The sequence below is a fragment of the Aquimarina spongiae genome (assembly GCF_900141785.1).
Taxonomy (GTDB): Bacteria; Bacteroidota; Bacteroidia; order Flavobacteriales; family Flavobacteriaceae; genus Aquimarina; species Aquimarina spongiae.
Genome location: NZ_FQYP01000007.1, coordinates 173015 through 230011 on the forward strand (window position 1 = coordinate 173015; position 56997 = coordinate 230011).

At 36.3% G+C, this 56997-nt stretch carries 67 protein-coding genes (2 of these 67 only partly in view); 40 read left to right on the forward strand and 27 right to left on the reverse strand.

Annotated features, from left to right (window positions below):
- The 6 genes from mobA to moaA all read left to right on the forward strand — a co-directional run.
- On the forward strand, positions 1-76 hold the 3' portion of the coding sequence (gene mobA, locus BUE24_RS16500; RefSeq protein WP_073318135.1) for a molybdenum cofactor guanylyltransferase. Its footprint begins 509 nt before the window's first position; only the last 76 of its 585 coding nucleotides appear in the window; the start codon falls outside the window, past its left edge; its stop codon occupies positions 74-76.
- Positions 60-296, forward strand: coding sequence for a MoaD/ThiS family protein (locus BUE24_RS16505; protein WP_073318138.1), 237 nt, complete (start codon positions 60-62; stop codon positions 294-296). Before mobA ends, BUE24_RS16505 begins: the two co-directional genes overlap by 17 nt.
- Before the next feature lie 9 nt (positions 297-305).
- The gene (gene moeB, locus BUE24_RS16510) at positions 306-1397 is read left to right on the forward strand and encodes a HesA/MoeB/ThiF family protein (protein WP_073318140.1); all 1092 of its coding nucleotides are present in this window, start codon (positions 306-308) and stop codon (positions 1395-1397) included.
- Positions 1398-1404: 7 nt separating this feature from the next.
- A complete protein-coding gene (locus BUE24_RS16515; protein WP_073318674.1) occupies positions 1405-1848 on the forward strand; it encodes a molybdenum cofactor biosynthesis protein MoaE in 444 nt (147 codons plus the stop codon).
- Positions 1849-1916: 68 nt separating this feature from the next.
- On the forward strand, positions 1917-2828 hold the full coding sequence (gene moaCB, locus BUE24_RS16520) for a bifunctional molybdenum cofactor biosynthesis protein MoaC/MoaB (RefSeq protein ID WP_073318143.1): 912 nt from the start codon (positions 1917-1919) through the stop codon (positions 2826-2828).
- Positions 2821-3831: a GTP 3',8-cyclase MoaA gene (gene moaA / locus BUE24_RS16525; protein WP_073318146.1), complete on the forward strand. Its 1011-nt coding sequence runs from the start codon at positions 2821-2823 to the stop codon at positions 3829-3831. Before moaCB ends, moaA begins: the two co-directional genes overlap by 8 nt.
- A 5-nt stretch (positions 3832-3836) precedes the next feature.
- On the opposite strand, the gene BUE24_RS16530 is transcribed toward moaA, so the two are convergent.
- Positions 3837-4802 (reverse strand): early set domain-containing protein, encoded by a 966-nt coding sequence (locus tag BUE24_RS16530; protein WP_073318149.1) that lies wholly within the window; start codon positions 4800-4802, stop codon positions 3837-3839.
- Entirely contained in the window at positions 4799-5785 is a 987-nt protein-coding gene (locus BUE24_RS16535; RefSeq protein ID WP_139242031.1) for a pepsin/retropepsin-like aspartic protease family protein, read from the reverse strand. The genes BUE24_RS16530 and BUE24_RS16535 overlap by 4 nt, the downstream gene beginning before the upstream one ends.
- A gap of 163 nt (positions 5786-5948) precedes the next feature.
- Here BUE24_RS16535 and BUE24_RS16540 point away from each other — a divergent pair, with 163 nt between their 5' ends.
- The 8 genes from BUE24_RS16540 to BUE24_RS16575 all read left to right on the forward strand — a co-directional run bounded on the left by BUE24_RS16540 (position 5949) and on the right by BUE24_RS16575 (position 13099).
- Entirely contained in the window at positions 5949-6785 is an 837-nt protein-coding gene (locus BUE24_RS16540; RefSeq protein WP_170864616.1) for a universal stress protein, read from the forward strand.
- Positions 6786-6798: 13 nt separating this feature from the next.
- Complete coding sequence (gene cls, locus BUE24_RS16545; RefSeq protein WP_244548165.1) at positions 6799-8232, forward strand: cardiolipin synthase; 1434 nt, start codon at positions 6799-6801, stop codon at positions 8230-8232.
- An 11-nt stretch (positions 8233-8243) separates the two neighbouring features.
- The gene (locus BUE24_RS16550) at positions 8244-9014 is read left to right on the forward strand and encodes a patatin-like phospholipase family protein (protein ID WP_073318154.1); all 771 of its coding nucleotides are present in this window, start codon (positions 8244-8246) and stop codon (positions 9012-9014) included.
- A gap of 2 nt (positions 9015-9016) precedes the next feature.
- Positions 9017-9649, forward strand: a complete 633-nt coding sequence (locus BUE24_RS16555) for a Crp/Fnr family transcriptional regulator (protein WP_073318156.1) — start codon at positions 9017-9019, stop codon at positions 9647-9649.
- A gap of 64 nt (positions 9650-9713) precedes the next feature.
- Entirely contained in the window at positions 9714-10511 is a 798-nt protein-coding gene (locus BUE24_RS16560; RefSeq protein ID WP_073318157.1) for a sulfite exporter TauE/SafE family protein, read from the forward strand.
- A gap of 118 nt (positions 10512-10629) precedes the next feature.
- Positions 10630-12042 (forward strand): MBL fold metallo-hydrolase, encoded by a 1413-nt coding sequence (locus BUE24_RS16565; RefSeq protein ID WP_073318159.1) that lies wholly within the window; start codon positions 10630-10632, stop codon positions 12040-12042.
- A gap of 81 nt (positions 12043-12123) precedes the next feature.
- Positions 12124-12681: a YeeE/YedE family protein gene (locus tag BUE24_RS16570; RefSeq protein WP_073318161.1), complete on the forward strand. Its 558-nt coding sequence runs from the start codon at positions 12124-12126 to the stop codon at positions 12679-12681.
- Between the two features lie 4 nt (positions 12682-12685).
- Positions 12686-13099, forward strand: a complete 414-nt coding sequence (locus tag BUE24_RS16575; RefSeq protein ID WP_073318163.1) for a DUF6691 family protein — start codon at positions 12686-12688, stop codon at positions 13097-13099.
- Here BUE24_RS16575 and BUE24_RS16580 read toward each other — a convergent pair.
- The 9 genes from BUE24_RS16580 to BUE24_RS16620 form a co-directional block, all read right to left on the reverse strand.
- Positions 13088-14092, reverse strand: a complete 1005-nt coding sequence (locus BUE24_RS16580; protein WP_073318166.1) for a 2-hydroxyacid dehydrogenase — start codon at positions 14090-14092, stop codon at positions 13088-13090. The two genes, BUE24_RS16575 and BUE24_RS16580, sit on opposite strands and share 12 nt — an antisense overlap.
- A complete protein-coding gene (locus BUE24_RS16585) occupies positions 14073-14741 on the reverse strand; it encodes a hypothetical protein (protein ID WP_073318169.1) in 669 nt (222 codons plus the stop codon). Before BUE24_RS16585 ends, BUE24_RS16580 begins: the two co-directional genes overlap by 20 nt.
- Complete coding sequence (locus BUE24_RS16590) at positions 14734-15252, reverse strand: hypothetical protein (RefSeq protein ID WP_073318172.1); 519 nt, start codon at positions 15250-15252, stop codon at positions 14734-14736. Before BUE24_RS16590 ends, BUE24_RS16585 begins: the two co-directional genes overlap by 8 nt.
- Positions 15253-15349: 97 nt before the next feature.
- Positions 15350-15766, reverse strand: coding sequence for a hypothetical protein (locus BUE24_RS16595; protein ID WP_073318175.1), 417 nt, complete (start codon positions 15764-15766; stop codon positions 15350-15352).
- Positions 15767-15777: 11 nt separating this feature from the next.
- Entirely contained in the window at positions 15778-16191 is a 414-nt protein-coding gene (locus BUE24_RS16600; protein ID WP_073318177.1) for a hypothetical protein, read from the reverse strand.
- An 18-nt stretch (positions 16192-16209) separates the two neighbouring features.
- Complete coding sequence (locus BUE24_RS16605; RefSeq protein ID WP_073318180.1) at positions 16210-17055, reverse strand: universal stress protein; 846 nt, start codon at positions 17053-17055, stop codon at positions 16210-16212.
- Between the two features lie 67 nt (positions 17056-17122).
- Positions 17123-17971 (reverse strand): universal stress protein, encoded by an 849-nt coding sequence (locus tag BUE24_RS16610; protein WP_073318183.1) that lies wholly within the window; start codon positions 17969-17971, stop codon positions 17123-17125.
- A gap of 67 nt (positions 17972-18038) precedes the next feature.
- Positions 18039-18887, reverse strand: coding sequence for a universal stress protein (locus BUE24_RS16615; RefSeq protein ID WP_073318186.1), 849 nt, complete (start codon positions 18885-18887; stop codon positions 18039-18041).
- A gap of 11 nt (positions 18888-18898) precedes the next feature.
- The gene (locus tag BUE24_RS16620) at positions 18899-19747 is read right to left on the reverse strand and encodes a universal stress protein (protein WP_073318189.1); all 849 of its coding nucleotides are present in this window, start codon (positions 19745-19747) and stop codon (positions 18899-18901) included.
- Positions 19748-19892: 145 nt separating this feature from the next.
- Here BUE24_RS16620 and BUE24_RS16625 point away from each other — a divergent pair, with 145 nt between their 5' ends.
- The 3 genes from BUE24_RS16625 to pdxH all read left to right on the forward strand — a co-directional run bounded on the left by BUE24_RS16625 (position 19893) and on the right by pdxH (position 23216).
- Positions 19893-20117: a hypothetical protein gene (locus BUE24_RS16625; RefSeq protein ID WP_073318192.1), complete on the forward strand. Its 225-nt coding sequence runs from the start codon at positions 19893-19895 to the stop codon at positions 20115-20117.
- 92 nt (positions 20118-20209) lie between these two features.
- The gene (locus BUE24_RS16630; protein ID WP_073318195.1) at positions 20210-22612 is read left to right on the forward strand and encodes a heavy metal translocating P-type ATPase; all 2403 of its coding nucleotides are present in this window, start codon (positions 20210-20212) and stop codon (positions 22610-22612) included.
- A complete protein-coding gene (pdxH, locus tag BUE24_RS16635; protein WP_073318199.1) occupies positions 22596-23216 on the forward strand; it encodes a pyridoxamine 5'-phosphate oxidase in 621 nt (206 codons plus the stop codon). The genes BUE24_RS16630 and pdxH overlap by 17 nt, the downstream gene beginning before the upstream one ends.
- Positions 23217-23252: 36 nt before the next feature.
- On the opposite strand, the gene BUE24_RS24005 is transcribed toward pdxH, so the two are convergent.
- Positions 23253-23405 (reverse strand): hypothetical protein, encoded by a 153-nt coding sequence (locus tag BUE24_RS24005; RefSeq protein ID WP_170864617.1) that lies wholly within the window; start codon positions 23403-23405, stop codon positions 23253-23255.
- A 122-nt stretch (positions 23406-23527) separates the two neighbouring features.
- On the opposite strand from BUE24_RS24005, the gene ccoS reads away from it, so the two are divergent.
- From ccoS to BUE24_RS16670, 7 genes are read left to right on the forward strand one after another with little or no spacing between them, the layout of a single operon-like run.
- On the forward strand, positions 23528-23722 hold the full coding sequence (gene ccoS / locus BUE24_RS16640; RefSeq protein ID WP_073318680.1) for a cbb3-type cytochrome oxidase assembly protein CcoS: 195 nt from the start codon (positions 23528-23530) through the stop codon (positions 23720-23722).
- A gap of 1 nt (position 23723) precedes the next feature.
- Entirely contained in the window at positions 23724-25931 is a 2208-nt protein-coding gene (gene ccoN, locus BUE24_RS16645) for a cytochrome-c oxidase, cbb3-type subunit I (protein WP_073318202.1), read from the forward strand.
- Between the two features lie 4 nt (positions 25932-25935).
- Positions 25936-26121, forward strand: coding sequence for a CcoQ/FixQ family Cbb3-type cytochrome c oxidase assembly chaperone (locus BUE24_RS16650; protein WP_073318205.1), 186 nt, complete (start codon positions 25936-25938; stop codon positions 26119-26121).
- Positions 26118-27059 (forward strand): cbb3-type cytochrome c oxidase N-terminal domain-containing protein, encoded by a 942-nt coding sequence (locus BUE24_RS16655; RefSeq protein WP_073318207.1) that lies wholly within the window; start codon positions 26118-26120, stop codon positions 27057-27059. The genes BUE24_RS16650 and BUE24_RS16655 overlap by 4 nt, the downstream gene beginning before the upstream one ends.
- 15 nt (positions 27060-27074) lie before the next feature.
- Positions 27075-28496, forward strand: a complete 1422-nt coding sequence (gene ccoG, locus BUE24_RS16660) for a cytochrome c oxidase accessory protein CcoG (protein ID WP_073318210.1) — start codon at positions 27075-27077, stop codon at positions 28494-28496.
- 34 nt (positions 28497-28530) lie between these two features.
- The gene (locus BUE24_RS16665) at positions 28531-28977 is read left to right on the forward strand and encodes a FixH family protein (protein WP_073318213.1); all 447 of its coding nucleotides are present in this window, start codon (positions 28531-28533) and stop codon (positions 28975-28977) included.
- Positions 28978-29682 (forward strand): sulfite exporter TauE/SafE family protein, encoded by a 705-nt coding sequence (locus BUE24_RS16670; protein ID WP_073318216.1) that lies wholly within the window; start codon positions 28978-28980, stop codon positions 29680-29682.
- Positions 29683-29688: 6 nt separating this feature from the next.
- On the opposite strand, the gene BUE24_RS16675 is transcribed toward BUE24_RS16670, so the two are convergent.
- The 5 genes from BUE24_RS16675 to BUE24_RS16695 form a co-directional block, all read right to left on the reverse strand.
- Entirely contained in the window at positions 29689-30048 is a 360-nt protein-coding gene (locus tag BUE24_RS16675) for a rhodanese-like domain-containing protein (protein WP_244548166.1), read from the reverse strand.
- 101 nt (positions 30049-30149) lie between these two features.
- Positions 30150-31511: an oxygen-independent coproporphyrinogen III oxidase gene (hemN, locus tag BUE24_RS16680; protein ID WP_073318222.1), complete on the reverse strand. Its 1362-nt coding sequence runs from the start codon at positions 31509-31511 to the stop codon at positions 30150-30152.
- A gap of 16 nt (positions 31512-31527) precedes the next feature.
- On the reverse strand, positions 31528-32367 hold the full coding sequence (locus tag BUE24_RS16685) for a universal stress protein (RefSeq protein WP_073318225.1): 840 nt from the start codon (positions 32365-32367) through the stop codon (positions 31528-31530).
- Between the two features lie 77 nt (positions 32368-32444).
- Complete coding sequence (locus BUE24_RS16690) at positions 32445-33503, reverse strand: response regulator (protein WP_073318228.1); 1059 nt, start codon at positions 33501-33503, stop codon at positions 32445-32447.
- Between the two features lie 51 nt (positions 33504-33554).
- Positions 33555-34778 carry a PAS domain-containing sensor histidine kinase gene (locus BUE24_RS16695; protein WP_073318231.1) on the reverse strand — a complete coding sequence of 408 codons (1224 nt, stop codon included), beginning with the start codon at positions 34776-34778 and terminating at the stop codon, positions 33555-33557.
- A 106-nt stretch (positions 34779-34884) separates the two neighbouring features.
- On the opposite strand from BUE24_RS16695, the gene BUE24_RS16700 reads away from it, so the two are divergent.
- The 6 genes from BUE24_RS16700 to deoC all read left to right on the forward strand — a co-directional run bounded on the left by BUE24_RS16700 (position 34885) and on the right by deoC (position 38196).
- On the forward strand, positions 34885-35289 hold the full coding sequence (locus BUE24_RS16700; RefSeq protein WP_073318234.1) for a hypothetical protein: 405 nt from the start codon (positions 34885-34887) through the stop codon (positions 35287-35289).
- A gap of 64 nt (positions 35290-35353) precedes the next feature.
- Positions 35354-35638, forward strand: a complete 285-nt coding sequence (locus BUE24_RS16705; protein WP_073318238.1) for a hypothetical protein — start codon at positions 35354-35356, stop codon at positions 35636-35638.
- A gap of 148 nt (positions 35639-35786) precedes the next feature.
- Positions 35787-36284, forward strand: coding sequence for a ClbS/DfsB family four-helix bundle protein (locus BUE24_RS16710; RefSeq protein ID WP_073318241.1), 498 nt, complete (start codon positions 35787-35789; stop codon positions 36282-36284).
- A gap of 7 nt (positions 36285-36291) precedes the next feature.
- Positions 36292-37188, forward strand: coding sequence for an RsiV family protein (locus BUE24_RS16715; protein WP_170864618.1), 897 nt, complete (start codon positions 36292-36294; stop codon positions 37186-37188).
- 61 nt (positions 37189-37249) lie between these two features.
- On the forward strand, positions 37250-37549 hold the full coding sequence (gene trxA / locus BUE24_RS16720) for a thioredoxin (RefSeq protein WP_073318247.1): 300 nt from the start codon (positions 37250-37252) through the stop codon (positions 37547-37549).
- A gap of 2 nt (positions 37550-37551) precedes the next feature.
- Positions 37552-38196, forward strand: a complete 645-nt coding sequence (deoC, locus tag BUE24_RS16725) for a deoxyribose-phosphate aldolase (RefSeq protein WP_073318249.1) — start codon at positions 37552-37554, stop codon at positions 38194-38196.
- 76 nt (positions 38197-38272) lie between these two features.
- Here deoC and BUE24_RS16730 read toward each other — a convergent pair whose 3' ends face one another.
- Positions 38273-39112 (reverse strand): universal stress protein, encoded by an 840-nt coding sequence (locus BUE24_RS16730; protein ID WP_073318252.1) that lies wholly within the window; start codon positions 39110-39112, stop codon positions 38273-38275.
- 125 nt (positions 39113-39237) lie between these two features.
- Between BUE24_RS16730 and BUE24_RS16735 the strand changes: the two genes are divergently transcribed.
- Entirely contained in the window at positions 39238-39510 is a 273-nt protein-coding gene (locus BUE24_RS16735; protein ID WP_073318255.1) for an acylphosphatase, read from the forward strand.
- Between the two features lie 81 nt (positions 39511-39591).
- Here the strand turns inward: BUE24_RS16735 and hpf are convergent, their stop codons facing one another.
- A complete protein-coding gene (hpf, locus tag BUE24_RS16740) occupies positions 39592-39894 on the reverse strand; it encodes a ribosome hibernation-promoting factor, HPF/YfiA family (protein WP_073318258.1) in 303 nt (100 codons plus the stop codon).
- 170 nt (positions 39895-40064) lie between these two features.
- Here hpf and BUE24_RS16745 point away from each other — a divergent pair, with 170 nt between their 5' ends.
- The 5 genes from BUE24_RS16745 to BUE24_RS16765 all read left to right on the forward strand — a co-directional run bounded on the left by BUE24_RS16745 (position 40065) and on the right by BUE24_RS16765 (position 43993).
- Positions 40065-40334, forward strand: coding sequence for a heavy-metal-associated domain-containing protein (locus tag BUE24_RS16745; protein ID WP_073318261.1), 270 nt, complete (start codon positions 40065-40067; stop codon positions 40332-40334).
- 31 nt (positions 40335-40365) lie between these two features.
- On the forward strand, positions 40366-40548 hold the full coding sequence (locus BUE24_RS16750) for a hypothetical protein (RefSeq protein ID WP_073318264.1): 183 nt from the start codon (positions 40366-40368) through the stop codon (positions 40546-40548).
- 99 nt (positions 40549-40647) lie between these two features.
- Positions 40648-41544 carry a metallophosphoesterase family protein gene (locus BUE24_RS16755; RefSeq protein WP_073318266.1) on the forward strand — a complete coding sequence of 299 codons (897 nt, stop codon included), beginning with the start codon at positions 40648-40650 and terminating at the stop codon, positions 41542-41544.
- Positions 41545-41553: 9 nt separating this feature from the next.
- Positions 41554-42741, forward strand: coding sequence for a helix-turn-helix domain-containing protein (locus BUE24_RS16760; RefSeq protein WP_073318269.1), 1188 nt, complete (start codon positions 41554-41556; stop codon positions 42739-42741).
- 106 nt (positions 42742-42847) lie between these two features.
- Positions 42848-43993, forward strand: a complete 1146-nt coding sequence (locus BUE24_RS16765) for an acyltransferase family protein (protein ID WP_211483325.1) — start codon at positions 42848-42850, stop codon at positions 43991-43993.
- Between the two features lie 16 nt (positions 43994-44009).
- Here the strand turns inward: BUE24_RS16765 and BUE24_RS16770 are convergent, their stop codons facing one another.
- Together BUE24_RS16770 and BUE24_RS16775 are read right to left on the reverse strand one after the other, a co-directional pair.
- Positions 44010-44249 (reverse strand): NifU family protein, encoded by a 240-nt coding sequence (locus BUE24_RS16770; RefSeq protein ID WP_073318271.1) that lies wholly within the window; start codon positions 44247-44249, stop codon positions 44010-44012.
- A gap of 3 nt (positions 44250-44252) precedes the next feature.
- Positions 44253-45392, reverse strand: coding sequence for an Mrp/NBP35 family ATP-binding protein (locus BUE24_RS16775; protein WP_073318274.1), 1140 nt, complete (start codon positions 45390-45392; stop codon positions 44253-44255).
- A 193-nt stretch (positions 45393-45585) separates the two neighbouring features.
- Here BUE24_RS16775 and BUE24_RS16780 point away from each other — a divergent pair, with 193 nt between their 5' ends.
- A complete protein-coding gene (locus BUE24_RS16780) occupies positions 45586-46425 on the forward strand; it encodes a hypothetical protein (protein WP_073318276.1) in 840 nt (279 codons plus the stop codon).
- Here the strand turns inward: BUE24_RS16780 and BUE24_RS16785 are convergent.
- From BUE24_RS16785 to trmB, 3 genes are read right to left on the reverse strand one after another with little or no spacing between them, the layout of a single operon-like run.
- The gene (locus BUE24_RS16785; protein WP_073318278.1) at positions 46422-46778 is read right to left on the reverse strand and encodes an MGMT family protein; all 357 of its coding nucleotides are present in this window, start codon (positions 46776-46778) and stop codon (positions 46422-46424) included. The genes BUE24_RS16780 and BUE24_RS16785 overlap by 4 nt on opposite strands.
- A complete protein-coding gene (locus BUE24_RS16790; RefSeq protein ID WP_073318281.1) occupies positions 46769-47398 on the reverse strand; it encodes a LysE family translocator in 630 nt (209 codons plus the stop codon). The genes BUE24_RS16785 and BUE24_RS16790 overlap by 10 nt, the downstream gene beginning before the upstream one ends.
- 14 nt (positions 47399-47412) lie before the next feature.
- Positions 47413-48087, reverse strand: coding sequence for a tRNA (guanosine(46)-N7)-methyltransferase TrmB (gene trmB, locus BUE24_RS16795; protein ID WP_073318284.1), 675 nt, complete (start codon positions 48085-48087; stop codon positions 47413-47415).
- A 209-nt stretch (positions 48088-48296) separates the two neighbouring features.
- Here trmB and BUE24_RS16800 point away from each other — a divergent pair, with 209 nt between their 5' ends.
- Complete coding sequence (locus tag BUE24_RS16800) at positions 48297-49352, forward strand: glycosyltransferase (protein WP_073318287.1); 1056 nt, start codon at positions 48297-48299, stop codon at positions 49350-49352.
- Here the strand turns inward: BUE24_RS16800 and BUE24_RS16805 are convergent.
- From BUE24_RS16805 to BUE24_RS16815, 3 genes are all read right to left on the reverse strand, one after another.
- Positions 49290-50369, reverse strand: a complete 1080-nt coding sequence (locus BUE24_RS16805) for a sensor histidine kinase (RefSeq protein WP_073318290.1) — start codon at positions 50367-50369, stop codon at positions 49290-49292. The genes BUE24_RS16800 and BUE24_RS16805 overlap by 63 nt on opposite strands.
- Positions 50370-51053, reverse strand: coding sequence for a response regulator transcription factor (locus BUE24_RS16810; RefSeq protein ID WP_073318293.1), 684 nt, complete (start codon positions 51051-51053; stop codon positions 50370-50372).
- A gap of 136 nt (positions 51054-51189) precedes the next feature.
- Complete coding sequence (locus tag BUE24_RS16815) at positions 51190-53586, reverse strand: inorganic phosphate transporter (RefSeq protein ID WP_073318295.1); 2397 nt, start codon at positions 53584-53586, stop codon at positions 51190-51192.
- Positions 53587-54072: 486 nt separating this feature from the next.
- On the opposite strand from BUE24_RS16815, the gene BUE24_RS16820 reads away from it, so the two are divergent.
- Positions 54073-54432, forward strand: coding sequence for a toxin-antitoxin system YwqK family antitoxin (locus BUE24_RS16820; protein ID WP_073318297.1), 360 nt, complete (start codon positions 54073-54075; stop codon positions 54430-54432).
- Between the two features lie 381 nt (positions 54433-54813).
- On the forward strand, positions 54814-56997 hold the 5' portion of the coding sequence (locus BUE24_RS16825) for a TonB-dependent receptor (protein WP_073318299.1). 672 nt of this gene lie beyond the right edge of the window; only the first 2184 of its 2856 coding nucleotides appear in the window; it begins with the start codon at positions 54814-54816; its stop codon lies off the right edge, out of view.

Consider the following 56997-nt stretch of genomic DNA (forward strand, 5'->3'; position numbering starts at 1 on the left):
AAAAGAATATATTTTGGTGAGTAATATCAATACCCCAGAAGACCTAAAAAATGTTAGATATGCAATTAACGATTAAATATTTTGGCATGATTGCAGAGGCAACTACTATGCCTGAAGAGCAACTGCAAATAGAGCATTGTTCGGTATCAGAATTGCTGGAAAAATTAAAAATCGCCCATCCAAAGCTGAATCATATGGATTTTAAAGTCGCTGTGGATCAACAATTGGTTCAGGAAAATTATACAATTACCAAAGAAGCAGAAATCGCTTTACTACCCCCATTTGCTGGAGGTTAAAAATTGCCTATGGATTTTAATTCAAGATATCACCGCCAGATCATACTACCAGAAATTGGTGAAGAAGGTCAAAAAAAACTCAACGCTGCCAAGGTATTGGTTATAGGAGCAGGAGGCTTGGGATGCCCTGTGTTGCAATACCTATCTGGAGCAGGTATAGGAACTATTGGTATTATAGATTTTGATGTTGTAGAAACTTCTAATCTACACCGACAAGTACTCTATGGAAAGAACGATGTGGGCACAAATAAAGCACTGGCTGCCAAAAAACGTCTAAGTGATCTTAATCCAGATATCGTTATCAATGTTTATCCCGAAAAACTTACGGTAAAAAATGCATTGACACTTTTTGCCGATCATGACATTATAGTAGACGGGTCAGACAACTTTTCTACACGATATTTGGTTAACGATGCATGTATTATTACCGGCAAACCCTTGGTATACGGTGCTATCTTTAAGTATCAGGGCCAGGTATCTGTGTTCAATTACAACAATGGCCCAAGTTATAGATGCTTATTTCCAGAACCGCCAAGTGCAGGTACCGTACCTTCTTGTTCAGAAATTGGGGTGATTGGAGTTTTGCCAGGAATTATAGGTAGTTTTCAAGCGAATGAAGTATTAAAAATGATCTTAGGAATTGGTGAAGTACTCGATGGAAAACTAATGATGTATGACAGTCTATCGACCCAATTTTCGACATTCTCAATTCAACGTGTTGCTTCTCAAATCGAAAGTGTATTAGCCACTGCTCCACGTTTTGAAAAAAATAACTATGATCTGTTTTGTGGAGTTGAGTATATTCAGGAAATCTCTGCCGAAGAGGCTTATCAAAAAGAAGATGTACAGTATCTTGATGTTCGCGAACCTCATGAATACCCAAAAGTAGATAGCCTTTCTCCAATATTGATCCCGTTAGGAACTTTGGAGAATGAATTACATCAATTAAGCAAAGAAAAGGAGTTGATTGTCTTTTGTCAATCAGGTATACGAAGTAAAAAAGCCTTGCAAATCTTATCACAATATGGATATACACGCATCGCTCATGTAAAAGGGGGAGCTATTGCTCTTAATGAATTTCAAACCACAAAAATTGAGTAGTCATACTATGGAAAAAACGAAACTTAAAAACGTCTTTGTTCAGGGAGCTATTTCTTCTGAGTTTATTGGCAACTCCATAGCCAAACATCAAACCAAAACTACAATTGGAGCTCATAATATATTTCTAGGGCAAGTACGAGCAGATGTAATTGATGGTAAAACAATTACAGGGATTGACTATACTGCCTATGAAGAGATGGCAAATCTAAAATTCCAGGAGATACGTGAACGTACGTTTGCCAAATTTGATCTTACTTGCATGCACATCTATCACAGTCTAGGTACTGTAAATGCCGGGGAGATCTGCCTGTTTGTTTTTGTGTCTTCACCAAGGCGTAGAATCGTTTTTGAAGCTCTAGAATATGTGGTAGAAGCCATAAAAGCAGACGTTCCCGTTTTTGGTAAAGAAATTTTTGAAGATGAAACCCATCAGTGGAAACAAAACACCTAAAAACATAATAACCTCAAACCGAGTAATTACAACCGATATCAAAGAAATATTTCAATATAACACCTATCATGGTAGACATCACATATAAAACCTCAACATTACGAATTGCAACAGCTCAGGCAGTAGTAAAAGTAAGTACCCAAGAAACCATAGAAGCTATCAAAAATGGCACGGTTCCCAAAGGTGATGTGTTTGCTATGAGTAAAGCAGCAGGACTACTTGGTGTTAAGAAAACTCCAGAGTTACTGCCCGATTGTCATCCGCTACCCATAGAATATACAGGTATTGATTATGAGATCAATGATCTGGAAATAACCGTTTTGGTTACCATCAAAACCATTTACAAAACAGGTGTAGAAGTAGAAGCCATGCATGGAGCAAGTATCGTTGCATTAAATATGTACGATATGCTGAAACCTATTGACAAAGGAGTTGAAATCCATCATATCAAATTACTGAACAAAAAAGGAGGAAAATCCGATTTTAAAGACCGTTTCAGAAAGGATCTAAAGGCAGCTGTTGTTGTTTGTTCAGATACGATTTCTGAAGGAAAGAAAGAAGACAAAGCAGGCAAGGCTATTATTAATAAACTTGAAAGTTGCGAAGTAGAAATAATGGATTATAGCATCATTCCTGATGAAATAGATAGTATTCAAAAGAAAGCTTCGCAATACAAAGAGCAAGGAGCCGACCTTATTATTTATACTGGAGGCACTGGTTTATCCAGCAGAGATGTAACTCCAGAAGCACTAAAACCATTATTAGACAGAAGTATTCCTGGTATAGAAGAAGCGATTAGAAAATATGGGCAAGATCGTATGCCCTATGCCATGTTATCCAGAAGTGTGGTGGGCACAATTGGCAGCACCCTGGTTATGGCATTACCAGGATCTACGAATGGTGCTAAAGAATCTATGGATGCTATTTTCCCTGAAGTACTTCATGTTTTTCGAATCTTAAAAGGTGTGCGGCATGACTGATTTAAAAACATCCAACATACTTACCGATACCTTTGGTAGAACACACAATTATCTGCGCATATCGCTTACCGAACGATGCAATCTTCGGTGTACCTATTGCATGCCTGCAGAAGGGATTCAACTCTCTCCAAAGGCAAATATCATGACCTATGAAGAGATTTTTACCATTGCTCAAGAATTTGTAAACAGAGGGGTAACCAAAATACGATTAACTGGTGGAGAACCTTTGGTACGAAAAGATGCTGCAAAGATTATAGAACAACTTTCTTCACTCCCTGTAGAACTTACCTTAACCACAAATGGAGTTATCGTAGACCGGTTTATTGACCTATTCAAAAAATGCGGAATACAATCGCTAAACATAAGTCTGGATTCTCTACATTCCTCAAAAAACCAGCAAATCACCAGAAGATCCTATTTCGAAAAAGTGTATCAAAATATCCTTTTGCTAGTTGATGAAGGTTTTGAAGTAAAAATTAATTGTGTATTGATGAAAGGATTTAATGACGATGAAATTATTGATTTTATCAATCTAGCCAAGGATCTACCCGTTCATATTCGTTTTATCGAATTTATGCCTTTTGATGGAAATCGCTGGAATATGGACAAATTAGTATCCCTAAAAGAAATATTGGATCATGTCCATACTCATTTTATAAAAGACGAGGTTCTTAAATTACAGAATGCCCCCAACGACACCGCCAAAAGCTATCAGATTAAAGGATACAAAGGCACTTTTGCGATTATTAGTTCTGTTACCAATCCCTTTTGCGATGGGTGTAATCGAATTCGACTTACTGCCAACGGTAAAATCAAAAATTGTTTGTTCTCTTCCAAAGAGTCTGATCTATTAACTCCTTTACGAGACGGAAAACCAATCGCTTCGGTTATCCAGAGTGCAATTCGATCAAAATTAAAGGTAAGAAACGGTATGGATACACTGGATAAGTTCAAAGACACAGATGGTCATAACAATCGAAGTATGATCCAGATAGGAGGATAGTTTCATCACTTCACCATACAAACGGAATTTATATTTCCTTGATCATCATATTCTTTAACGGGATTATCCGGATCCAAGATCCAGGTATCATCAACAATAAACTTATAATGATGTTTCCCTCCAGAGAGCATGGTTCGATACACCCAACCTTTTTGGGTACGTGTCATCTCGTACGCGCTCTCTGACCAATCGTTAAACGAGCCCGCCAGAATTACTTTTTCTGCATCTGCATACCCATTTAATATAAATGATGCCGGAGCCTTAACATGAACTACAGAGTTATAACCATGAAATTCGTTTCTCCTTTTATCAGGATTCACTGGATCTTCTATCCACTCTCCATCGATAATAAATTTGTACTGATATTCTCCCGGTCGTATTTTTAAAGTAATGCTCCAACAATCCTCGGTACGCTTCATTTTAAAAAGATGCTCGTTCCATTTATTAAAACTACCGCTTAGTATTACTTTACGCGCATCCTCATGACCTCCCAACGTAAAAGTTACATTACCACTATCATCTGGATACGCCGCATAAATCTTGAGATTATATGCCGGTAATGCATGACCATTTCTGAAAGCTCTAACTACATTTGCATATTCTTTTGATGGTTCTGCCCATAGGGCATTATTGACGACAAACTTAAACTCCCACGAAAACTCGTCATCAAAGTCGTCCAGATTCTTTCGTAGTTCGTATCGATTTTCGTCGATCTTAGACATCTTCCAGTCGTATTTTGACCAATCGTTGAATGAACCTGCCACCACTACATTTTCTATCTCAAGATATTCAAAATGATATCGTCTGTTTTGTTTATCGGCCATGGCAATACTGTAGTCTCGCTTGTCAAAAATGAATACGATCTCATCTCCTTCAATTTTATATCCTTTAAAGCTTTCGGTTTGTGCCAACACCACTTCCCCTGCAAAGGCAAGGAATAAAAAAATGATATGTAGTACTTTTTCTTTCAATTTCTAAGTATCGGATATTTTACAAAATAAAGCTTTTCTTTCTGATAATTGATGATTGTTCTTTTCTGTTGAAAAAACTCATAGCCCAAAACACCGTCGAGTTGTGTACCAAAAGCTTCATTCATTTTATTCAAATTGGTGAGCACGGTATTCATCGGACCAAAATACACACTTTTGCTTAGTCGTACTCGAAACAACTTTCCTGCAATCACTTCAATTTTATGATCCCCGGCACCAGAAAGCAATAGTCTTTTCCCAGGATAAAAATATTTAAGCGCCTTTCTTCCTATCTTTTTATTGATTTGGTTGAACTCTGCTGCAGTATCTAATCCAAAAACAACCGGTTTGTCACCTATATATCCATTAAGTACAATGGTATGGTGTCTCAGTTTAAAATCAACACTATCTGTAATTTTTTCTGCATACACCTTTTGGTCATATTTGTCTCCATTTCCATCCACCTTACTTAAGGTCATTTGATTAAGGTGCATATCAATAAAAACCTCGTAGTCTTTTAAGATGTTATATCCTATCACCCCCAAAAGGCGCATTTTTTTTGCTTTTTCGATATGTGATAGATTAACAATATCAGAAGTTTTATTCTTTAGATTAAAATTTTGAAGGATAAACTCTTTTACATCTTGCTCAAAGGTGTCATCCATTACCTCTATGACCCCCGATGTATTTCTTTTTCTGGATTGATGCTGATACTTTAACGGAAAATGAACTTCATTCAATATCATCGTATCGGATCCGGTATCGATAATAAAATCTCCCTTTTTCCCTAATAACTCGGCCTCTACTACGATAAGTCGATCAACCAACTTAAAAGGAATACGGGCGGTATACTCATTAAGAATTTCAGCTTTCGAAAACACAATATCCTCTGAAGAGAAAAACGAATGTCTAGGCGGGTTTTCTTTGGCAAACCCTCCCATCATACAAGACAAACATAGCACTATGCATAGTAGCATCTTTCTCATACAAAATATGACATCACTAATGCCAAAGTTGTTACAATTTTGATGCCATATCTGAACAAGTTTAATATAATATTAAGAATTCTATCCCAGCTTCCAGTATGACCAATATCATTTTTATTGAATCCCATTGGGTATATCTTTATTCGTATAAAAAAGGATGATCATGAAAAATGTTTTGCTTCCCACCGATTTCTCAGACAATTCCAAAAATGCTATTGCCTATGCCTTGCAATTCTTCAAAAATGAGGTATGTACGTTTTATATTCTTCACGTTCAAAAAGCATCTACCTATACCACAGATGATCTGATGGCAGCTCCGGCAAATACATCTATACATCAATCTGTAGTGGGAGGTACCAAAGAGAAACTTGAGATATTAGCACAACAGCTAGAATCGGAATATTCAGAAGAAAATTATACATTTCATACTATTACTGATTACGACATATTTACTGATGCTATCAAACAGGTTATAAAAACCAAAGCAATAGATCTTATCGTTATGGGTACAAATGGCGCTACCGGAGCAAAAGAGGTTGTTTTTGGTAGCAATACCATTAATGTAATCCGAAAAGTAGACTGTCCCCTACTTGCCATCCCCGAGGGATTCTCTTTTACTCCCTTGCAGAGTGTATTGTTTACTATTGATTTTTCAGAGAACTTTACTACGAAAGGCATGGAACCTTTGGTCCATCTTCTCGAAAAACACAAAGCTATTTTACGAATACTGAAAATCAAAGAAGATGATACGGTGACCAAAGCCGAGTTTGATGATAAAAATCGAATGAGTACATTTTTTAAAGAAATTAATCATACCTTTCATTCAATCATAGCCGTTCCTACGTCATTAGCCATAAATAGTTTTGTGCAAATTATGGATGTTGATTTGACCGCGATGTATATTAAACAAGACACTTTTATAGATCGATTTTTTAAAGGATCAAAGATGTCAAAAATAAGTTATGGCACAAGAGTTCCTTTATTGATCATGCATATGTAAACCCTACTAAAACGTGAATCAACCTATCATATTCACCATTTTATCTGCTACGTATATCCTGATAGGGGTATTTATTATAGTACGGTTACTTTTAAATGGGATGAGGCCCACCAAAACTCTTGCTTGGATGCTTGCCATTTTTACGATTCCTGTGGGAGGTATCCTCTTGTATTTAATGCTGGGTAGAAATCGCAGAAAAAACAAACTTTTCAAACTAAAACGTACGCCAAAAGTTAATGCGTATATCCAAAGGGCATTACAACACTACGTCCCCATTTCTAAACAAGAACATAAGGAACATCAAAAATTAATCTCATTAATCACCCAAAACTCATATTTCGCACCGAGTTCTGGGAATCAATTAACTTTACTAAAAAACGGAGAGCCTACATTTAGCGCGATTTTTGAAGCCCTAAAAAAGGCTAAGCATTTTATTCATCTGGAGTATTACATTTTCGAAGAAGGGGAATTGACAAAAGAGCTATTTCAGCTTTTTTCTGAAAAAGTGAAAAGTGGAGTCCAAATTCGAATCATTTATGATGGTATTGGCAGTCGATCGTTAAGCAAAAAATACATCAAAAAACTCAACGAAATAGGAGTAGAAACAAGCCGATTTCTTCCTATTCGATTTGGTAAACTTTTGAATTCTATAAACTATAGAAACCATCGTAAAATTATTGTTGTCGATGATGAAATAGCCTTTACCGGAGGCATTAACGTCTCTGACAAATATGTAAAAGGAGATCCTAATCTTGGGGTATGGCATGATACACATTTGCAAATCCAAGGACCAGTGGTACATAGTCTACAAACCATATTTGCAATGGACTGGTTTTTAATAACCGAAGATGAGGATATTCTGGACACAGCTTACTTTGCACCAGATCAAAAAACAGGAGAAGCCACGGTGCAAATCGTTCACTCTGGACCGGATTCGGATTTCTCGGCCGCCAGACAGCTTTTTTTCTCTATGATCAATGAAGCAAAAGACTACGTATACATTACCAATCCTTATATCATTCCGGGTGAAAGTATTTTAGAATCTCTAAAAGTAGCTTCTTTGAGCGGTGTAGATGTACGGTTGTTACTCTCCAAAAAATCAGACAACCCAATTGTAAAATGGTGTGTGCGATCTTATTTTGAAGACCTGCTTCAAGCGGGAGTAAAAATATATTTATTCCCAGAAGGTTTTGTGCACAGTAAGACGATCGTTGCCGACGATACTGTATCTTCGATAGGAACCACGAATCTCGATATCCGAAGTTTTGAACAGAATTATGAAGTGAATGCCGTGGTTTATGAAGATTCGTTTTCTATTGCCTTGAAAAATGATTTTTTGCAGGATTGTAATCATAGCATTGAACTAAAGTATGATACCTTTGTAAAAAGACCTTGGCATCACAAAATAAAAGAAGGAGTAGCTAAAATTTTTAGCCCTGTACTATAACAAAATATGCTATGAAAGAGTCAAAAAACATAGGACTAGTTTTATCGGGAGGAGGATTTAAAGGAGTAGCCCATATTGGTGCAATACAAGCTATAGAAGAAGTTGGAATTGCTATCAAATACATTTCAGGGTCCAGTGCGGGGGCTCTTGTTGGTGCTATGTATGCGGCAGGCCATTCTCCTGAAGTGATCAAACGTTTTTTTCAAAAAACCTCTTTGTTTAATTTCAATAGATTTACTCGCAAAAAAGCTGGTTTTCTGGATTCAGAAAAGTTCTATAATGATCTCATTTCCTTTTTCCCAGAAAATACATTCGAGTCATTGCAAAAAAATATGTTTGTCACTACTACCAACCTGGTAGAAGGAGTAACTGAGGTATTTAGCAGTGGACAACTCATTAAACCTTTATTAGCTTCGGCGGCTTTCCCAGGGGTGTTTACTCCTGTGATGATTGGTGATCAGCTGTATGCAGATGGTGGAATTTTGGATAATTTCCCGGTAGCTCCACTACAGCAAAATTGTGACTTTATTATTGGAGTGGATGTATCCCCTATCAAAAAACCAAAGATTTCAGATTTCAAACACTCCTATAATGTTATGCAAAGAGCCTATTATTTAAGAGCCGTACCTAATTCTGAAACCAGATTTTCGCAATGCGATATGATCATACAAGCCAAAGCATTAGCCAATTATGGTCTTTTTAACAGTAATAATCTGGACAAAGTATATGATCTGGGGTATAATGAAGCGAAAGCAAAGATCGAACAATTTCTAAGCAGCTAACAATGATAGACGGACTACAGCAAAACTATGGTGATTTTTTTGAACCCGCTCTTATAAAAGAAATCACAAGCGTAGGTACTTTTAGAGAAGTATCAGAAGGGGATGAACTTATAAGAGCTGGCAGTTATATCAAATCAATGCCATTGATCATTAATGGTGCTATTAAAATCCTAAGGCAAGACACTGAAGGGGATGAATTATTGCTATATTTCCTAGAGCGTGGTGATACTTGCGCAATGACATTATCTTGTTGTTTGGGACATCATAAAAGTGAAATTAAGGCAATTGCCGAAACTGATGCTTCTTTGGTAATGATTCCTGTAGAAAAAATGGAAGAATGGACTACCAGATACAAGTCCTGGCGAAATTTTGTTTTTGATAGTTATCACAAAAGATTAATTGAAGCCATAGAAACTATCGACAGCATTGCCTTTTTAAAAATGGATGATCGCTTATTGAAATACCTACACGACAAATCCAAAGTAACCAGTGACAATGTGTTGAAAAATACACATCAGGAAATTGCATATGACCTTCATACATCAAGGGTAGTCATTTCCAGGCTTCTTAAAAAGCTTGAAACCAAAGGAAAAGTAAAACTCAACAGAAACAGTATTGAAGTAATAGATCTTTGATGGTTCGGTAACAAATGTTACTGTAGTGCCCTTTTGCTCAAGTTATTTTTGCTGAAAAAATGTAATGGAAATAACTGAAGTTATTGGGTTTATTGCAGCATTAATTATAGGTATTGTATTAGGTTTAATCGGTGGAGGAGGTTCCATCCTTACCGTACCCGTATTAGTATACATATTACATATTAACCCTATAACGGCAACAGCATATTCTTTGTTTGTTGTAGGAGTTTCATCTACAGCTGGTGCTATCCAAAATCTAAAAAAGGGATTAATCGACTTTCAAACCGCCTTAATATTTGCTATACCGTCCCTTTTAGCCGTATATGGGACCCGAAGATATATAGTACCTGCAATTCCGAATCAATTAATAAGCTACAAGAACATAATCATCACCAAGGAAATTGGACTGATGATCTTTTTTGCTCTTATCATGTTTATAGCATCAATGTCCATGATAAGGAATGATAAAAGAAAAACAAAATCTCTTGTAAAATCCAACACATCATATACCTTGATCTTTATAGAAGGTATTGTGGTAGGGATTTTAACTGGGTTGGTTGGTGCCGGTGGTGGTTTTTTAATTATCCCAGCTCTGGTACTCATGGCAAAGTTACCCATGAAAAAAGCGGTAGCAACATCCCTGCTCATCATCGCCATAAAATCTCTTATTGGTTTTATGGGCGATGTAGAAAATTTAGAGATCGAATGGCATTTTTTATTACCATTTACTCTTGTTGCTGTTTTAGGCATATTTTTGGGTACTTATTTTACTCGATATATCGAAGGAAAAAAACTTGAAAAAGGATTTGGATGGTTTGTTTTGCTAATGAGTATCTACATCCTCCTCAAAGAAGTTACCTAAAAAAGCTTTGTAACAATAGTTACTGATTTCAAATAATAATTGGCTTATTTTTGCATAATACTCAATCAATAAACTATATTTCCATCCTGAGATGGATTATATTCAAAAGAAGAACAAAATGACGATAGAACAAATATATACAGGATGTTTGGCCCAGGGGGCATATTATATAGAAAGTAATGGTGAAGTTGCTATTATTGATCCTTTGAGAGAGGTAAAACCTTATATTGAAAAGGCGAATGAAAATAACGCCAAAATAAAATACATTTTTGAAACGCATTTTCATGCGGATTTCGTTAGCGGGCACCTCACATTAGCAAAAGAAACAGGAGCCGAAATTATCTACGGACCTTTAGCCAATCCATCTTTTGAAGCTACAATCGCCAAAGATAATCAAGAGTTTCAACTTGGGGATATTACCATACTAGCATTACATACTCCTGGACATACCATAGAAAGCACCACTTACCTCTTAAGAGATCCAAACGGAAAGGATCATGCAATATTTAGTGGAGATACCTTGTTTCTTGGAGATGTAGGTCGCCCAGATCTGGCGCAAAAGGCAGCAAATATGACCCAAGAGCAACTTGCAGAAACCTTGTATGATAGCTTACGAAATAAGATCATGCCTCTGGCAGACGATGTTATTGTCTATCCTGCTCACGGTGCAGGTTCTGCCTGTGGTAAAAATATGATGAAAGAGACTGTGGATACCCTAGGCAATCAGAAAAAAATGAATTATGCATTGCGTGCAGATATGACCAAAGTAGAATTTGTAAAAGAAGTTACCGAAGGTTTATTACCTCCTCCATTGTATTTCCCGCTGAATGTAAAAATGAATAAGGAAGGGTATAAGGATATCGATGAAGTAATAGAACAAGGTGCCAGACCATTGTCTGCTTCAGCTTTTGAAGCTTTGGCTAACGAAACAGGTGCAGTGGTATTAGATGTAAGACACCAAAATGAATATGTGCAAGGACATGTCCCAAGGTCTATTTTTATTGGTATCGACGGAGGCTTTGCACCGTGGGTAGGAGCCTTAATTGCCGATGTACAACAACCCATTTTGCTGGTAGCTCCAGAAGGTCGTGTTGAGGAAACCATTACGCGTTTATCTCGTGTTGGTTTTGACAATACCCTGGGGTATCTCGAAGGCGGATTCGAAGCCTGGAAAAAGGCCAATAAAGAGTTTGATACCGTCACTTCAATATCAGCTTCTGTATTTAAAGAAAAACTCGATAAGGACGAAATCCCCGTCTTTGACGTAAGAAAGGAAAGTGAATTTGTAGCAGAACATGTGGATAAGGCTAAAAACTCTCCTTTGGATTATTTGAATGACTACCTTCAGGATTTTCCTGAAAAAGAAACATTTTTCATACACTGTGCTGGTGGGTATCGTTCGGTTATAGCTGCTTCAATATTAAAGAGTAGAGGTATTCATAACCTAGTGGATATTGCAGGAGGGTTTAAGGATATAAAAAATGCAGGTATCGCTACCACGGACTACGTTTGCCCTACTACACTCAAATAATTTGAACATAGACCGTGTGTAACATTTGTTACTGATATCTTTTTCAAATTTTGATTTCTTTATCCTCAAAATACAGAAATCATGGATTGGATACTTGAGCCTTGGCCTTGGTATGTTTCAGGACCACTACTTACACTGATAATGTTCTTGTTAATTATGACAGGCAAAAGGTTTGGGATGTCTTCAAACTTAAGAACATTGTGTACCATTTGTGGTGCAGGTAAAACTTCCGATTTTTTTAGATTCGATTGGAAAGCACAAAAATGGAACCTTATCGTAGTATTAGGAGTGATTATTGGTGGATATTTGGGTTCTAATTTCTTATCCACAGATCATGCAGTGCAACTTAATGATGCCGTAGTGTTAGACCTTAAACAAAAAGGGATAGACAGTGCTGGTAAGGCCTATATGCCCCATGAATTGTTTTCGGATGATATTCTTACCGATCCCAAAATACTCTCTCTACTGGTAATAGGCGGCATACTAGTGGGCTTTGGCGCTCGCTATGCAGGAGGATGTACTTCGGGACATGCCATCTCGGGATTAAGTAATTTACAAATACCATCGCTAATCGCCGTCATTGGTTTTTTTGTAGGTGGATTAATTATGGTTCATCTTATTTTTCCTTTAATTTTTTAATAGTATGCGTTCAATTATATATTTAGTGATTGGTATCTTGTTTGGTATCGTTTTGATCAAGTCAGAAGCGGCATCTTGGTTCAGGGTCTATGAGATGTTCCAGTTTGGATCTTTTCATATGTATGGTATTATTGGTAGTGCTGTTGTGCTAGGAATACTTTCAATTCAATTCCTTAAAAAATACAATGTAAAATCCTTTTACGGAGCTCCAATCCATGTAGTTCCTAAAGAAAAAGGGATAAAGCGTTACGTGTTAGGAGGGATTATTTTTGGTTTTGGATGGGCCCTAGCAGGAGCTTGCCCTGGTCCTATGTTTGTTTTATTGGGAGCTGGATATTTACCTATGGTAATTGTGATTGCTTCTGCTATTTTAGGTACCTTCTTGTATGGTGTTCTAAAGAACAGATTACCCCACTAATTCTACAGTAAGCTCATTTTCTGGAGTTTTATTCTCTACCCAACTATTGATATTGTAAAACGTGGTTTCGGCAATATTAGTTAATGCTTCGTGTGTGGCAAATGCTTGATGCGGTGTTATCAACACATTCGGAAAACTTAATAGTTTTTGTAGCAATTCGTCTTTGGAGGTATTTTGAGAGTGATCGTAAAAAAACAATCCATTTTCGAACTCATACACGTCTGTCCCGTAGGCCTTCAGCCTCTTTGCACTCAAGGCTTCGATAAGTTCTTTGGTATGGACCACTGCTCCCCTGGCTACGTTGATCAAAACCACCTCTCTTTTCATTTGTTCTATCGCCTTTTGGTCAATCAAATAATGTGTCTGACTGGTAAGCGGAGTACTTAAGAAAATCATATCACTATGGTGATACACCTGTTCGAGGTCAAGGTATTCTACATTAAATTGCTCTGCAAAATCTAAATCCTTATTGGGATCGAATGCGATAATCTGGCATCCGAAACCATTCATAATCTTGGCAATTGTTTTTCCTATTCTTCCCATACCTATAATCCCTACTGTTTTTTGATAAAGATCAAACCCCACCAGATTGCTCAAAGAAAAATTAAAGTTCTGGACCTGTGTATTAGAAAGTATCAGTTTCCGATTTAAAGCTAACAATAATCCTACTGCATGTTCTGCAATAGCGTATGGCGAATATCCCGCGGCATTAGCCACTTTCATTCCGATTTTTTTGGCCTTGGCCAGATTTACATTATCATATCCTGTGGATCGTAAGGCAATAAATTTTATCCCGAAATCTTTTAATAATCCTAACACTTTGGAAGAAGCATCATCTGCCGAAAAAATCGATATCGCATCAAAACCTAATGCTAGTATCGCTGTTTGATCGGTAAGGCGATCAGGGATATATTTAACCTGATGTACCTCGTTGTTCGCTTTTTCCAAAAAAGGAATCTCAAAATCCTTGGCACTATAAATCAAAATCTTCATCGATAAATTCTTCTATAATTAATAATTGCTGTGCTTTTAATGCCCAAATCACCACTTTTACATAATCGCCCACTGCTTTTCTGGTATTTTCGGGCTCTGTTACGTCTATTGATCCTTTCCAGATTAGTTCTTTGGCTTTGTCGGGACATATACAATACAAAGACGACTCTGCATGAAAAATCTGGTACTCTTCGTAATATTCTTGATCATGAAAGATCTCCTGATTGTCGAAATAGTCATCCCTGAAGTTATTGAAGGTTCTATCCAAATTTCGATATGCTTTTACTACAGTAACCTTGTCTTCAACTCCTACTACTTTTGATAACAAAATAGCATCAAAACCCTGTTCGATCAATTGAGATTCCAAACCCATAATTTCAGCTTCAGTCTTTGGAGAAGTAGTAAAGTTTTTTTCAAAAAAATCAATACTTTTTACTCCATTTACACCATTTCTCCCTAGTTCTGAAACCAATTTTCTTTCAAAAAACTTACGGTTATCTTCATTTGATGTAATCCCGATCACCAATACTTTTTGAGCTTCAAAAGTTTCTATATCTGGATTTTTCCAGTTCTCGACCAGCTCACTTGAGGAACATGCACTTAATAAAATGACTAATAATAGTAATATATAGTGTTCAAACTTATTCATGTCTAGAAGGTTTATGTATGATTTGATTTAATCGATTTACCACGATATCCGTGTATTGAGGTGTTTTTTCTATAATGGATTCTCCCGAGATCACATCAACGTCTTTCAATGTGATATGACTACTTCCAACGGTAGACAGAATGATCAATTTATCCAATTCGTTTGGGTGATCCTTTATAAACCGTTTAACATTTCGCGGAGGGCTCCCATACTCCCATGAGTTGATAATAACTAGAGCATCCCATTTGCTTATATTAACAGTAAAAAGGGTATAAACATCTATTACTTTGAAATAAATACTATCCTTATCGTAGTGTCTAATAATGCCCTGTACCAAAGAATCTTTAAATGGACTTCCTTGAGAAGCCACCAATACTTTTGTATCATTTTTAGGGCTATTTACCTCAAAAGGGATAACAGCATCCATACTGTAGGTATACTCATACCACACCCAAAATCCAGCAAAACCAATCAAAATTACAATCGAGATAATTTTTAGATATAGTTTCATTCTGGATTTGTTTTTTTAGAGATTAAATGATTTATCTCAAAACTAACTTGATAGGGTGATGTAAACAATGATAATCATCAGCTTCTCATTTTCAAGCTTAGTTTTTGTTGCTTTTTAATATGGTACCTGCATATGAAAAGACTTCAGATTTTAGCTTTCTAAAATTTCTATAGAATTTTTCAAAAGTCATATTCATCAATTCATGCTCTTGATAATAGGAATGACTTTCAGAAATGGTATCACATTCTAGGATTCCTCCTAATTCGCTTTCATGTTTTCGAATGCCATTTTTAAGTCCCTCTACTTCTTCCGTTACCTTTGAAAGTTGAACTTTAAATTCCTGCAACCGTTCAAAAAGATTGGGAGTCTTTGGCTCGAATACATATGAGTTGAGCAGTTGTTGTATAAACTGGATTTCGCTTTCTACAAATTCGAGACTGGATTTCCAGGCTAGCGTATCCAAATGAATCGCCTTACATTCTTTCTGGGATAAGATCTTTGGTGAAGCTTTCATAATATCTGGTTTTATGAGGTTGACAACGAAAAATGATCTCTTATCAACGCCTTGGTTTGATTTTCTGTCATGCTATCTGCCTTAAAAACACCTTCTACCTTTACTGCGATATCTTTGTAATTTTGATCCAGTTCTTTTTTAAACTTTTCCCCTGCTTCAGCGGGTCCAAAAACAACAATTTTATCCGCATCTTGTAGAAAAGTTACTAGTGTTTCAAAGTAGGTTCTAAACTGATGTTTTTCTCGTTCAAGATACTTCCTGTCTTGTACTACGTCTTGTGGTCCTCCCTTGATTCGAGTCCCAGATCCTCCATGAATCCGAAAGTCTTCAACATTAGATTCAATTTTGTCTGTGATTTCTTTTTGATCTTCTATGGTGATGATAAACGCTTTTTGCTTATCCATCCAAATGCCTATGTTTTTCATAATAATGTGTTGATTTGGTTATACGTCATGTAATGCTAATACGGGTACTCGAGAATGGTATCCTAAATTTTTTACCATGGGTTTAGAGAATATGCTACCAAAGAAACTATGCTTCCTATTGATAAAAGTGACCATATCGCTATCTCTACTTTCTACAAAGGCGCTAAGCCCCCCTTGCACATCTACATTGCGCAGCGTATGAAAACTATGCTCTAAATTTTCAAAATTCTCTTCCAAAAGTCGTTTGTTATTTTGTTGATCCTCATCCAACCCATCTGCATCTACGATATGCAATATTCGAATGACCGCACCACTAATTTTGGCAATATCCATAAGATGTTGTAATTCTCGTCTTTTAAACGGTGTCTTGTAATCGGTGGGAAATACAATCTCCTTTGGTTTTTTGAAATCAGCTTCTTTTGGTATGGCCATTACTGGGCAATTTCGAATTTTCTCCATAACTAGTATGGTATTACTTCCGTATACAATACTTGCGGCATCAGTATCTCCCTTAGTCCCCATAACTACCAGTTCGATATCTTTTTTGGCAATCACATCTTTAATTCCCTCTAGTAAGCTATTGAACTGAGAAACAGTGAAGAACTGATGTTTTGGATTTTCATTTCTAAAAGAAAGCCCTTTTAGCATCTTTGCCAATCCCATTTCTGATTGTTTTTTTGCTTCTTCATAAAAACGTTCTCCTGGTTCAGGAACCATCATACTTTCTAATGCATAACCTGTGGCATTAAACGTATTGAGTATATAAAATTCACAAACTTCATCCTTATAAAGTTCTATGGCATATGTCATCGCATTCCATGCGTTTTTAGAAAAATCGGTTGGTAATAATATCTTCCTTTTCATTACTTTGTTTTTTAATGGTTTATGGAATAAATGTATAAGGAAACACGCCCAAAAACTATGATAATTGTCAGCTCTTCACTGGAATTACCAAGAAGGGAATGTCAATACGAAAGCCCATCTTTTTTACTACAGGCTCATGAGTTATACTTTCAGTGATACTGTGCGGATATCGCAACATGGTAAGCATATCAATATTCATTTCTTCGAGAAACATCTGAATAACTTCTGCCTTTTGGTTATCTTTTGCCAACCAATGCATACTTAGTTCTACGCCTTCAAAAAGTGTTCTCAGAATTTTGAAATTTTGCTCCTGTTCTTCGTTCAACAATTCATTTTCATGAATGTGTAATACCTTTATCGAGGCCTTAAACATCTTGGCCATCGTTATAATTGGTTGTAACTCTGCTTTGCTGTAAGATCGCCCAAACCCGGTAGCAAAAGCAATTTGTCTTGGTGGTTTAAAATCTAGTTCATCAGGAACCAAAAGTATAGGGGATTGCTTGATATTTTGAATGGCCTTGACCGCGTTACTACCAATAAAAATCTCTTTCAAACCACTAGCACCTTTGGTTCCCATAACTACCAAATCGATCTCCTTACTTTGTATGGTTTTGTTGATTGTTTCTGTCAAATCTTTAGAAACGGATATCGTTTCAAAAGTATGCTCAAAATCTTCTGTATCTCGTACAATGCAATGAAGGGTTTCGGTAAGTTTATCTTTGGATGTAGCGCTTAATTGTCGGTATAATGCATCTCCTTTACTAGTATCGATTCTACTCGTTAATACCGGAGTATTAACATCAAATGTGTTAAGAATAAAAAAGTGACAAGGTTCATTTTGAAAAAACCGGGTTGCATAGAACAGTGCACTATATGCATTATTAGAAAAATCTGTAGGGACTAATACTCTTCTCATGATGTGTGGTTTTAATGAATTATGTCATAAAACTATACACCAGACCCGAAGAATACTATGACAATAATCAGTTATCCGCTGGGATTACCAAAAATGGAATTGTGGTATGAAACGTCATTTTTTTAATCACTGGTTCTCGAGTTAGTCTTTCTATAAAACTATGCTTGTATTTGATCATCATCAACATATCAATCTCTAGTTCTTCTACGCATGCTTGAATTGCCTTTTCTATTGTAGAAAAATCAGAAATAACATGAAATTCATAGTTGATCTCTTTAAAATATTGTTCCAAAGCATTTGAATTGAACCGCTGCACATGCGACAATTTTGGGTCGTCATATACATGAATCATTCTTACGGTTGCATCCTGTGATTTTGCCAAATTCACTATAGGAACTATCTCTGACTTGAAATACACACGTTCAAAATCGGTAGCAAAAGCGATATCCGAAACCTCACCAAAAGAAGATTCTTCTGGCACTGCCAAAACCGGGCAATTGTCAACGCTCCTGATTACGTCTTGTGTATTGCTCCCCAAGAAAAACTCCTTGGCGCCTGTAGCACCTTTGGTTCCCATCACTATCAGATCTATATTTTCTCTTTTGATAATTTCTTTGATCTCGCTTGTCAACATACCAAAGATGGATAATCTTTCAAATTGATGTTTTGGATTATTAAACTCTGTTATGACACTTTCTTCAATTTTGGCAATATTCTTTTTTGAATTCATCATGGCTACCTTTTCCAAACCATAAAGAGTTGGATTTTCAATAAGAAAATCAGCACTATACGAAGCTGGGGTAAAGGTGTTTAATAAATAAAAAGTAGCACTATCCCCCTTAAATAAATGCATGGCATATCGTATGGCATTATATGCATTTTCTGAAAAATCCGTAGGTAACAGAATTCGTTTCATCTTTTCACATTTTAATATCGCTGCAAATTCTGCATGGTTAAAAAAGGGATTTTGATATGTAATCCTATTTTATCTATTGTTGACTGATACAATATGTTTTCGAGATAAGAATGCCTGGAATTCACAAGGATTAAAAAATCAATTTTATGACTTTCTACAAAATTGTTGATGGCCTCGGTAAGCGTATCGGATGCCATCGTATGAGATTTAATATCTGTATCGAACAAACATTCTTTCAGAAAGGCTTTGTTATCTTCTTGTCGTATCGAAATCTTTTCATGTTTAGAAACATGAAGTAGATGAACAGTAGACCTGAAACTTTTGGTCAATGTACTCACCAATTTAAGTTCTCTTCTTTTATATGGCAAAAAATAATCCGCAGGAAACAAAACATTTTTCGGTTGCTCCCACTTATAGCCACTAGGTATGGCCAACACAGGACATTTTACATATTTTAGTACCTGCAATGTATTGCTTCCAAATGTGAGATTTTGGTCATTTCTTTTTCCCTTGGTCCCCATAATCAAAACATCGATGTTTTCACTATCTACGATAGCATTGGCTTCATCAATTAATGTCCCAAAAGCAGGAATTACTCTGTATTCGTGCCTGGGGTTTGGAGATATTTGATCAATAATTTTAAGAGTGTCTTTTAACTCTACGATACAACTATTCTTTACAATTTCTTTTAACTCCTCAAGAATTTCTCTCGAAACTAATGCGTCATGATCATACACCTCATCGGCATAGGCGTGCATGATATAGAAAATACTTTTCTCGTATTTAAAAAGTTCTAATGCATACCGAATGGCATTCATTGCATTTTCTGAAAAATCGGTTGGAATAAGTATCTTTCTCATAGGTTCTACTATTTGATATCTTATGTTCAAAAGTAGATAAGCACATGATCAGAAAATATGATTTTTGTCAGTCTACACTTATGTTTTAGCGAATTCTTATGACAAACTGTTTCCAAAAAAGGGTATTTTGTAAATAAAAAGTGTTATGAAAATTTCAACGATAGCCATGGTAGTACTCACCTCGATTATGCTCTTACTTGTTACTATTTTGGTAATAATGAATATTCATTTTAGTTGGGTGTTTTACCTCACTTGTTTAGGTCAAATCATGATCATCGTTATGGTTTATAAAGTACTTAGAGATAACTACACGACTGATAAAACTTTTAAGGATTTGTATGAGGATCACCCCATTGATAACCATCAGTAACAGCTACTTATTTCCTGAAAAGGGCAAAACATGATAATTATCATATTCTTTTACCCTTATCTTCTCCATTTTTGCAGCAAAACAGTGAGTTTATGACACAATCAACTTGTTTTCACTGTGGAAATAATTGCGATAAAACAGTTATCAACTTCGCCCACAAAACCTTTTGCTGTAATGGCTGCAAAACTGTATATGAATTTTTTTCGAGTCATGATTTATCCGACTATTATGACTTACAATCTGCTCCAGGAGCGATTCCTAAAGAAATTGAAGGAAAATACGATTATCTCGATAATCCTGATATTGCTGAAAAGCTAATAGAATTTTCAGATCAGAATACTCAGATTATTACACTATACATCCCTCATATACATTGTAGCTCTTGTATCTGGATTTTAGAAAATCTACATAAATTGAAACCGGGAATTAGTTCTTCCCAAGTGAATTTCCCCAAAAAAACAGTTAGGATCACCCTCAATTCAGAAAAAACAACACTCAAAGAAGTGGTGATTTTAATGAATTCCATTGGATATGAACCATACATTAGTCTGGACGATTATACGAGTACTCCAAAAAACAACAACCATCAATTACTATACAAATTAGGAATCGCTGGGTTCGCATTTGGTAACGTGATGTTTTTGTCGTTTCCCGAATACTTTGAAGTATCAGAATACTGGTTAGAAAAGTACAAGCACCTTTTTCGATGGTTGATGTTTGCCTTCTCGTTACCTGTTGTATTTTATGCTGCACAAGAGTATTTCATTTCAGCATACAAAGGCCTTCGAAGTAAATTATTGAATATTGATATTCCCATTGCATTAGGGATCCTTGTACTATTCATTAGAAGTTCTGTAGAGATCATATTTGATCTGGGAACTGGTTTTTTTGATAGCCTTACTGGGTTAGTTTTCTTTTTACTAGTCGGAAAATTTTTCCAGCAAAAAACCTACTCATTTCTGTCTTTTGAAAGGGACTATAAATCGTATTTTCCTATTGCAGTAACCCGAGTATCCAAAAAAAATGACAAGGAAGAAAGTATTCAGGTTTATCATATTAAAAAAGGAGATCGTTTATTAATCCGGAACGAAGAATTAATACCGGTTGATGGTATACTTATCGAAGGAGATGCACAAATCGATTATAGTTTTGTTACCGGAGAAAGCGATTTGGTGGCCAAACAATCCGGCGACAAACTTTTTGCAGGAGGAAAACAATTGAATGGCGCCATATTGATTGAAGCCTTAAAATCTGTAGAGCAAAGTTATCTGACTCAATTATGGAGTAATGACGTTTTTAGTAAAAACAAAACATCATCCTTTACGAATCTTACAGATACCATTAGCAAATATTTTACGATCATTATTTTATGTATTGCTTTTATTGCGACCAGTTATTGGTTAATTGCGGATAGTTCAAAAGCGATGAACGTATTTACTGCAGTACTTATTATTGCTTGTCCCTGTGCACTAGCACTAGCCAGACCTTTTGCATTAGGAAACATGTTGAGGATTTTTGGAAAAAACCGTTTTTACTTAAAAAATGCAGACGTAATCGAACAATTATCAAAGGTCAATACTCTTATTTTTGATAAAACAGGTACCATTACCTCAAACAAGAAAAATAAAATCGAATATCATGGCAAACCACTTTCCAAAAAAGAGGAAGCGTTATTAAAAAGTACACTTCGTGCATCGAATCACCCGTTAAGTAGGTCGTTGTATCAAATTTTGGAAGATCATGATATTCTCACTTTGGATGAATATCAGGAGTACCTCGGTAAAGGTATTGAAGCCCGATCCGCACAGGACAGTATTAAAATCGGTTCTCAAAATTTCATAAAAAATTCCAACGGAACTAATGCTTTGAATACTACAGTACATGTTAACGCCAATGATCAATACAAAGGGCACTACGTCTTCTACAATCAATACAGAAAAGGAGTTAAAGAACTATTCGAGACCTTATCAAAAAACTATCGCCTATCTATTTTGTCGGGGGATAATGAAGGAGAAAAAAGGCATTTAGAACAGTTGTTACCCAAGAACACCAACTTACTCTTTAATCAAAAACCAGACGACAAACTCGAATATATCAAAAGCTTGCAAAACCATGATGCCAATGTAGTCATGATAGGTGATGGCCTCAACGATGCAGGAGCACTGGCACAAAGTGATGTGGGGATCGCCGTTTCTGAAAATGTAAACGTCTTTTCTCCTGCTTGCGATGCTATTTTGGATGCATCAGTCTTTCAAAATATCAACCATTATTTAACCATTTCCAAAAGGACAATGGGTATTATTAAATCCAGTTTCATACTATCTTTCTTCTACAACAGTATAGGATTATATTTTGCGGTAACGGGTCAATTATCTCCTGTTATCGCCGCTATTTTAATGCCTTTAAGTTCTATTTCTGTGGTTATTTATGTAACTGTACTCACTAATATCCTCAGTAAAAAAGTAAGCATAAAAACAAATGAACGAAGCTACTGATCATAATCCTATGCAACACTTTCAACAGTGGTTTCATGAAGTAGACACTTCACATCCCGAAGAAGAGACTAATACCATGCAATTAGCTACCATAGGCACGGATGAATTTCCAAAAAGTAGAATTGTTTTGCTCAAGAAATTTACCTGGGAAGGGTTTGTGTTTTTTACCAATTTCGAAAGTGAAAAGGGGAAATCTATTGCGCATCATAACAAAGTCGCCTTACTTTTTAATTGGTCGTCGGCAAATCGAGAGGTTTTTATTTCAGGAACTGCAGAAAAGATCGCTACTAATCTTGCCGAAGGGTATTTTGAATCCCGCCCAAAGGGAAGCCAATTAGGAGCTTGGGCGTCCAAACAAAGCACTGAAATTTCTTCGCGAAAAGTACTGGATGAGCAACTAGAATTTTTCGAAAACAAATTTAAAAACGGTACTATTCCTATGCCAGAATATTGGGGAGGGTATATTGTAAAACCTAGCAAGATGATGTTTACTCAAAAGTATCCTACGGAAGCCTTTAGTAAAGTTACGTCATACACCCTTAGACCAGATTTTATCTGGAATAAAAACATTCATTTTAATAAGCACACAAATGAAACTTATTGAAAAGCTGTATGCTATCCCTTCTTTGTATTTAAATATCTACTTCTCGGGATAGGGAGAAAATAAATCCAAGACCATATCTACGATTCCCGTATTATAAAACAAATAAGCAACTATAATACCTATACCGATAATTAACAATCCAGTAGTGATTTTTCTTCTCAGATCAAGAGGGGTCGATTTAGATTTCATAACTAAAAGTTTTAAGGGTTATTGACTAATGAAAGTTCATAAATAAATAGCGATTAAAACCTGACAAATGTCATTTTTTAAGAAAAGGTGGGCTCCTACTTTTGATGCATAATAAAAAAAGTATGGGTGTTATCTATGTACTCTTAACAATAAGTATCGTCGTCGCGATCATCTTTTTTGTTGCATTTATCTTTTCGATAAGAAACGGTCAATATGACGATGTGTATACGCCTTCGGTTCGAATGCTTTTTGAAGACGAGCTCATAAAGGAAAACAACGAACAATCTTCTGCAACCCCTAAAACTAAACAATCATAAAATGGAAATGGAACAATTCTATTACGATAACAAAATCGTAAAAAAATTCTTGTACGCTACAATGCTCTGGGGTATTGTAGGAATGTCTGTTGGTCTACTACTGGCATTCCTGTTTTTATTCCCAAACCTTACAGATGGTATTTCCTGGCTAAGTTTTGGTCGATTACGACCACTGCATACCAATGCTGTTATTTTTGCCTTTGTAGGTAACGCAATTTTTGCCGGGGTTTATTACTCTACCCAGCGTTTATTAAAAGCCCGAATGTTTAGTGATGTTCTGAGTAATATCAATTTCTGGGGTTGGCAATTAATTATTGTAGGGGCAGCAATTACACTACCTCTTGGATTTACCACATCAAAAGAATATGCAGAACTAGAATGGCCTTTTGATATTGCCATTGCAGTCATCTGGGTAGTCTTTGGTTGGAATCTTATAGGGACTATTTTAAAAAGAAGACAACGACATCTTTATGTTGCCATATGGTTTTATATCGCAACCGTGGTTACCGTTGCGGTGCTTCATATTTTTAATAGTCTTGAGCTTCCTGTAAGCGCCTTAAAAAGTTATTCGGTATATGCCGGAGTACAAGATGCCTTGGTACAATGGTGGTACGGGCATAATGCCGTGGCATTTTTCTTGACTACTCCATTCCTGGGATTAATGTATTACTTCATCCCAAAAGCAGCGAATAGACCTATTTATTCCTATCGATTATCTATCGTACACTTTTGGTCATTGATATTTATTTATATCTGGGCAGGACCACACCACTTACTCTATTCGGCTTTACCAGATTGGGCTCAAAACCTTGGGGTAGCCTTTTCGGTAATGCTTATTGCTCCATCCTGGGGAGGTATGATCAATGGATTACTTACCCTACGAGGGGCCTGGGATAAAGTACGTACCGATCCTGTTTTAAAATTCATGGTTGTTGCGATTACCGGATACGGTATGGCCACTTTTGAAGGACCTATGCTATCCTTAAAAAACGTAAATGCCATCGCACACTTTAGTGACTGGGTAATTGCTCACGTTCATGTTGGAGCCTTGGCTTGGAACGGATTTTTAACCTTCGGAATGGCCTATTGGTTAATTCCTAAACTATTCAAAACCAAATTATGGTCTACGGGACTAGCAAATGTACATTTCTGGTTAGGTACTTTAGGAATCATCATGTACGCTCTACCTATGTATGTTGCTGGGTTCGTACAGGCTTCTATGTGGAAACAATTTAACCCTGACGGAAGTTTGGTTTACGGTAACTTTTTGGAAACCGTAAATGAGATTATCCCGATGTACTGGATGCGTGCCATTGGAGGAAGTATTTACATTCTGGGAATCTTCATCATGCTCTACAACGTAGTAAAAACAGTAAAAAGTGGTAGCAGTGTAAAAGATGAGCTAGCTGAAGCTGCTCCTTTAACCAAGGTAACCAGACGCAGAACAGCAAAAGAAACTTACCACACCTGGTTGGAAAGAAGGCCTGTAAAACTGACCATTTTTGCTACTATCGCTATTCTGATTGGTGGAGCAGTACAAATCATTCCTACACTCATGATTGATTCGAATATTCCAACGATCACTAGCGTGAAACCATATACTCCTCTTGAGTTAGAAGGTAGAGATCTATACATCAGAGAAAGTTGTGTCTCCTGTCATTCACAAATGATACGACCTTTCAGAAGTGAGGTAGAACGCTATGGTGAATACTCCAAAGCGGGAGAGTACGTATACGACCACCCATTCTTATGGGGTAGTAAACGTACCGGACCCGATCTGCACCGCATAGGTGGTAAATACTCTGACAACTGGCATCTTAACCACTTTTATGATCCACAAAGTACCTCATCGGGGTCTATCATGCCAAGCTATAAGTGGTTGATCCAAAACAAACTCGATCGTTCACAAACTGAGGCAAAAATGGAAGCCATGGTAGCACTAGGCGTGCCCTACACTACCGAAGAAATTGCCAAAGCACAACAATGGATGGATGAGCAAGCAACACAGATAGAAAAGAACCTATACACCGATCCGGATTTTGCAAAAACCTATGAAGCCGATAAGAAATATGCTCAAGAGAATGGTTTAGACTTTGTAGAAATGAGACATCGTGAAGTAGTTGCCTTAATCGCTTATATCCAAAGATTAGGAACCGATATTAAGGTGAAAGATAATACTGAGGAAACTGTAGTACAAAATAAAGAATAAAACCATGCTAAAATTTGTAAAAGGACATATGGAGAGTATTGAAGGTATAGAAATCTACCCTATGATTTCGCTGCTCATTTTTTTCATCTTCTTTGCTGCGCTATTCTGGTGGGTTTTTACCGCCAAAAAAGAACATATCAAAGAAGTGAGCAATATACCTCTAGAAACCAATAAAGATATCACATTATGAAAACCACCGCATCTTATATACGCGTACTTACATTTTTAATTCTAGCCTATATACTTATAGAATTAACCGTTACTACAGATTCTGGATCTGCCTTTATTGAGCAGCCTCTAAGCTGGTTGGGGTTAGGAATAGTAGCTTTGTTTGCAATAGCCATAGAAATAAGTCTCGCGGCCTTACAAAACATACTATTTCAATCCTTAAAGCCAGATGCTCAAGAACGCTATTTATTAGCTCAAAAAGCTAAAAAAGAAAAGCAATTTAAATGGATCAAATATAGCTATCTAAGACTGCTTGATAGCAAACCGGTAGATCAGGAAGACGAAATTATTTTGGATCATAATTACGATGGTATCAAAGAGCTGGACAACAACCTTCCACCTTGGTGGGTATATGGTTTTTATGCTACTATCCTTTTTGGAGTGATCTATATGGTACGCTTTCATGTGTTTAATGACTATACCCAGTCAGAAGAATATGAAACAGAAGTAGCCGAAGCAAAGATTGCTATCGAAAACTATAAAAGAACCGCCAAAGATTTGGTAGATGTAAACACGGTAACTCTGCTTACAGAAGCCGGTGATCTTGCTAAAGGAAAGGCCATTTTTGCTACCAATTGTGTGGCTTGTCACAAAGCTGATGGTGGTGGGGGTATAGGTCCCAACCTAACCGATCAATATTGGATCCTAGGTGGAGGAATAAAAAATATATTCCGTACGATTTCTGAAGGAGGTCGTGACGGTAAAGGAATGGTAGCCTGGAAACAAACTTTGAAACCCGCCGAAATGGCCCAGGTAGCCAGTTATATTATGACTCTAGAAGGCATCACACCTGCAGAACCCAAAGAGCCTCAGGGAGAGATTTGGATAGATCCAGATGCACCCAAAGAAGAAGCACCTACCGCAGTGTCTGATTCGATCCCGGAAGTAGTCAGTGAATAATTAAAAAAAACACTTTTGGAAACACCTACAAACGAAAAATTCAGAGATTCGATAGCCACTGTAAATGAAGAGGGAAAACGCGCGTGGGTGTATCCTAAAAAACCAAGTGGAAAATTCTATCGTTACCGAAAATGGGTAAGTTATGGGCTATTGATTTTTCTATTTTCCGCGCCTTTTATCAAGGTCAATGGAAATCAGTTTTTGATGTTCAACGTTCTGGAGCGAAGATTTAATATTTTCGGCGCTCCTTTCTGGCCACAGGATTTTCATCTGTTTGTGATTTCCATGATCATAGGAGTCATTTTTATCACATTATTTACAGTTGCTTTTGGGCGGTTGTTTTGTGGTTGGGTATGCCCTCAAACCATTTTTATGGAAATGGTCTTTAGGAGGATTGAATACTGGATTGAGGGAGATCGAGGAAAACAGATACGATTAGATAAGCAACCCTGGAATGCAGAAAAAATTAGAAAACGAATTACCAAATGGAGCATATTCTTTTTGATTTCCTTTCTAATTGCGAATGTGTTTCTAGCCTATCTTATTGGTAGCGATCAACTGTTACAATATGTAATCGAAGGGCCATCTGCGCACGTCAGTACTTTAATTTCGTTGTTGATTTTTACCGCAGTATTCTACTTTGTATTTGCTTGGTTTAGAGAACAAGTATGCATTATAGCATGCCCTTATGGTAGATTACAAGGTGTACTTTTGGATTCAAAATCTATTGTTGTTGCTTACGACTATAAGCGCGGCGAAAAAGAAAAAGGTCGTGCCAAATTCAAGAAAAACGAAGACCGGATCGCTTCCGGAAAAGGAGATTGTATTGATTGTTTTCAATGTGTTCATGTTTGTCCCACTGGCATCGATATTCGCAACGGCACACAACTGGAGTGTGTAAACTGTACGGCGTGTATCGATGCCTGTGATCACATGATGGAAAGCGTAAATCTTCCAAAAGGATTGATTCGCTACGCCAGCGAAGAAAACATCGCCAAAAAAGCGAAATTCAAATTTACTCCTCGTTTAAAAGGGTATAGTGGAGTGCTGTTGATTCTTACCGGAGTATTAGTCGGAATGCTTTTTCTACGAAACGATGTAGAAGCCACCATATTGAGATTGCCCGGGCAGCTGTATGAACGAAAAGAAAATAATGTGATCAGTAATGTATACACCTATAAGTTGGTAAACAAAACCACCGAGGATATTACCGATGTGCATTTTGAGCTCCTATCTCATCAAGGAAAAATTGAAGAGGTAACACATCAAAACTTTCAGGTCCCAAAACAAGGCATTGCCGAAGGCACTCTGTTTATAGAGATCAACGCTTCTGCCCTAAATGGGGATAAGGATAAAGTGAAGATCGGCGTGTATAGCAACGATCAACTCATCGAGACAACTATTAGCGCATTTTTAGGTCCACGAACCTATCGATAATTTAAAACAAGGTATAACTCAAAAGTCAAAAAAAATGAAAATAAACTGGGGAACAGCGATCGTATTGGTATTTGCAGGATTTATCTCTTTTATACTTTTTTTTGTTATAAAAATGAATACCAATGAAAAATACGAGCACGATCTGGTAACAGAAGAGTACTATAAAAAAGAGCTTGCTTTTCAAAAAGAAATTGATGCCGAACAAAATTCAAAAAACCTAAAAAAAGATATCAGTGTACGAAAAACGCCTGAGGGTTTGAGCATTCAATTTCCAGATGATATCAACGCTGAAGGAATTTCGGGAACTATTTTGATGTATCGACCGTCTAACAAAAAGCTTGATTTTGAAATTCCTATTCGTTTATCGAATACCGAACTGAAAATACCTAACGATCAACTTATCGAAGGTCGGTGGAACATGACTATTGATTGGACATATGAGAATACTTCTTATCTATTTAAACACTCACTCTCTTATTAAATGATAGCAACCGCATTCATATTAGGCCTTTTAGGAAGTTTTCATTGTATCGGAATGTGCGGCCCTATTGCTTTTATGCTACCTGTGCATAGATCCAATGCAACGCAAAAACTATTTCAGATTTCTTTGTATCATCTGGGGAGGTTACTGGCTTATGGTATGATTGGTTTTTTCTTCGGATTAGTGGGACGAAGCTTGCATATTTTTGACATCCAACAAGGAATCTCTATTGCTATGGGAATATTAATGATTGCTGTTGTGGTACTTCCAATAAACCCTTCGAGAAAATATGAGTTTGCAAAACCTATTTATAAAATCATCGGTAGGGTAAAAAGTGGATTGGGAAAAGCACTGCAAAAAAAGACTCCCGACACCTTCTTGACCATAGGATTCTTAAACGGATTTTTACCTTGTGGATTAGTATACATGGCAGTTTTTGGGGCGATTGCTTCTACCCATGTTTTTGAATCCAGCTTGTATATGTTGATGTTTGGGTTAGGGACTGTTCCGCTTATGACCATAACGGTATATGCTGGGAATTTTACTTCAGAAAAACTGAACAGATACATTCAAAAAGCAATACCGATAGTTATCGTTACCATTGGTGTACTCTTTATCCTTAGAGGTATGGGATTAGGTATTCCTTATCTTTCTCCAAAACCAGTTACTGAAATCGTTTCGGCAAATTTGGAATGCCACAGGTAAAAAATACTATCTATTCCAGGCAACATAACCTCCTTTTAGGTCATACACTTTGGTAAAACCCATTTTTATAAGTCTTCTAGATGCCATTTTGCTTCTACCTCCAGAATGGCAATAAATGTAAACAGGTTGCTCTTTGTCCAATTGGTTAAAACTTTGATCAAATGCGATTTTCTTATAAAAATCAATGTTAATCGCACCCTGGATATGACTGCCGTTGTATTCTCTAGGTGTGCGCACATCTACCAGTTGAACCTTACCTTGATTAACGGCTTGTTTAAATGCGGCAACATCTAATACTTCAATTTTATTGGTACCTTGAGTTTGAAATAGCGATAGTAACCCTGAAAACAACATAAATAACCTCATAATAATGCATAAAGATTTTTCTCTCTACAAAAATATGAGGTTAGCTTCTTAATGTTTGTAACAAAAGTCACAATCAACTGGATTACAATTTTGAAGGCTATTTACACTGTCATAGAAAACAACTGTGTTTCTGGCTGATTACGTTGTAGTCTTAAATCAAAAGCCATGCAGATATTACGAACAAAAGGTCTTCCTTTTTCTAATATTTTAATTTTTGAGCCTGAAATTTCTACCAGATCATCCAGCTCCATTTCGCTTAACTTACCCAGAACCTCTGGTAATTCTTCAACATATAGATCCTCACTGCATTCTGTTTCAAAATGACACATTAAATTCAATATATGCTGTCTAATAATCTGGTCTTCCTGATTCAGAATATGACCCCGAAACACCGGAATAATGCCTTCGCCTACCAGATGCTGATATTCTTCGATATTCTTTACATTTTGGGCAAAACCATACCAGCTATCGCTTATAGAAGACACTCCCAAACCAATCATTAGTTGTGTTTTTGAAGCGGTATACCCCATAAAATTTCGATGCAGAGTTTCATTCTCCATAGATTGATATAAGGAATCACTTTGCACAGCAAAATGATCCATTCCGATCTCTACATATCCGGCATCAGATAACATCTCTTTCCCCATCTCATACTGCCTTCTTTTTTCTTCCCCTTTGGGTAAATCTTGCTCATTATAGCCGCGTTGTCCATTTCCTTTTTGCCAGGGTACATGGGCATAACTGTAGAACGCCAATCGATCCGGAAGTAATTCTTTTGTTTTTGCAATGGTAGCTTTTACCGATTCTTCCGTTTGAAAAGGCAATCCAAAAATAATATCATGACTAACCGAAGTATACCCAATTTCTCGAGCAGCTTCAGTAACCTTTTTTACATCTGCAAAGGATTGTTGTCGATGAATTGCTTTTTGAACGGTTTCATTATAATCCTGAACCCCAAAACTCACTCTTCTGAAACCAACATCATAAAGCGCTTGCAAATGATCGTAAGTTGTATTGTTGGGATGACCTTCAAAACTAAACTCGCAATCCTCGGCTTTTTCGGCATGCCAAAAAATTCCATTGATTAAGTATTGTAAATTTTCGGGAGAAAAGAAGGTAGGTGTACCCCCTCCCAAATGTAACTCTTTGATCTTGGGTTTCGAATCAAAAAGAGCAAGGTATAATTGCCATTCTTTTAAAACTGATCGAATATAGGGCACCTCTACTTCATGCCTTTTGGTGATCCGTTTATGACATCCACAAAATGTGCACATACTTTCACAAAATGGCAAGTGAATGTATAGACTAATCCCTTCTGTACTATTGCTTTCTTTAAAAGCTTGTTGTACGGATTGTGTCCAACCCTTTAAAGAAAATGTATTCATATCCCAATAGGGAACCGTAGGGTAACTTGTATATCTAGGTCCCGGGATGTTGTATTTGGTAACCAAACTTGTGCACATACTATTTTTGTTTGTATTATTCGTGAAGTACTAAAAACGGAACATCAGTGTGATAGCTGATCGTTTCGACAGTAGGATGAAATAAAATACGTTGAAAAAGATTCAGATTCTTTGCAATCATGGTGATCATATCTATATTCCTACTTTCTACAAAACATTGAACAGCTTCTTCAATTTTGGTGTTCGAAAGAAAATGAAAACTATGTTCTATGGAATCGTTAAGATGATCATCCAATAAGTCTTTGTTCTTTTTTTGCAGCTCTGAAAGCTCTTTTTCCTTTTTAGAAACATGTAATACTCTTAAAGCAGCATTATTTGTAGAAAGAATATTCGTAATCGTATTTAAGATTTTGCTTTTATATTGCTGATTATAGTCGGTAGGAAAAGCAATTTCTTTGGGTTTTTGATATCTCGCTTTTTCTGGAATTGCCAATACCGGACATTTCACCTTTGTAATCACATCACCAGTATTACTCCCAACGGTCATTTCTTTTAATCCTGACGCTCCTTTGGTACCCATTACAATGTAATCGATTTCCTTATCGACAATCTGCTTTCGTATAGCGTCAATAAAGAAATGATGTTCATACACAGTAAAGAAACGATGTTTCGTATTTAATGGCAGTTTTTCAATACGACCCAACAATACCTGCATTTGTTGCTTGTCGTTTTGAGTCACCTGGTCTACCACTGTCTCTCCCGAATCTAAGAAACTACCTTGACCAATAATCTCATCATAGGGCGAAACATGTAATAAATAGAAACTACATGTGATCTTATTAAAAAATGATAATGCATACGCAATAGCATTCCACGAGTTTTCTGAAAAATCTGTAGGAATCAGGATATTTTTCATGTCTAATACGTTGTAATGAAAACAAATGTATCAGAACGGGAAAACTAAAAGTATGACAAAAATCAGTTTAGGTGATTTTATTCTACCATTTGTAAACCGGATAAGTCAAGAATCCTAATATTACGGCCTTCAATTTCGATGAGTCCGTCTTTCTTAAAACTAGACAATGTGCGGATCAGACTTTCTGTAGCAATACCAGCTACGCTGGCAAGATCGTGTCTCGAAATCTTTATGTTATCTTCTGCTTTTTTATTAAGAACTTCGGCAAACTGTAAAATGGTTTGCGCTGTTTTTTTACGTACAGAACTATAGGCCATTTGCAGTAATTGCTCCTTAATTTCCGAAAGATTATCGGTAAGAAGTTCCATCAACTCCAAGGAAATATTTTTGCTTTTCTCGAGAATGTCTTTTAGCTTACTTTTGGAAATTCCTGCCAATTCTACTTCTTCGACTGCAGTGGCAGATTCCTGATAAGGAACGTTATCCACAAATGAAGTAAATCCTAAGAAGTCATCGGCTTTATACAATGCAGTAATTAGCTCTTTACCGTTTTCATCCATTTTGTGAGATTTTATCACTCCTTTTAGGATCAAATAGATGGTATTGGAGTGCTCTCCTTCTTTATAAATACTCTCTCCCTTTTTACAAGTCGAAATTTCCCCATAATCATCGAAGAAGTTTTTGAGTTCATTCAAATTTCTTAATCCATCATCTTTCTGCTGTACCTCTTTGGGTGCGGATTGCTCTTCGATAATATTTGCAATAATTTGGGCCTTGGCCAACCGACTTTCGATAGCGCTCAACAACTCCTCTTCTTCAAAAGGTTTGGTCAAATAATCATCGGCTCCCAAATCCATCCCCTTTCTGATCTCTTTGTGCTCGGTCTTGGCCGATAAAAAGATAAAAGGAATCTGGTTAGTACCCGAATCAAAAGATAATGCCTCCAAAACCCCATATCCATCTACCTCTGGCATCATAATATCACAAACAATAATGTCTGGTTTTTCCTTTTTTGCCTTTTCTATCCCTATTTTGCCATTAGGAGCACAAATCACATCATAATCAGAAAGCTCAAGGAGTTCTGCCGTGTTTTCCCTTAGTACTGTATCGTCTTCAATTAATAAAATCGTTTTCACTGATATCGATTTTGGTTGTTTATAAAATTGAGGCAATAAACATTGGTTTGGTTATGGTTGGATCGGTATTTCTACAGTAAAAGTAGAACCTACTCCCTCTTTACTCGTAAAAGTAAGAGTGCCTCCTAAGTTTTCTAAATGATTTTTTGCAATGTTTAATCCAATTCCTGTACCTTGATTGAGCAACGCATTTTCTGCTCTGAAATATCGTTTAAAAATGAACTCCTGTTCTTTTTCGGGAATTCCTATACCCTGATCTGAAATTTTGAATACGATCTTATCATCTTCAAAACTAACCTCTACATCTATGATTGTATGTTCCCCAGAGTACTTTACGGCATTATGGATTAAGTTAGACAACACCAACTCAAGAATTTTCTCATCAAAATCAACGATATACTCATCGATATCTTTGGGATAGTTGATGCGTTGTCCATCTTTTAGTGACATGTTGGCGTTATATACCACCTCATTTACCACCTTACTTAACGGAAACTTGCTGAACTTGTAGGTTACCTTGCCGGTTTCTAAACGTTCTATAGATAAGAAGTCACTTAGAATGTTATCCAGATACTTTACTTTATTCTTAATGGTTTTAAGGTGCTTTTCCCTTTTATCCTGTTGCTCGCCTTTGGTATATTTCCCCACAAGGGTAGCCGAGGTAAGAATACCCCCTAAGGGTGTTTTAAATTCGTGTGATACTAATGACAGAAACTTTGTTTTTAACTCATTAAGATCTCGTTCTTTTTTCAAGGATTCTTTGGCCTTTGCTTCTGCTTCTTTTCGAAGTTTTACTTCTTCCTTAAGTTCTTGAATTGATTGATGGAGTTCTTCGGTACGTTCTTCTATTTTTTGTTCTAGTTCACTGTTGAGTTCGCGAATTCTGCGTTCCTGTTCCTTGCGTTCGGTAATATCTATTACCAAAGCCATAACGTAATTGTTATCGTAGATAGAAAAAGGATTAAGTCCCGCTTCTAGAGGGAATTCACTTCCATCTTTCCGTACGCCATAAATATCCCTCCCTCTGCCCATATGCCTCTTTTCGGCATTATTCACAAAGCTCTTAAAATGAGCACCGTGATTATGGTGATAGTTCTGAGGAATGAGCACATTCAGAGGTTTTCCAATAAGTTCTCCTTGATCATATCCAAATATGTCATTGGCAGAACCATTGGTGGCTACTATGATCTGTTCTTTATTAACGACAATTATTCCTTCTGAAACTGCTTCGGAGAGAATTTTAAAAACATTATCCTGTTTTTCAAATACCTTCATAATTCAAATGTACGCATTTATACTATTTCCAATTACTGACGGATGTCATAAAAAAATCCCAAAGCGCCTTGTAATTTTATCAAATAACTCATAAAAATAACATACTATGGATACTACTCAAAATATAGGATTGGCATTTTATCAAAACCTTGGAAAACTATTCTATGCCATTGCAGCTTCAGACAAAGTAGTTCGCAAATCTGAATATAATTCTTTACGAAAAATTGTAAAATCAAAATGGTTGCAAGTAGATGACATAGTGGACGAATTTGGAGCAGATGCTGCGTTTCAGATTGAAATTGTTTTTGACTGGATGGATTATGAAACCCCTTCTGCAGAACCTTGCTTTCAGGAATTTGAATCCTTTTATACAGATCATAAATCTCATTTTACCAAAAGTATCAAAGGACTGATCTGGGAAACGGCTAATAGTATTGCCGACGCTTTTTCTGGCAAAAACAAATCCGAACTCATGATGCTAGGAAGATTGAAACTAATACTGGAAAACTGACATTTATCATATTTTAAGAATGCACTACACTATAATTTTACCTCATCATTAAAAAGCTAATATTATGACACTATATGCAAAAATAAACGCCGATTTTACCGAAAATTATACAGGATATTCTGCTTTGGCTATTATTGTTTCTACCTGCTTAGGTTCTATCGCTATTATGACTACATTAATGAATGGTAACGCTCCCCTACAAATGTTTCTGGTCTTTCTAAGTGTTGTTGTTTGTAGTGCGCATAATGCAGCTATTCTTACGGTTCAAAAACCTAAATTGGTTCTGGATCTTTTGATCACAAGTCTGGTGGTTAATAGTTTAATCATCATAGGAAACGGGCTTTTTTAACTACACTACATATTATGTTCGTCAAAGGTGAGTTCTTTAAAAAGGCTCACCTTTTCTTTTTATCTCTTAGACCTATCGATGAACTGATCAATATCATATTTTTTTGGTTCATTCTCATTTATATTTATATCCATATAAACGATTAAAAATGCCCAGACCAAAGACCAAAGAAGAATTAATCACCCTAAGTAATGACAACTACAAAAAACTTTTGGCGTATATCCGTTCGATGACTCCCGATGAATTACATACCGAATTCCCTAAAGGATACTTAAACAGAAATGTTCGAGACGTATTGGCTCATCTTCATCATTGGCATTTGATGATGTTGGAATGGTACAAGGTAGGGATGACCGGAAAAAAACCAGATATGCCCGCAAAGGGATATACCTGGAAAATGACTCCTGATCTGAATAGAGAGATTTGGAAGAAGTATCAAAATGAAGATCTGGAAATGGTCATGACAATGTTTGAAAAATCCTTTGCCGCTTTACAAAAAGTGATACATACCCACACCGAAGAAGAGTTATTCGAAAAACGAAAATACAAATGGACAGGAACCACATCGTTGGCGTCATATCTTATTTCGGCTACATCCAGTCATTATGACTGGGCATACAAACTCATCAAAAAATGTAAAAAATAAAGATCTTATGAAAACTCTAATTGCTTGCCTTATTGTACTAAGTGTTTTGGCCTGTAAAAAAAATACATCCTCAGAACAGGTGGTTAATATAAACACCGAAAGTGAATCACAACACAAAAGTGAAGATCAAAAAGCAGAGGATTCTTTGGTCGTTTTTTCAGAAAAAAACCTGGAAAAAAATCAAGAAAACACAACATCTATCAAAAGAGAACAACTGATCAAAGCCAAAGATGATAAATCTCAACTACAAGAATTGGTAGTCTCCAAAAAGTTGTACAAAGAAGATGATTTGTATATTATCGACTATCAATACCCTTATCTCAATGAAACTATAGATCCTGGTTACTCAGCGTTCAATAGTTACATAAAAGAGAATTATTTGGATATCGAAAAAACCCAAAATCAAATCCTTGAAGATAAAGAGCTCCTGTGTGACACTTTAAAAATTAAAAAATTCAGGGATAAAAGGATTATTGACTATAAAATATACAATGCCAAAAATGACCTGATCAGTGTTGTTTTATATAAGGAGAACTATTACTCTGGGATGAAGCATTCTACCTACCTTTTTGATTGTATTAATTTTGATCTCAACAATCATAACTTTGTTTATTTCGATACTTTTTTTGAAACCGGGTCTGAAGAAGAAGTATATACCATCATCAATGCTATAATCAAAGAAAGTATTAATTCTGGAGAGCTATATTACGACTGTTGGGAATTATCCAAAGGGGATTTTCAGGTGTATAAAAACAATTTTGTGATTGATGACGATATGATCAAATTCTATTTTGACGATTGTATCATCTGCCCCTCTTATACGGGCACCTATTTCATAGAAATCCCTACAACCAAAATCATGCATTTACTTAAAAAATACAATGCCCCTCCAGAAGTGAGTTAATCACGGTATCGTTGATCATTTATCAAATCAATGTACTACCTTAGCCATAAAAATACAGCTTATGAAAAGCAGCTTTAGCAATATCATCAATTCAGAAAAACCCGTATTAGTAGACTTTTTTGCCGATTGGTGCGGCCCGTGTAAAATGCTAGCCCCAATCTTAAAAGAAGTAAAAGATGAATTGGGTGATCAGGTTAAAATTGTAAAGATCGATGTAGATAAAAATCAACCTCTGGCGGCCAAGTATCAAGTTCGTGGCGTACCTACCATGATTTTATTTAAAGACGGAAAGCAACTTTGGAGACAATCTGGGGTAATGCAAAAGAACGATATCGTCGCTACTATTCAATCCCACCAATAGTTTTGGAATTAAATCCATACATAGATCACACGGTATTGAAAGCATCTGCCACTGTAGATGATATTAAACACCTATGCACCGAAGCCAAAGAATATGATTTCTATGCAGTTTGTGTAAGTAGTTATTATGTTGCTCTTGCACATAGTGAACTAATGCAAACAGATATTAAAGTGGCAGCTGTTGTAGGATTTCCTTTGGGCTCAATGACTACTCGTATTAAAGTTCTTGAAGCGCAGCAATGTGTAGATCAAGGCGCTACAGAAATTGATATGGTTTTAAATATTGGCCTATTAAAGTCTGGATATCACAAAATTGTCGAAGACGAAATCAGATCCATCAAAAAAGCCATCGGTAGTCAGAATTTGAAAGTCATTTTTGAGAACTGTTACCTTACCACAGCAGAAAAGAAAATGGCCTGTAAGTTATCGTTAAATGCCGGTGCAGATTTTATCAAAACATCTACTGGTTTTGGTTCTGGAGGAGCAACTCTAGAAGACGTACAACTTATGAAGAACGAAGTTGGCAATCATCTACAAATAAAAGCATCTGGCGGGATTCGGGATAGAAAAACAGCATTGCAATATCTGGATTTGGGAGTATCGAGAATTGGTACTTCTTCGGGAATAGCAATCGTATCAACTACTTAGTTAGTATTTACTTTTAATCAAAAAAACTAGGGTCACTAACTGAGTAGCAACCCCAGAATTGGCATGATCCTTTTTATTAAATCCTAAAGGTCATCACAGGCCTGTTAGCGTGATTGGCAACATCTTCACCAATACTTCCGCTAAAGAAATGCGCTAATCCTCGTCGCCCATGGGTAGGTATGGCGATAAGATCTGCATCAATTTTATTACTGTAATTAAATATTCCTTTCTCTACGGTATAATCATAATAATGTACTACATCATTAAATCTACCTAGGTTACCTTCGTCTGCTTTAAAAAGAAATTCCTTTACGATTTCTTCCATTTGCCCTGAGCTTTTAAATCGTTCTCCAGGAAGGTTAACATACAATAGGTCTACGCTTGCTCCAAAAGATTCGAATATCTGCATAGCATTATGATAGGCACGCAAATTTTCGATTTTAAAATCACACGCAAAAACGACTTTATTGAGTTCAAAGTTATCTACTGGATTTTTGATCACCAGTACAGGAACATCACAGCTACGAACTACTTTTTCTGTATTAGATCCAATAAAAACCTCCTCTCGTAATCCACTCACTCCATGTGATCCCATCACAACAAGGTCAATGTTGTTTTCGTGGACTACATCATTTATTTCGCTGAATATTCTATAATTCTTAACCAATTGGGTAACCGTAATACCCTCCAAATATTTCTGATCCAAGAAGGTATCAAATCGTGTTTCGGCCAATTTCATATAATACATGGCTTCTTCGACTTCCTGACTTTCATTTTTGGTTAAAATCGCTTCTGAAAGACCCAACATATGCAATACCAAGACCTCAGCTTGTTGTTGTTTTGCAATTGTTGCAGCGGCTTGTAGTGCATATTCTGAATATTCGGAAAAATCAACAGGGACAAGAATTTTTTTCATCTTTTCAGTTTTTAAAGTTTCATATATCAAATGTACCTTGTGCGCTGATCTTTAAATATGATAATTATCATGCTTATCACAATTTTGTAGTATCTTCCATTATCACAGATTTTCACTTTCTCGATATGACAAAACATTATAACATTACTGTAAAAGGAATTGTACAAGGCGTTTGGTACCGCAAAAACACTCAGGATAAAGCACGAGAGCTAGAGATCAAAGGATTTGTAAAAAACTTGCCCAATGGAGATGTCTATCTTGAGGCCGAAGGAAACGAACAACAATTAAAATTACTATTGGATTGGTGTGCGATAGGTCCAGAACACGCTAGGGTAGAACATGTATCTTTTGAAGAAGCAGACCTAAAATCGTTTCGTCATTTTGAGATTGAACGATAGTTTATAATAAAAAAACAGATGATTTTATACCATCTGTTTTGTTTCTCGAACTAAATATGAGATCGTCAGCAAGCTAATCATCTACATATAAGGTTTCATTTCCTGTTTACGTTTTTGTAGCTGTTTTTCTACATCGCTCAAAGATTCTTTAAACGCATGTTCAAAGTTCTTTTCGTTGGAGGTAGCAAAGATTTTTGGGCCAGGTAAACTGAGCTGTAGATCACATATTTTCCCTTCACCTTTTGGATCATTCTCTTTCTTGAAAAAAACATCTGATTTGATGACCCATTCGTATTTTTTATAAAGTTTATTTAATTTTTGATGTACATATTCTTCCATACTTTCACTAGTTGGCATTTGTACAAACTGAATATTGGTTTTCATAGATATTAATTTAAATTTTTGATGTATTGCTTGTCTTTTACAGTACCCAAATATAGAAGCAGTACCAATCAATAACTATGATATATATCAGATCTCTATATACATCACATTGACATTTGTCATAGTTTTCCGTATAGTTTTTATATAGGTTTAGCTCAAAATTAGAAACCATGAGAACTACGGTAACCATACAAAACTTAAAATGCGGGGGATGCAAAAGCACAATCGCAAAAAAACTACATAAACTCCCAGGGATACAAGATATCGATGTCGATACAGATAATTGTACCGTTTCTTTCTGCTATCAGACCGATAACGGGATAGAAACAGTCGAAAAAGAGCTATCCAAATTAGGGTATCCCATTGAAGGGGAAATCAACACAATAGAAAAAAAAGCAAAGTCTTATATTAGCTGTGCATTGGGCAGATTCAATACGTAAACCACCACTTTAAAACCTAAATAATATCATCATGAAAGAAACTGCAAAAAAAGAAGCGTCATCCAGCAAGGTATATGGCCTTGGCTTTATCGGTTCTGCTATCTATTTCATAAGTACTGCAACCAGTTTTTGGACGGGTGTACTTGGAGTTTTAAAAGCTATTGTTTGGCCCGCCATTTTGGTATACGAAGCGTTAAAATATCTCAAAGCCTGATCGTTTTTCAGTAAATTTTTCCTTTCTTGTTTTGAAATGAAGATCTCTCTTAACTTATAAGTAAGGGGAATAGTTTATATTTACTAAAAAACATACCCAATGTCGTCTCAATCCCGACTAGATCGCGCATATAAAAATGCCAAAGTTATTGAGTTTAATGATAGTTCAAAGTTTGTCTTATTTAGTGATTGTCATCGTGGGGATAATAGCTTTGCAGATGATTTTGCAAACAACAGAAATATCTACTTTCATGCACTAAAACACTATTACAATCAAGGTTTTACCTATTGCGAATTAGGAGATGGGGACGAATTATGGGAAAATCTTACGTTCGAAACCATTTTCAGAGCACATAAAAATGTTTATGAACTCCTTCAATTATTTTTTCAGGAAAATCGACTAGAAATGATTTGGGGTAATCACGATATGGTTTATCGGGATCCTAGTTATGTAAAAAAGCATCTGAGCTCTTATTTTGATCAAAAAACAGATTCTACCGTTCCCCTTTTTCCGGGTATAAAGTACCATGAAGCGATCATTTTAAAACATCAGGACACTAATCAGGAGATCTTTTTACTGCATGGACATCAGGCAGATTTTATGAATTACATAGGTTGGCGTATCAATAGGTTTTTGGTAAGAGTATTATGGAAACCACTTCAGGTTGTGGGCATTGCGGATCCCACAAGCCCTGCCAAAAATTATAAAGAAACCATTAAAGTAGAGCGTAGAATAAAAAAATGGATAGCTTCAAAAGGCAATTTATTTACAGTAATAGGGCATACGCACAGACCACGTTTTCCAGAGGCTGGGGAACTAGCACTATTTAACGACGGGAGTTGTGTGCATCCCAGATCGATCACCGGAATGGAAATTGAAAACGGATGTATCACATTGATCAAATGGCAAATTGCAACTACAGACGATGGAGTATTACAAATCATAAGAATCCCTTTGGAAGGCCCACAAAAGCTTACTGAATTTATAACAGAATAATCTGTTGAGATGCGAGCAGACAATATTCAAGATATTTTAGACCAAATCCCTATTCGACATGATATGGCCTCCTATATCATGTTTTTGGGGATCGTATTAGGATTGTTGGTAGGAATACTCATTCTAATAAAAACCAACAAAAAAAACGTAGCGTTCAAATTTTTAGGTGTTTTCCTGATCGCGCAAGCCATTATATCACTAGATAATTTTTCGTGTTATACTGGGCTGATGAAATATGCTATAGCGTTTAATGACTCCACAGAACCCCTAGTACTTATTCTGGGGCCTAGTATGTACCTATTTGTGTATAGCTTGCTCACAAGAAAACCGGTTACCATAAAGAATATTGGGATTCATTTGGCTCCAGCCATTTTTTATGGCTTGACGCAAATCGGGTATTACTTACATCCCACTCCTGTTAAAATCAATGCGTATTTGGGAGCCTATCACGATCACTTAACAAAGGCAATAATCCCAGATGGTACAACTTATAATTATTTATGGATCAAGGATGAGTTTCGTTGGGTAATTTTAGGGAGTTTGATCATTTATATTATACTGTCATTTCGTGTTCTATATCATTATCTACGTCAAAAAAACATCCATCTTACCCGAAGTACACTTCATAATAAATACTCATTTACACGAAATTTAGTCCTCTCGTTTCTAACTGTTTTTGTAATCATTTTTGCAGTGTATTGGAATTTTGAAGACGATTCTGGAGATCACTATATTACCACTTTTGTGAATCTATCTGTTGTAGCGATTACATTGATTATGGTATCCGAATCCAGATTTTTTCAGAATTCATGGATTTCTGATAAATATGAAACGCTGAGCTATACCCATCAAGAAATTTCTATTGAAAAAATTAAAGAATTTGTAGAAACCAATGGCTTTTATCTTTTGGAATCTGCATCACTAAAAACACTGGCTCAAGAATTGAATTCTAGTTCCAATTACATTTCGCAAATCATCAATACTTCAACAGGGCTTAATTTCAATGATTTTATCAATCAATATCGAATTGATTTGTGCAAACAACGTTTAGTAGATCCAGAGTATAATCATCTTACCATAGAGGCTATCGGGAACTCTGCGGGGTTTAAATCCAAATCCTCTTTTTATAATGCGTTCAAAAAACATGTACAGATGTCTCCAAAAGCATTTGTGACTCTTCAAAAATCTTCTTTCTAAATACTTGAAAACGTCCAGAATTACAATTCTGTACCTAATTACGGCGGATTTTGATCAAATCAACCCAGAATTATTTCAATTTTGGACCTCATCAATCTTGAAAAATATGGAACAGAAAATTAGACGTTACGACATTGACTGGTTACGGGTCATTGTTTTTGGATTATTAATTTTTTATCATGTAGGGATGTTTTTTGTGCCCTGGGGATGGCACATTAAAAACAATGTCATTTATGATTGGCTACGTTGGCCTATGCTTTTTTTAAACCAATGGCGTTTACCAATTTTATTCGTCATCTCTGGAATGGGAACGTATTACGCACTGTCCTCGCGTAATCTTTGGCAATTTAATCTGGAGCGATATCTGCGTCTGGGAATACCCCTGGCGGTAGGAATGTTACTTATCGTTCCCCCTCAAATATATGTAGAACGTTTGGCAAATTATGAGTTTACTGGCTCTTTTTGGACTTATCTTCGAGGACCTGCTTATGTTGGGATCTATCCTGAAGGAAACATAAGTTGGCATCATCTCTGGTTTTTACCCTACTTGTTTGTGTATTCTTTTTTGTTATCTCCTCTTTTAATTTTTCTGAAGAGAAGAAAGACTAAACTGGTGAGTTGGATTACTACCTTATTACAAAAACCGTTAGGGTTTTACCTATTTGTAATCCCATTGTATTTTGTTGAAGTCTTGATAGAACCCTTCTTTCCGGTAACGCATGCGCTGGTAGACGATTGGTTTGCCTTTATCAATTTCTTCATCTTGTTTTTCTATGGATTCGTTTTACTGGCTGCCGGAAATGTATTTTGGGAACACATAGATCGAATCAAGAAAAAAGCACTTTGGATCGGGATTATTGCTTTTTCATTGCAAACCACCATTTGGGTAATAGGTAAAGACAGCATCCTTATTCATTTTACCGAAGGAATGATTAAAGTAGTCAACTTGTGGTCCTGGATTTTGGTCATATTTGGATATGCCGCAAAATATTTAAATCACAAAAGCAAAACTATAGCATACTGCAATAGAGCGGTGTACCCGTTCTATATATTACATCAAACGATCACCATTATTATTGGGTATTTTATAATGGATTTTCACTGGGGTTTTATTGCCAAATTTACGATTATGGTGATAGGAACTTTTCTAATAAGTTGGATACTATATCATTTTATAATACTCAAAATCCCTTTTCTACATCCATTATTTGGATTAAAAAAGGGATATCGTAATATAAATAAAGGTTCTTAAAAAGAACCTTTATTTATTATCCTATATTTAATACTTCTTCTATTTGAGGAGCGTATTTTTTGATCGTCATTTCTACTCCAGACTTCAAAGTCATTTGGTTAACGCTACAACCTACACAGGCACCTTCTAGCTGTACCATAACCCTCTTGTCGTCTTCAATAGAAACCAAAGAAATATTACCTCCATCACTCTCTAAAAAGGGTCTAATCTCATCCAACGCCTTTTCTACATTTGCTCTTAATTCTTCTGAAGTCATTTCTTATTTTTTTACAGCAGAACATCCTGCCATTGTTGTTATTTTAATCGCTTCAGTAGGAGGTAAATTTTCATTTCTGTTTACCACTTCCTGAACTACACTTTTTGTTATTTCTTCGAAAGCTTTCTCGATAGGAGTAGCCGTTTGCAATGCTGCTGGTCTACCAACATCTCCCGCTTCTCGTATGCTTTGTACTAATGGAATTTCTCCTAAAAAAGGAACCTCTAAGTCCTCTGCCAAATACTTAGCCCCTTCTTTTCCAAATATATAATATTTATTATTAGGAAGCTCTTCTGGAGTAAAATACGCCATATTCTCGATAATTCCTAAAACCGGAACATTGATACTATCTTGCTGGAACATCGCTACTCCCTTTCTGGCATCTGCTAGTGCCACATTTTGTGGAGTACTAACTACCACAGCACCAGTAATTGGTAAGGATTGCATTATAGATAAGTGAATATCTCCTGTTCCTGGAGGTAGATCCAAAAGTAGAAAATCTAATTCTCCCCAGGCAGCATCAAAAATCATTTGATTCAATGCTTTGGCAGCCATTGGGCCTCTCCAAACTACAGCCTGATTAGGCTGTGTAAAAAATCCTATCGACAGTATTTTTACTCCATAATTCTCGATAGGTTTCATTTTGGATTGATTACCCACTTTTACCGAAAGCGGTCTTTCTCTCTCCACATCAAACATAATTGGTGCAGAAGGACCATATATGTCTGCGTCTAGCAATCCAACATTGAATCCCATTTTGGCCAACGTAACCGCCAGGTTAGAAGTAACTGTAGACTTTCCTACACCTCCTTTACCCGAAGCTACAGCAATGATATTGGTAATCCCAGGAATTGGTTTCCCTTTGATTTCATTTTTCTGAGGCTGGGCAGCCGGTGCTTCTATTTTGATATTGACTTTTACTTTTGCTTTTTCATAGACGTGCTCATGAATCGCTTTCAGTACATCCACTTCAGCACGTTTCTTGATATGCAATGCTGGTGTTCCTAAAACCAAATCGACGATGACCTCATCTCCAAAAGTGATTACGTTTTTTACGGCACCACTCTCTACCATATTTTTTCCTTCTCCAGCTACCGTAATAGTCTCTAGCGCTTTTAGGATCTCAGATTTTTCCAATTTCATGCGTTTCTCTTTTTCCTTTTTAAAACAAATCAATTCGAATTTGTTCTACATGCAAAGATAACCCGAAAAGTTAACATTATAAAGTGCAAAAATCGAAATGATCTATCGTACCATCGTCTTTGATAATATTGTGTTTTTGAGTATGGTATGATTTATGTGCCTTAGGCTTTTTGAATTTTCATAGCAAACCACAATGAAAAAAACAGCACTAGTTTTAGCTCTCCTAATGATGTTCAGTATACCCAATATTATGGGGCAAGGAAAACTCGAAAAAGCAGAAAAAAGTATTTCCAAAAAGGAAAGACGAGAAAGTCGAGGTTCAAGATCTCAAAGTACAACTGCGGATTACGATGATTATCAAAATGGTTTTATCGAAGAAACCTTTGCCGCCTTATTCGTAGATGTGGTTTTATTTGGCTCCTATTATGCCATGATCGAGACCCCAATCGAGCGAGAATACTCAGCTAGTATGGCATCGATCACCAAGTATCCTTATCTCGATGGAAATAAGGGCAATTATGCGTATCAGCAGGGAGATGACACCCAGGGGTTTCGTACTACTTTGTCTAGTCGATTTGTTGCCGAAAACAGTAAACTTTATGGAAACCACCTTAATTTGAATATGCGATTTTTACAAAGAGTTGGTGTTGAAATTGACTACCTACAACTCTGGGAAGAAAACACCAATTTTGGTAGTAATTCGTTGGCGTTGTATACGGCATTGGCAAAATATCACAGGGTTCGTACACAGCGTTTTGATGCCTGGTGGGGGTTGGGAGCTACCTATGTTGATGGCGCTATAAACGAATGGGGATTTACCTATGGCATAGGAATCGAATGGTTCTTTGCTAAACCTTTTAGCCTGGAATCCAATTTCAATCAGACTTTCATTAATGATGAAACAGTCAATAAATTTAATGGGCTAGTAAATTATCACATGGGACGCTATAAACTTTCTGGAGGAATGGAACATTTGAAAATTGGAAACACCGATTTTACCATGTTCTCTGCAGGATTAGGTATTGCTTTTTAGAGTTCCTTCATAGGATCCCAAAATATTTTATCAAACTCCTGTATTTGATTATCGATAACTTCTACCCCTTCGCTTTCTAAAAGTTGTTGCATCAGATTGGTGCCTTGAAAATGATGTTTCCCGGTAAGGATTCCTTTTCGGTTCACGACTCTGTGCGCAGGAACATCATCTTTACCATCGCATGCGTTCATCGCCCATCCTACCATTCGGGCACTTCTGGCTGCTCCTAATGTTTTTGCAATCGCTCCATATGAGGTTACTCTCCCATATGGAATTAACTTCGCTACTTCATAAACTCTTTCAAAGAAGTTACCCTCTGATTCCGAATTGTTGTTCTTTTCTTTTACTCCCATGTATAAATAATTCGTGCCAAGGTAATCACTACCAGAATTAACATCAAAATCCCCATAAAATAATTAGAGTATTTGGTGATCGTTGCTGTCTTCTTTTCAATTTTCAGAAAGGAGAATACATAAAAATAAAGGGTTACAAAAGTTCCCGATCCCGCAGCAATTATAAAAGCAATAATTCTTGGTGCGTCGTATTCTATTTTACCACTAACACTCATCCCTGCGGCAATAGCCACAAAGTAGGGTATAGGCAAGACATTAATAGCAGACATCATTACTCCCTTAAAAAAACTTCGAGTGTTATTATGTCTGTATACCTTTATCTTGGTTTCTCTTTGTTTTGCTTTGGCAAAGAAATAAATCGCCATCAAAAAAAAGATTACTGCTCCGGTACGAAGTAATATGTTTTTTACAAATGGACTGAAGAAGATATATTTTGCCAATAGAATAGCTACCAATGCCTGAAAAACAACAATCACAGAAGCTCCTATAGCCACTAAAACCCCATTCTTTTTACCTCGCTCAAGACAAGTGCGGGCAACCGTCATGTTCACCAATCCTGGAGGTATTACCCCAATCAATGACGCAAAAAAAGTGACAAGAAATAGTTTGGTTGTTTCCAAGATGGTAAGGCCGATTAAGTAATTTTAAACTGAATGTAAGTTATGGGTTTATTTTCTTCTAAATATTGTTTTTCATAAAAAGTTTGTATGGCTGTCACCACCTCTGGAGCGCCCGAATTATGGTACACATTATGATTGGCATAAAGCACTTCGTGCCCCTCTCCGTGCAGTAACCCTAAAGTGTATCCATGCATAAATTCACTATCTGTTTTTAAGTGTACCAAACCTTCAGCTTTTAATATTTTCTTATACCGATTCAGAAAATCATGGTTAGTCAAACGATGCTTGGTTCGCTTATATTTTATCTGCGGATCAGGGAACGTAATCCAGATCTCATCGACCTCTCCTTCTTCAAAAATATATTCGATCAATTCTATTTGGGTTCGTATAAAACCCACATTATTCATTTCATTTTCTATGGCTGTTTTGGCGCCTCTCCAGAACCTGGCGCCTTTGATATCTATCCCGATAAAATTTTTGTCAGGATATCGTTCTGCCAACCCAACGGTATATTCACCCTTACCACACCCCAATTCTAATACAATTGGGTTTTGATTTTTAAAAAATTTCTCCTTCCATTTTCCTTTATATCCCAAGGAATTGTTAAGCACCTCGTCTCGGGTAGGCTCGATTACATTTTGAAAGGTTTTATTCTCGTTAAAGCGTTTTAGTTTATTCTTACTTCCCACGTATCAACTATTTCTTTTCTACTAGTCTCAATTACTAAATATTCGTTACAATCTCGATAATCTACAAAAAGTGTGCAATTATGAGTGTCGAATTATATTAAACATAATTTTTTGGTAAAATTAAGGAAATATACGCATAAGGAAATAGGATTACTTTTATTCTTTAGAACAAATAGTTAGTCGGTCTAACAAACTAAAAACTAAGACATTTGGACAAAAAAGTACTTGTAGCTCCTCTAAATTGGGGATTAGGCCATGCAACGCGATGCATACCTATTATCAATGCATTAATCGAAGAAGGATTAGAACCTGTAATTGCTTCAGATGGAGCTGCGCTTGCGTTATTGAAAAAAGAGTTTCCTTCTTTACAAACCAAAGAACTTCCTTCGTACAATATTGAATATGCAAAAAAGGGAAGTAACTTTAAGTTAAAGATGCTCTTGAATAGCCCAAAAATTGCGCATGCGATTAGCGCCGAGAAAAAGGCCATAAAAAAACTAATGGAACAGGAAGAATTTTGTGGGATCATCTCTGATAACCGTATGGGGGTTAGGCACAAAAAAATCCCTTCGGTTTTTATCACGCATCAGCTAACAGTACTTAGTGGAAATACTACATCTTTCAGTACCAAGTTACACAACAAATACATCAAAAAATTTGATTTATGTTGGGTACCAGATATGGCAGACGATCCTAATTTGAGTGGTGAGCTAGGACATCCTAAAAAAAGCAATGTACCTGTAACCTATCTGGGTCCGTTAAGTCGATTTGAGTATAAAGCAATGCCAAAAAAGTATGATATTATGGTACTGCTTTCGGGGCCGGAACCACAGCGTACTTTACTCGAACAAAAACTATTTAGAGAGTTTGAACAAAGCGATAAAAGCATCGTCTTTGTGCAAGGCATTATAGAAGATACGCATAAGACCTATGTAAAGAATAATATTACTATTCATAACTACCTGATGGGAAAAGAGCTTGAAGATACCATCAATAGCAGTAGCTTAATCATTTCTAGATCGGGATATACCACGGTAATGGATCTTGCCAAATTAAAGAAAAAGGCATTTTTCATCCCTACTCCAGGACAGTTTGAACAAGAGTATCTTGCACAGCGATTAACCCTTAACAAGTTAGTACCCAGCTGCAATCAACATGAGTTTACATTGAAAAAATTGCATGATTTGAATATGTATAGAGGACTAAGCAGTTTTAGCACCGACATCGATTACCGGGAACTTTTTCACTTTTTCCAGAGTAAATGAAAACTCACTTCCTACTCTGTAGTCACTTTCTACATAAATACGTTCGTGGTGTGCTTCGATAATGTGCTTTACAATGGCTAGTCCTAGCCCCGAACCACCTTCTTTTCGGGATCCACTCTTGTCTACTCTGTAAAAGCGTTCGAACAGTCGAGGGATATGCGCCTGCGCGATACCTTCGCCATTATCGGTTACCCGAACAATAACTTTATTGCGGATCAGATCTTCGATACTTACCTCTGTAGTACCGTCTTCTTTTCCGTATTTTATAGAATTGACCACCAGATTTGATAACACTTGTTGTATTCGCTCTTTATCAGCGTGGACCATTATTGGATCTTGATAATTCATATCAAAAGCCAATGCTATGTTCTTTTTGGAGGCTTTCATTTCGTACAAATCGAATACACTCTGTACCAATTCTACGATATCAAAATTTACGTAGTTTAAGTTCAAATCACCTGTTTCTAACTTGGTAATCATATCCAGGTCATTTACGATATAAATCAAGCGCTCTACTCCTTTGCTGGCACGATTCAGATACTTCTCCAAAATTTTGCGCTCGTTCATAGCACCATCCAACAAGGTTAAGATATACCCCTGTACCGTAAAAAGAGGAGTTTTAAGTTCGTGAGATACATTTCCCATAAACTCTTTACGATAGGCTTCTCGAATTTTTAAGGTCTCAATTTCTGTTTTTCGTTGTTGGGCAAACTTCTCTACTTCTTTAATAAGTGTTCTCATGTCTGTAGTTACCGGACCGTCACTTACCTTATCTACTTCGAGCATTTCGATATCGTCATAAATACGTCGAACTCTACGGTAAATAAAACGCTCTACCCGATACTGCACCACAATAAAACACACCGCATAGCAACCCACAGCAAATGCCAAAAGAAATAAGAAATCCAGCTGTGATTGTATGAATAAAAAAACGCTCAATGCGAGCGTTAATACTATCGTTATGTATAAAGACGACAGGTATGCAAACCTATACGACTTCCTGAAGTTTTCTGCCATTTATACTACAAACTTATATCCGACACCTTTGATCGTTTTAAAGCTATTGTCTCCTATCTTTTCTCTTAATTTTCTAATATGTACATCAATAGTACGTCCACCTACAATAACTTCATTTCCCCAAACCTTATCAAGGATATCTTCTCGCTTAAAAACCTTACCTGGCTTAGAGGCCAATAAAGATAGCAATTCAAACTCTTTTCTGGGTAAAATGATCTCTTTTTTGTCTTTTATGATCTTATATTCATCCCGGTTAATTACCAGATTTCCTATTTTTACTACGTTATCTGAAGAATCATCTTCTTTAAGTCTTCTTAGCAAAGCTTTTACTTTACTAATCAATACTTTTGGTCGAATCGGCTTTGTAATATAGTCGTCTGCACCAGCATCAAAACCTGCTACCTGAGAATAATCTTCTCCTCTTGCGGTCAAAAATGTAATAATGGTGTTTTGCAAATCCGGAACCTTACGTATTTGTTCGCACGCTTCGATACCATCCATTTCGGGCATCATAACATCCAGAATAATCAAATGTGGTTTCTTTTTCTTTGCAATTTTTACAGCCTCTACACCATTTTCTGCAGTAAGTACATTATAGCCCTCGGCAGTTAGGTTGTACCCAACGATCTCTAGAATATCAGGTTCGTCGTCTACTAATAGAATGGTAATATCCTTTTTATTCATCTTTTTATTGAATTAGATCACTACGGGTAAATATACTATGTTCGTTTGAAAGTTTTGCCTCTAAGCTATTAGGAAACACTAAACTAACACAAAAATCTCATAAGGATAACAATTCCTTAACCTTACGGGGTGTGCCCTAATCCTGATGATCCCTATACGCTGCTAATAAATTCATGGTTGCCGTAATCAGATCTTTGGTCTCTGTGAGCAATCCAAAATACAGGGTTGTATTTTTAGGGCTACTTTCTTCCGTTCGGGTTCTGGCAATTTGTTTTGAGATTTTGGTGCTTACCAATGTGTATAACTCTTGTTTTTCTTCGATAATACCGTTGAGCTTACTGAACTCTTTTTCGTCAAACACCTTTTTTATGTTATCAAAGAAATTGCCTAGTTGGTTCTCGATTTCTTTAAGGTCTTTAATTTGATTAAATCGTAAACGTTTGTGATTATTGTTCACGTGCTTATGACTTACTTTGGCAATATATTCTAAAGACTGCGTGATATCTTCTAAATACCCTAAAATGGAAATATAGAAATCACTGGCACCAACGCTAGACTCATCTAGATTTTTAATAAAATAGAAAATACTATCTCGTAGTCCTTCAACTTCGTTTTCCAGCTTTGCAATTCCTTTTCTACTTTTTTTCAGTGCTGCTAAATCATATTTCGCAAGGCTCTCGATCGTATTTCCATAAATCTTATTACTTCTATTGATAAAAGATCTTACATTATCCGAACTTTCTTCGATCACTCCTTGTATAGAACTACTTTCAGATTTCTTTAATCGATCTTCGGCGCGCTCTGCTCTGGTCTTATTACGATACTTGATGGTACTTCTGACAATTAGTAACAAAGCAACCAACAACAATACGCCTGTCATTATGGGTTGATGTATATTGATCAGAAATGCAATCAAAGCTGCTGCCAAAAATGCACTAATTGCTGTAAAGAACCATCCTCCAATTACATTAAGCACTCCTGCCACACGATACACAGCACTTTCACTTCCCCATGCACGATCTGCCAACGAAGTACCCATGGCTACCATAAACGTAACATAGGTAGTAGACAATGGTAATTTCATAGAAGTAGCAATGGATATCAAAATACCCGCTACCATTAAGTTTACGGCGGCTCTTACTAAATCAAAAGCAGGCTTATCTTCTTTTTTTGAAGCAAAGAAATGAGACTTTGTCGCTTCTTCATCAAATTGTTTTTCTACAAACCCTTTAAAAGAACCAGGTGTAATTGCAGAAATCCATTCGGATATCGATATGGTAGTACGTACTATCCCTCGAGACAAAAAGTTAGGTTTAAATTTTTCGTCCCCTTCTCCTTGTCGGGATAAATCGATAGATGTTTTTACAACGTTCTGCGCTTTTGCCGAAAACCATAAAGTGAGTACCATAATCAAACCTGCAGCTAACAACAAAAACGTTGGCGTAGCTACCTTTGATGCTAACACCTCCATAGTGAATGCATCTGCAGAAACTCCAGAGGCGGACCACGCTTCATACGATTGCCATGCCGCAATAGGCACCCCAATAAAGTTCACCAAATCATTACCTGCAAAAGCTAATGCCAATGCAAAGGTTCCAACGATAATAATAATTTTATAAATACTGGTTTTGAAAACAGAAATGATCAAATAAGAAAGTACCGACCAAAAAACAAACCCAACAGCTACAATCAACAATACATTAGTTTCTAAAAACCCTCTTAGCGTTATCGCTACAGTTCCTGCGTTAGCATTAATAGCAAAAAGATCCTTTTTGGCTTTTATCAATTCCTTTACAGATTCGTATGAACTATTAAAGTAAGCATTTGCCCAATCCAAAAGTCCTTCGGCACCACCATTATAGACAACATCAATTACAGATTTTGCATAATTGGTTCCTTTGATTCCTTTGATAAAAATAAAGTATAATATTGCCGTTAGTGCTACTCCACCAAATAAGGCTCCTACCCATTTGGCTTTCTTTTCAAAATTAAATGATAGTAGCAATCTGGATATATACTGTACAATTGCTCCTACCGAAAAAGCCACTACAACTGATAGTAGTATCCCGGCAATAATTTCTCCGGCTTTCTTCGTATTGATATAATTTCCAAGATCAGCAATAGACAGCGAAGAATCAGCAAATATTTTAAGTAAAGCCACACAAACAGCAGCTCCGAGTAATTCAAATACAATAGACACTGTAGTAGAAGTAGGCATCCCAAGCGTATTGAAAAAATCCAGCAGTAAGATATCAGTAATCATTACTGCCATAAAGATGATCATGATTTCATCAAAATAGAACTCTCCAGGGACAAAGATTCCTTTTCTGGCGACCTCCATCAATCCGCTAGAAAAGATAGCTCCAGCTGCTATTCCCACACTTGCAACAATCATAATCGTTCTAAAAGAAATAGCCTTAGAACCAATAGCAGAATTCAAAAAATTTACTGCGTCGTTGCTCACCCCAACAATCAGATCCGCGATAGCCAAAACTGCTAAAGCAACGATCATGAATATGTAAATATCACTCATATATATTATACCTACTTATAAACCACAAAAATGTTATTTAAAATCAAGTCATATGTTATTGAAACGTTATCTTTTTGATGCTTTTAGCACCCAAAATATGATGTAAACACCTATGATTTTTTCCAGCCTATATGATCGTTCTTTAGACCAAAACAAAAGCCCGGTAAGCTATAACAAATTAGTTTTACTGTTGCGTACAAAAAACAAGATGTTGTATTTCAAGTGATTAAATATATAACAGTTATCGGATTCATAAAACACCAGCTCTTTTTTTACCCTGGTTATTACCCAATCTAAGCCCATATCACTCTAAAACCTATCGATTTGTCATTTTCAATGTTGCCAAAATTAACATTGCAATCAATTGTTTATCAATTTGTTATGAGTTTAATGTTAATTTAATGTTACTTGAATGTTGTTTAAAAGTAAAATTAATGTTACTTTTGTAATATAATTATTAAGAACCCCGAACAAAAACATCAAAATATGAGAAATTTAGTAACAGTAATAGCATTGATCTTTTCGGTAACTATCTATGCTCAGGAAGTAAAACCTACTTTTGAAAAACAAGGAGACTTAATTAAAGGTACGTATTTTTATGAAGACGGTACCGTAAGTCAACAAGGATTTTATAATAAGGAAGGTAAACTTCATGGTGAATGGAAAGCTTATGATGTTACAGGAAAGAAAATCGCTATGGGACAGTATGTTAATGGAACAAAAGCTGGAAAATGGTTTTTTTGGAGCGATGACAAATTATCAGAAGTAAATTATTCTGACAATCAAATCGCAGACGTAACCACTTGGACTGGTAAAGACAATGTAGTAGTCAACTACAAGAATTAAATACTTCCTAAAAAAGTACAAAAAACCGCTTCAAGTCATTGAAGCGGTTTTTTGTTTTTACCCATCAAAAAAATCTTTTAAGCCGTCACTCATTTGCGTTTACTCCACTAGTTAAATTTTAAATTAATTTTACATTTTAACACTTTTACTGCATTTCTTTACAAATTATTATCACACACCGCGTACTACTATCAGTGGATTATTCACTTTATTTATAATCTTTTAAATACACGCATAACATATTTCTAATGTTAAGAAAACCTTCGATAAACATAGACGCATAACAATTATCTAACATTATAATCATACATACTTAATTTTTGAATAACCCTGATTTAACAAACGCTGTCGTTCTTTGCCCGGAATTTCAGAACAAGTTAAATGAGAAAAATTGTTGCCCTTTGCGCATTGCTATTTGTAGGAATACTCTCTGCGCAGGAAACCGGATCTGTAACTGGAACTTTGTTAGACAAAGAATCCAACGATCAACCCCTTCCTTTTGCCAATGTTATCATCAAAGGCACTACCAAAGGAACTACTACAGATTTTGATGGTTTATATACTATCGAAAATCTAGAACCAGGGGTACATATATTAGAATTTAGTTTTGTTGGTTATCAAACTGAAGAAAAGGAGATTACCATCACTGCTGGACAGACACTTACTGTAAATGTTACATTGGGCGCTAGTGCAGCAGCACTCGAAGAAGTAATTGTAAAAGGAACTAGTGTCAAGAAAGAAAGTGTTCAGGCACTACTTCTAGAACAGCAAAATGCTGTGGTTCAAAAACAAAGTATCGGAGCTCAAGAACTTTCAAACAAGGCAGTAAGTAATGCAGCTGCTGCTGTTACAAAGATCTCGGGAATCTCAAAACAAGAAGGCGGAGGTAATGTATACGTACGAGGTCTTGGAGACAGATACTTAAACACCACTTTTAATGGTCTATCACTTCCTGCAAATAATGTAGACAAGAAAAACATCGACCTTAGCCTTTTTGCTTCTGACGTGATTCAAAATATTGGTGTAAGTAAAACTTATGCGGCTAATTTTTACGGAGATTTTGCAGCAGGTAATGTAGACATCAAGGCAAAAGAACATAGCGGAGATGCATTTATTGATGCAGACCTGGGAAGTAATATCAACACCGCTGCTGTTGGAAAAAACTTCTTGAAGAGCGAAGGAACTGGGTTGTTTGGTTTTTACAACCGATACAGTAATGATCCATTTGCTGTTATTTTATCTCATGGTGTAGACCCTGTTTCGTCTGAAGGCCCTGTTGGTCTTTCTGGATCTATTACAGGAGGTAAGTCCTGGGATATCGGAGAAGAATCAAAATTAAGCGTATTTGCAACGGCTTCTTTTGGGAGTAACTACGAATACAAAAGAGGACAAGCAGCAAACGTAACCGCCGCTGAGAATCAAATATTTAGAGATTCTGAAATCTTTGAATACAGTCGTACAACTACGGCAATGGCAAATATCTCATATCGTATTAATCCAGATCATAAAGTAAAATTCACTTCCTTATTTATTAATGATGCTACAGACGAAGTAGGACGTTTTGGGATAGATGGAAATGGTTTTAACAGAAATACCATTGCTGATATTGATGATTTTGGATTTTTTACACAAAACGTACAGTTTGAGCAAGATATGATCTTTGTAAACCAAATATCTGGTAACAGCAAAATTAATGACAAACTAAAGTTGGATTACGGAGTTGGATTTAATAAAGTACTAGCTCGTCAACCAGACAGAAAGCGTATTGCAATAGAGCAGTTTGATCTTGCTTTGGATAATGATCCAAGTACAAACCCTGTTCTTTTCCGAAATGTAGATTTTGACAACCAACGTTATTTCCAAAATATCGAAGATGAAGAATTGAATGCTAGAATCAACCTAGCCTATGAGAATTCAGAAAATCTTTCTTTTAATTTTGGGTACAACGGACGTATCAAAAAACGTGAATTCGACAATCAACGTTTTGGATTAAGTATCATAGAGCCAAGAACAGAAGTTACCGATGTAAATAATCTCGACGGTATTTTTAACAGAGACAACCTGGGTGTTGTATTCAATACGGTAGTCATTAATCCTATTGATCCTTCTATCGGATTAGGAGACACTAATCTTCCTGGACTTCCTGAAAACACTTATACGGGTGACCTTGATATCCACGCGGTATACGCCAATGCGATTTACAAAGTTGGAGAAAAGTGGACATTTGTACCGGGACTACGTGTAGAATCTTTTAATCAAAGTATCGAATACGACGTAATCAACCTAGTGTTCAATAATCCTGGACGTAATGAGGCTACAGAAACATTTTTCTTACCGAGTTTAAATATCAAATACGCATTAAACGACGATCAAAACATCCGTTTTTCTGCTAGTAGAACAGTTTCGAATCCTGAATTTAAAGAAGTTGCCCCTTTCGTTTATGAAAATGTAACTGATCGTATTGGAGGTAACCCAGATCTATTAAATGATCCTGCTTTCTCTTCGATTATCAATTTGGATTTGAAATACGAATGGTTCTTCGAAAGAGGTCAGGTATTCTCTATC

What these genes read in the sequence shown, in the direction of transcription:
- BUE24_RS16505 (WP_073318138.1), top strand. Translation starts at nt 60, where the DNA reads ATGCAATTAACGATTAAATATTTTGGCATGATTGCAGAGGCAACTACT.
- moeB (WP_073318140.1), top strand. Translation starts at nt 306, where the DNA reads ATGGATTTTAATTCAAGATATCACCGCCAGATCATACTACCAGAAATT.
- BUE24_RS16515 (WP_073318674.1), top strand. Translation starts at nt 1,405, where the DNA reads ATGGAAAAAACGAAACTTAAAAACGTCTTTGTTCAGGGAGCTATTTCT.
- moaCB (WP_073318143.1), top strand. Translation starts at nt 1,917, where the DNA reads ATGGTAGACATCACATATAAAACCTCAACATTACGAATTGCAACAGCT.
- moaA (WP_073318146.1), top strand. Translation starts at nt 2,821, where the DNA reads ATGACTGATTTAAAAACATCCAACATACTTACCGATACCTTTGGTAGA.
- BUE24_RS16535 (WP_139242031.1), bottom strand. Translation starts at nt 5,785, where the DNA reads ATGAGAAAGATGCTACTATGCATAGTGCTATGTTTGTCTTGTATGATG.
- BUE24_RS16540 (WP_170864616.1), top strand. Translation starts at nt 5,949, where the DNA reads ATGAAAAATGTTTTGCTTCCCACCGATTTCTCAGACAATTCCAAAAAT.
- BUE24_RS16550 (WP_073318154.1), top strand. Translation starts at nt 8,244, where the DNA reads ATGAAAGAGTCAAAAAACATAGGACTAGTTTTATCGGGAGGAGGATTT.
- BUE24_RS16555 (WP_073318156.1), top strand. Translation starts at nt 9,017, where the DNA reads ATGATAGACGGACTACAGCAAAACTATGGTGATTTTTTTGAACCCGCT.
- BUE24_RS16560 (WP_073318157.1), top strand. Translation starts at nt 9,714, where the DNA reads ATGGAAATAACTGAAGTTATTGGGTTTATTGCAGCATTAATTATAGGT.
- BUE24_RS16565 (WP_073318159.1), top strand. Translation starts at nt 10,630, where the DNA reads ATGACGATAGAACAAATATATACAGGATGTTTGGCCCAGGGGGCATAT.
- BUE24_RS16570 (WP_073318161.1), top strand. Translation starts at nt 12,124, where the DNA reads ATGGATTGGATACTTGAGCCTTGGCCTTGGTATGTTTCAGGACCACTA.
- BUE24_RS16575 (WP_073318163.1), top strand. Translation starts at nt 12,686, where the DNA reads ATGCGTTCAATTATATATTTAGTGATTGGTATCTTGTTTGGTATCGTT.
- BUE24_RS16580 (WP_073318166.1), bottom strand. Translation starts at nt 14,092, where the DNA reads ATGAAGATTTTGATTTATAGTGCCAAGGATTTTGAGATTCCTTTTTTG.
- BUE24_RS16585 (WP_073318169.1), bottom strand. Translation starts at nt 14,741, where the DNA reads ATGAATAAGTTTGAACACTATATATTACTATTATTAGTCATTTTATTA.
- BUE24_RS16590 (WP_073318172.1), bottom strand. Translation starts at nt 15,252, where the DNA reads ATGAAACTATATCTAAAAATTATCTCGATTGTAATTTTGATTGGTTTT.
- BUE24_RS16595 (WP_073318175.1), bottom strand. Translation starts at nt 15,766, where the DNA reads ATGAAAGCTTCACCAAAGATCTTATCCCAGAAAGAATGTAAGGCGATT.
- BUE24_RS16600 (WP_073318177.1), bottom strand. Translation starts at nt 16,191, where the DNA reads ATGAAAAACATAGGCATTTGGATGGATAAGCAAAAAGCGTTTATCATC.
- BUE24_RS16605 (WP_073318180.1), bottom strand. Translation starts at nt 17,055, where the DNA reads ATGAAAAGGAAGATATTATTACCAACCGATTTTTCTAAAAACGCATGG.
- BUE24_RS16610 (WP_073318183.1), bottom strand. Translation starts at nt 17,971, where the DNA reads ATGAGAAGAGTATTAGTCCCTACAGATTTTTCTAATAATGCATATAGT.
- BUE24_RS16615 (WP_073318186.1), bottom strand. Translation starts at nt 18,887, where the DNA reads ATGAAACGAATTCTGTTACCTACGGATTTTTCAGAAAATGCATATAAT.
- BUE24_RS16620 (WP_073318189.1), bottom strand. Translation starts at nt 19,747, where the DNA reads ATGAGAAAGATACTTATTCCAACCGATTTTTCAGAAAATGCAATGAAT.
- BUE24_RS16625 (WP_073318192.1), top strand. Translation starts at nt 19,893, where the DNA reads ATGAAAATTTCAACGATAGCCATGGTAGTACTCACCTCGATTATGCTC.
- BUE24_RS16630 (WP_073318195.1), top strand. Translation starts at nt 20,210, where the DNA reads ATGACACAATCAACTTGTTTTCACTGTGGAAATAATTGCGATAAAACA.
- pdxH (WP_073318199.1), top strand. Translation starts at nt 22,596, where the DNA reads ATGAACGAAGCTACTGATCATAATCCTATGCAACACTTTCAACAGTGG.
- BUE24_RS24005 (WP_170864617.1), bottom strand. Translation starts at nt 23,405, where the DNA reads ATGAAATCTAAATCGACCCCTCTTGATCTGAGAAGAAAAATCACTACT.
- ccoS (WP_073318680.1), top strand. Translation starts at nt 23,528, where the DNA reads ATGGGTGTTATCTATGTACTCTTAACAATAAGTATCGTCGTCGCGATC.
- ccoN (WP_073318202.1), top strand. Translation starts at nt 23,724, where the DNA reads ATGGAAATGGAACAATTCTATTACGATAACAAAATCGTAAAAAAATTC.
- BUE24_RS16650 (WP_073318205.1), top strand. Translation starts at nt 25,936, where the DNA reads ATGCTAAAATTTGTAAAAGGACATATGGAGAGTATTGAAGGTATAGAA.
- BUE24_RS16655 (WP_073318207.1), top strand. Translation starts at nt 26,118, where the DNA reads ATGAAAACCACCGCATCTTATATACGCGTACTTACATTTTTAATTCTA.
- BUE24_RS16665 (WP_073318213.1), top strand. Translation starts at nt 28,531, where the DNA reads ATGAAAATAAACTGGGGAACAGCGATCGTATTGGTATTTGCAGGATTT.
- BUE24_RS16670 (WP_073318216.1), top strand. Translation starts at nt 28,978, where the DNA reads ATGATAGCAACCGCATTCATATTAGGCCTTTTAGGAAGTTTTCATTGT.
- BUE24_RS16675 (WP_244548166.1), bottom strand. Translation starts at nt 30,048, where the DNA reads ATGAGGTTATTTATGTTGTTTTCAGGGTTACTATCGCTATTTCAAACT.
- hemN (WP_073318222.1), bottom strand. Translation starts at nt 31,511, where the DNA reads ATGTGCACAAGTTTGGTTACCAAATACAACATCCCGGGACCTAGATAT.
- BUE24_RS16685 (WP_073318225.1), bottom strand. Translation starts at nt 32,367, where the DNA reads ATGAAAAATATCCTGATTCCTACAGATTTTTCAGAAAACTCGTGGAAT.
- BUE24_RS16695 (WP_073318231.1), bottom strand. Translation starts at nt 34,778, where the DNA reads ATGAAGGTATTTGAAAAACAGGATAATGTTTTTAAAATTCTCTCCGAA.
- BUE24_RS16700 (WP_073318234.1), top strand. Translation starts at nt 34,885, where the DNA reads ATGGATACTACTCAAAATATAGGATTGGCATTTTATCAAAACCTTGGA.
- BUE24_RS16705 (WP_073318238.1), top strand. Translation starts at nt 35,354, where the DNA reads ATGACACTATATGCAAAAATAAACGCCGATTTTACCGAAAATTATACA.
- BUE24_RS16710 (WP_073318241.1), top strand. Translation starts at nt 35,787, where the DNA reads ATGCCCAGACCAAAGACCAAAGAAGAATTAATCACCCTAAGTAATGAC.
- BUE24_RS16715 (WP_170864618.1), top strand. Translation starts at nt 36,292, where the DNA reads ATGAAAACTCTAATTGCTTGCCTTATTGTACTAAGTGTTTTGGCCTGT.
- trxA (WP_073318247.1), top strand. Translation starts at nt 37,250, where the DNA reads ATGAAAAGCAGCTTTAGCAATATCATCAATTCAGAAAAACCCGTATTA.
- BUE24_RS16730 (WP_073318252.1), bottom strand. Translation starts at nt 39,112, where the DNA reads ATGAAAAAAATTCTTGTCCCTGTTGATTTTTCCGAATATTCAGAATAT.
- BUE24_RS16735 (WP_073318255.1), top strand. Translation starts at nt 39,238, where the DNA reads ATGACAAAACATTATAACATTACTGTAAAAGGAATTGTACAAGGCGTT.
- hpf (WP_073318258.1), bottom strand. Translation starts at nt 39,894, where the DNA reads ATGAAAACCAATATTCAGTTTGTACAAATGCCAACTAGTGAAAGTATG.
- BUE24_RS16745 (WP_073318261.1), top strand. Translation starts at nt 40,065, where the DNA reads ATGAGAACTACGGTAACCATACAAAACTTAAAATGCGGGGGATGCAAA.
- BUE24_RS16750 (WP_073318264.1), top strand. Translation starts at nt 40,366, where the DNA reads ATGAAAGAAACTGCAAAAAAAGAAGCGTCATCCAGCAAGGTATATGGC.
- BUE24_RS16755 (WP_073318266.1), top strand. Translation starts at nt 40,648, where the DNA reads ATGTCGTCTCAATCCCGACTAGATCGCGCATATAAAAATGCCAAAGTT.
- BUE24_RS16760 (WP_073318269.1), top strand. Translation starts at nt 41,554, where the DNA reads ATGCGAGCAGACAATATTCAAGATATTTTAGACCAAATCCCTATTCGA.
- BUE24_RS16765 (WP_211483325.1), top strand. Translation starts at nt 42,848, where the DNA reads ATGGAACAGAAAATTAGACGTTACGACATTGACTGGTTACGGGTCATT.
- BUE24_RS16770 (WP_073318271.1), bottom strand. Translation starts at nt 44,249, where the DNA reads ATGACTTCAGAAGAATTAAGAGCAAATGTAGAAAAGGCGTTGGATGAG.
- BUE24_RS16775 (WP_073318274.1), bottom strand. Translation starts at nt 45,392, where the DNA reads ATGAAATTGGAAAAATCTGAGATCCTAAAAGCGCTAGAGACTATTACG.
- BUE24_RS16780 (WP_073318276.1), top strand. Translation starts at nt 45,586, where the DNA reads ATGAAAAAAACAGCACTAGTTTTAGCTCTCCTAATGATGTTCAGTATA.
- BUE24_RS16785 (WP_073318278.1), bottom strand. Translation starts at nt 46,778, where the DNA reads ATGGGAGTAAAAGAAAAGAACAACAATTCGGAATCAGAGGGTAACTTC.
- BUE24_RS16805 (WP_073318290.1), bottom strand. Translation starts at nt 50,369, where the DNA reads ATGGCAGAAAACTTCAGGAAGTCGTATAGGTTTGCATACCTGTCGTCT.
- BUE24_RS16810 (WP_073318293.1), bottom strand. Translation starts at nt 51,053, where the DNA reads ATGAATAAAAAGGATATTACCATTCTATTAGTAGACGACGAACCTGAT.
- BUE24_RS16815 (WP_073318295.1), bottom strand. Translation starts at nt 53,586, where the DNA reads ATGAGTGATATTTACATATTCATGATCGTTGCTTTAGCAGTTTTGGCT.
- BUE24_RS16820 (WP_073318297.1), top strand. Translation starts at nt 54,073, where the DNA reads ATGAGAAATTTAGTAACAGTAATAGCATTGATCTTTTCGGTAACTATC.